The 57,671-nt window shown below is 35.0% G+C and carries 59 protein-coding genes, 3 pseudogenes, 1 riboswitch and 1 other annotated feature (2 of these 64 cut by a window edge); of the genes and pseudogenes, 38 read left to right on the top strand and 24 right to left on the bottom strand.

All coding sequences use genetic code 11. The features are described 5' to 3' along the window. Window positions 1-23 carry the final stretch of an iron-sulfur cluster biosynthesis family protein gene (locus tag PLX19_RS10955; protein WP_272188615.1) on the top strand. The gene continues 301 nt to the left of window position 1, outside the view, so only the last 23 of its 324 coding nucleotides appear in the window; its start codon lies off the left edge, out of view; its stop codon occupies window positions 21-23. Window positions 24-137: 114 nt separating this feature from the next. Here PLX19_RS10955 and PLX19_RS10950 read toward each other — a convergent pair whose 3' ends face one another. Both PLX19_RS10950 and PLX19_RS10945 read right to left on the bottom strand, forming a co-directional pair. Beyond that, the gene (locus PLX19_RS10950) at window positions 138-1,841 is read right to left on the bottom strand and encodes a hypothetical protein (RefSeq protein ID WP_272188614.1); all 1,704 of its coding nucleotides are present in this window, start codon (window positions 1,839-1,841) and stop codon (window positions 138-140) included. A gap of 320 nt (window positions 1,842-2,161) precedes the next feature. Next, window positions 2,162-2,383: a hypothetical protein gene (locus tag PLX19_RS10945; protein WP_020060219.1), complete on the bottom strand. Its 222-nt coding sequence runs from the start codon at window positions 2,381-2,383 to the stop codon at window positions 2,162-2,164. Between the two features lie 354 nt (window positions 2,384-2,737). Between PLX19_RS10945 and PLX19_RS10940 the strand changes: the two genes are divergently transcribed. Continuing rightward, window positions 2,738-3,109: an ATP synthase subunit I gene (locus PLX19_RS10940; protein WP_272188613.1), complete on the top strand. Its 372-nt coding sequence runs from the start codon at window positions 2,738-2,740 to the stop codon at window positions 3,107-3,109. Window positions 3,110-3,241: 132 nt separating this feature from the next. Here the strand turns inward: PLX19_RS10940 and pckA are convergent, their stop codons facing one another. Further along, window positions 3,242-4,828 (bottom strand): phosphoenolpyruvate carboxykinase (ATP), encoded by a 1,587-nt coding sequence (gene pckA, locus PLX19_RS10935; RefSeq protein ID WP_272188728.1) that lies wholly within the window; start codon window positions 4,826-4,828, stop codon window positions 3,242-3,244. Window positions 4,829-5,047: 219 nt separating this feature from the next. Then, window positions 5,048-5,170: riboswitch (SAM riboswitch) on the top strand. 165 nt (window positions 5,171-5,335) lie between these two features. Here pckA and metK point away from each other — a divergent pair. Beyond that, on the top strand, window positions 5,336-6,535 hold the full coding sequence (metK, locus tag PLX19_RS10930; protein WP_020060222.1) for a methionine adenosyltransferase: 1,200 nt from the start codon (window positions 5,336-5,338) through the stop codon (window positions 6,533-6,535). 174 nt (window positions 6,536-6,709) lie between these two features. Here the strand turns inward: metK and PLX19_RS10925 are convergent, their stop codons facing one another. Genes PLX19_RS10925 through PLX19_RS10915 form a run of 3 tightly spaced genes read right to left on the bottom strand, consistent with a single transcriptional unit; the run spans window position 6,710 to window position 9,272 of the window. Next, complete coding sequence (locus PLX19_RS10925) at window positions 6,710-7,411, bottom strand: hypothetical protein (RefSeq protein ID WP_272188612.1); 702 nt, start codon at window positions 7,409-7,411, stop codon at window positions 6,710-6,712. A gap of 18 nt (window positions 7,412-7,429) precedes the next feature. Beyond that, window positions 7,430-8,362: an ABC transporter permease subunit gene (locus PLX19_RS10920; protein ID WP_272188611.1), complete on the bottom strand. Its 933-nt coding sequence runs from the start codon at window positions 8,360-8,362 to the stop codon at window positions 7,430-7,432. Next, window positions 8,355-9,272, bottom strand: coding sequence for an ABC transporter ATP-binding protein (locus PLX19_RS10915; RefSeq protein ID WP_272188610.1), 918 nt, complete (start codon window positions 9,270-9,272; stop codon window positions 8,355-8,357). The genes PLX19_RS10920 and PLX19_RS10915 overlap by 8 nt, the downstream gene beginning before the upstream one ends. Before the next feature lie 190 nt (window positions 9,273-9,462). On the opposite strand from PLX19_RS10915, the gene PLX19_RS10910 reads away from it, so the two are divergent. Further along, the gene (locus PLX19_RS10910; protein ID WP_272188609.1) at window positions 9,463-11,247 is read left to right on the top strand and encodes a helix-turn-helix transcriptional regulator; all 1,785 of its coding nucleotides are present in this window, start codon (window positions 9,463-9,465) and stop codon (window positions 11,245-11,247) included. Between the two features lie 36 nt (window positions 11,248-11,283). Beyond that, a pseudogene (locus tag PLX19_RS26180) lies at window positions 11,284-11,388 on the top strand (hypothetical protein); the annotation flags it as partial. Window positions 11,389-11,608: 220 nt separating this feature from the next. Here the strand turns inward: PLX19_RS26180 and PLX19_RS10905 are convergent. Continuing rightward, entirely contained in the window at window positions 11,609-11,779 is a 171-nt protein-coding gene (locus tag PLX19_RS10905; RefSeq protein WP_272188608.1) for a hypothetical protein, read from the bottom strand. A 160-nt stretch (window positions 11,780-11,939) separates the two neighbouring features. Between PLX19_RS10905 and PLX19_RS10900 the strand changes: the two genes are divergently transcribed. From PLX19_RS10900 to PLX19_RS10885, 4 genes are all read left to right on the top strand, one after another. Beyond that, window positions 11,940-12,449 (top strand): MogA/MoaB family molybdenum cofactor biosynthesis protein, encoded by a 510-nt coding sequence (locus PLX19_RS10900; RefSeq protein ID WP_272188607.1) that lies wholly within the window; start codon window positions 11,940-11,942, stop codon window positions 12,447-12,449. After that, complete coding sequence (locus tag PLX19_RS10895; RefSeq protein WP_272188606.1) at window positions 12,446-13,027, top strand: molybdenum cofactor guanylyltransferase; 582 nt, start codon at window positions 12,446-12,448, stop codon at window positions 13,025-13,027. The genes PLX19_RS10900 and PLX19_RS10895 overlap by 4 nt, the downstream gene beginning before the upstream one ends. Before the next feature lie 117 nt (window positions 13,028-13,144). Further along, complete coding sequence (locus PLX19_RS10890; RefSeq protein WP_272188605.1) at window positions 13,145-13,609, top strand: hypothetical protein; 465 nt, start codon at window positions 13,145-13,147, stop codon at window positions 13,607-13,609. A 29-nt stretch (window positions 13,610-13,638) separates the two neighbouring features. Next, window positions 13,639-14,265, top strand: a complete 627-nt coding sequence (locus PLX19_RS10885) for an NUDIX hydrolase (protein WP_272188604.1) — start codon at window positions 13,639-13,641, stop codon at window positions 14,263-14,265. Between the two features lie 64 nt (window positions 14,266-14,329). Here the strand turns inward: PLX19_RS10885 and PLX19_RS10880 are convergent, their stop codons facing one another. Further along, on the bottom strand, window positions 14,330-14,863 hold the full coding sequence (locus PLX19_RS10880; protein ID WP_272188603.1) for a GNAT family N-acetyltransferase: 534 nt from the start codon (window positions 14,861-14,863) through the stop codon (window positions 14,330-14,332). 384 nt (window positions 14,864-15,247) lie between these two features. Further along, window positions 15,248-15,664, bottom strand: a complete 417-nt coding sequence (locus PLX19_RS10875) for a hypothetical protein (RefSeq protein WP_272188602.1) — start codon at window positions 15,662-15,664, stop codon at window positions 15,248-15,250. A 415-nt stretch (window positions 15,665-16,079) separates the two neighbouring features. Between PLX19_RS10875 and PLX19_RS10870 the strand changes: the two are divergent. From PLX19_RS10870 to PLX19_RS10865, 3 genes and pseudogenes are all read left to right on the top strand, one after another. Beyond that, window positions 16,080-18,626: pseudogene (locus PLX19_RS10870) on the top strand (collagenase); the annotation flags it as partial. Further along, window positions 18,609-19,208 carry a PKD domain-containing protein gene (locus PLX19_RS26175; protein ID WP_442869041.1) on the top strand — a complete coding sequence of 200 codons (600 nt, stop codon included), beginning with the start codon at window positions 18,609-18,611 and terminating at the stop codon, window positions 19,206-19,208. The pseudogene PLX19_RS10870 and the gene PLX19_RS26175, both read left to right, overlap by 18 nt. Window positions 19,209-19,385: 177 nt before the next feature. Next, the gene (locus PLX19_RS10865; protein ID WP_272188600.1) at window positions 19,386-20,282 is read left to right on the top strand and encodes a DMT family transporter; all 897 of its coding nucleotides are present in this window, start codon (window positions 19,386-19,388) and stop codon (window positions 20,280-20,282) included. A gap of 434 nt (window positions 20,283-20,716) precedes the next feature. Here PLX19_RS10865 and PLX19_RS10860 read toward each other — a convergent pair whose 3' ends face one another. Continuing rightward, window positions 20,717-20,887, bottom strand: a complete 171-nt coding sequence (locus PLX19_RS10860; RefSeq protein WP_272188599.1) for a hypothetical protein — start codon at window positions 20,885-20,887, stop codon at window positions 20,717-20,719. A 17-nt stretch (window positions 20,888-20,904) separates the two neighbouring features. Next, on the bottom strand, window positions 20,905-21,066 hold the full coding sequence (locus PLX19_RS10855) for a hypothetical protein (protein ID WP_272188598.1): 162 nt from the start codon (window positions 21,064-21,066) through the stop codon (window positions 20,905-20,907). Between the two features lie 1,025 nt (window positions 21,067-22,091). Here PLX19_RS10855 and PLX19_RS10850 point away from each other — a divergent pair. Next, the gene (locus tag PLX19_RS10850; RefSeq protein WP_097795902.1) at window positions 22,092-22,253 is read left to right on the top strand and encodes a hypothetical protein; all 162 of its coding nucleotides are present in this window, start codon (window positions 22,092-22,094) and stop codon (window positions 22,251-22,253) included. A gap of 54 nt (window positions 22,254-22,307) precedes the next feature. Here PLX19_RS10850 and PLX19_RS10845 read toward each other — a convergent pair whose 3' ends face one another. Further along, window positions 22,308-22,487, bottom strand: a complete 180-nt coding sequence (locus tag PLX19_RS10845) for a hypothetical protein (protein ID WP_272188597.1) — start codon at window positions 22,485-22,487, stop codon at window positions 22,308-22,310. 375 nt (window positions 22,488-22,862) lie between these two features. Here PLX19_RS10845 and PLX19_RS10840 point away from each other — a divergent pair, with 375 nt between their 5' ends. Then, window positions 22,863-23,537 (top strand): hypothetical protein, encoded by a 675-nt coding sequence (locus PLX19_RS10840; RefSeq protein ID WP_272188596.1) that lies wholly within the window; start codon window positions 22,863-22,865, stop codon window positions 23,535-23,537. A 406-nt stretch (window positions 23,538-23,943) separates the two neighbouring features. Here the strand turns inward: PLX19_RS10840 and PLX19_RS10835 are convergent, their stop codons facing one another. Further along, complete coding sequence (locus PLX19_RS10835; RefSeq protein ID WP_334313762.1) at window positions 23,944-24,894, bottom strand: hypothetical protein; 951 nt, start codon at window positions 24,892-24,894, stop codon at window positions 23,944-23,946. Between the two features lie 996 nt (window positions 24,895-25,890). Here PLX19_RS10835 and PLX19_RS10830 point away from each other — a divergent pair. From PLX19_RS10830 to PLX19_RS10820, 3 genes are all read left to right on the top strand, one after another. Then, on the top strand, window positions 25,891-27,060 hold the full coding sequence (locus PLX19_RS10830; protein ID WP_272188594.1) for a serine hydrolase domain-containing protein: 1,170 nt from the start codon (window positions 25,891-25,893) through the stop codon (window positions 27,058-27,060). A 93-nt stretch (window positions 27,061-27,153) separates the two neighbouring features. Next, the gene (locus tag PLX19_RS10825; protein ID WP_272188593.1) at window positions 27,154-29,214 is read left to right on the top strand and encodes a serine hydrolase domain-containing protein; all 2,061 of its coding nucleotides are present in this window, start codon (window positions 27,154-27,156) and stop codon (window positions 29,212-29,214) included. 499 nt (window positions 29,215-29,713) lie between these two features. Beyond that, window positions 29,714-30,058 (top strand): hypothetical protein, encoded by a 345-nt coding sequence (locus PLX19_RS10820; protein WP_272188592.1) that lies wholly within the window; start codon window positions 29,714-29,716, stop codon window positions 30,056-30,058. Window positions 30,059-30,408: 350 nt separating this feature from the next. Here the strand turns inward: PLX19_RS10820 and PLX19_RS10815 are convergent, their stop codons facing one another. After that, complete coding sequence (locus PLX19_RS10815) at window positions 30,409-30,735, bottom strand: 6-aminohexanoate hydrolase (protein ID WP_272188591.1); 327 nt, start codon at window positions 30,733-30,735, stop codon at window positions 30,409-30,411. Then, the gene (locus tag PLX19_RS10810) at window positions 30,728-30,964 is read right to left on the bottom strand and encodes a helix-turn-helix transcriptional regulator (protein ID WP_272188727.1); all 237 of its coding nucleotides are present in this window, start codon (window positions 30,962-30,964) and stop codon (window positions 30,728-30,730) included. Before PLX19_RS10810 ends, PLX19_RS10815 begins: the two co-directional genes overlap by 8 nt. Before the next feature lie 527 nt (window positions 30,965-31,491). Here PLX19_RS10810 and PLX19_RS10805 point away from each other — a divergent pair. From PLX19_RS10805 to PLX19_RS10780, 6 genes and pseudogenes are all read left to right on the top strand, one after another. Beyond that, window positions 31,492-31,911: a MarR family winged helix-turn-helix transcriptional regulator gene (locus PLX19_RS10805; protein WP_272188590.1), complete on the top strand. Its 420-nt coding sequence runs from the start codon at window positions 31,492-31,494 to the stop codon at window positions 31,909-31,911. Window positions 31,912-32,090: 179 nt separating this feature from the next. Next, complete coding sequence (locus PLX19_RS10800) at window positions 32,091-32,342, top strand: SDR family oxidoreductase (RefSeq protein WP_272188589.1); 252 nt, start codon at window positions 32,091-32,093, stop codon at window positions 32,340-32,342. A gap of 113 nt (window positions 32,343-32,455) precedes the next feature. Then, entirely contained in the window at window positions 32,456-33,529 is a 1,074-nt protein-coding gene (locus PLX19_RS10795) for a WD40/YVTN/BNR-like repeat-containing protein (protein WP_272188588.1), read from the top strand. Window positions 33,530-33,595: 66 nt separating this feature from the next. Beyond that, window positions 33,596-34,510: pseudogene (locus tag PLX19_RS10790) on the top strand (DsbA family protein). Window positions 34,511-34,528: 18 nt separating this feature from the next. Then, on the top strand, window positions 34,529-34,834 hold the full coding sequence (locus PLX19_RS10785) for a monooxygenase (RefSeq protein WP_272188587.1): 306 nt from the start codon (window positions 34,529-34,531) through the stop codon (window positions 34,832-34,834). A 366-nt stretch (window positions 34,835-35,200) separates the two neighbouring features. Next, window positions 35,201-35,455, top strand: a complete 255-nt coding sequence (locus PLX19_RS10780; RefSeq protein ID WP_272188586.1) for a SunI/YnzG family protein — start codon at window positions 35,201-35,203, stop codon at window positions 35,453-35,455. A 226-nt stretch (window positions 35,456-35,681) separates the two neighbouring features. Here PLX19_RS10780 and PLX19_RS10775 read toward each other — a convergent pair whose 3' ends face one another. Next, complete coding sequence (locus PLX19_RS10775) at window positions 35,682-36,224, bottom strand: phosphatase PAP2 family protein (RefSeq protein ID WP_272188585.1); 543 nt, start codon at window positions 36,222-36,224, stop codon at window positions 35,682-35,684. A 142-nt stretch (window positions 36,225-36,366) separates the two neighbouring features. Then, window positions 36,367-36,882, bottom strand: a complete 516-nt coding sequence (locus tag PLX19_RS10770) for a gamma carbonic anhydrase (RefSeq protein ID WP_272188584.1) — start codon at window positions 36,880-36,882, stop codon at window positions 36,367-36,369. Window positions 36,883-36,956: 74 nt separating this feature from the next. Between PLX19_RS10770 and PLX19_RS10765 the strand changes: the two genes are divergently transcribed. Next, on the top strand, window positions 36,957-37,757 hold the full coding sequence (locus PLX19_RS10765) for an alpha/beta hydrolase (RefSeq protein WP_272188583.1): 801 nt from the start codon (window positions 36,957-36,959) through the stop codon (window positions 37,755-37,757). 53 nt (window positions 37,758-37,810) lie between these two features. After that, complete coding sequence (locus PLX19_RS10760) at window positions 37,811-38,872, top strand: tetraprenyl-beta-curcumene synthase family protein (protein ID WP_272188726.1); 1,062 nt, start codon at window positions 37,811-37,813, stop codon at window positions 38,870-38,872. Window positions 38,873-38,922: 50 nt separating this feature from the next. Here the strand turns inward: PLX19_RS10760 and PLX19_RS10755 are convergent, their stop codons facing one another. The 5 genes from PLX19_RS10755 to PLX19_RS10735 form a co-directional block, all read right to left on the bottom strand. After that, on the bottom strand, window positions 38,923-39,087 hold the full coding sequence (locus tag PLX19_RS10755; RefSeq protein ID WP_272188582.1) for a hypothetical protein: 165 nt from the start codon (window positions 39,085-39,087) through the stop codon (window positions 38,923-38,925). 35 nt (window positions 39,088-39,122) lie between these two features. Next, window positions 39,123-39,659 (bottom strand): hypothetical protein, encoded by a 537-nt coding sequence (locus PLX19_RS10750; RefSeq protein ID WP_272188581.1) that lies wholly within the window; start codon window positions 39,657-39,659, stop codon window positions 39,123-39,125. Then, a complete protein-coding gene (locus PLX19_RS10745) occupies window positions 39,656-40,351 on the bottom strand; it encodes an aspartate/glutamate racemase family protein (protein ID WP_272188580.1) in 696 nt (231 codons plus the stop codon). The genes PLX19_RS10750 and PLX19_RS10745 overlap by 4 nt, the downstream gene beginning before the upstream one ends. A 173-nt stretch (window positions 40,352-40,524) precedes the next feature. Further along, window positions 40,525-41,097 (bottom strand): class I SAM-dependent methyltransferase, encoded by a 573-nt coding sequence (locus tag PLX19_RS10740; protein ID WP_272188578.1) that lies wholly within the window; start codon window positions 41,095-41,097, stop codon window positions 40,525-40,527. After that, window positions 41,094-42,053 (bottom strand): TIGR01212 family radical SAM protein, encoded by a 960-nt coding sequence (locus PLX19_RS10735; protein ID WP_272188576.1) that lies wholly within the window; start codon window positions 42,051-42,053, stop codon window positions 41,094-41,096. Before PLX19_RS10735 ends, PLX19_RS10740 begins: the two co-directional genes overlap by 4 nt. 103 nt (window positions 42,054-42,156) lie before the next feature. Between PLX19_RS10735 and PLX19_RS10730 the strand changes: the two genes are divergently transcribed. The 7 genes from PLX19_RS10730 (at window position 42,157) to PLX19_RS10700 (ending at window position 49,854) form a co-directional block, all read left to right on the top strand. After that, complete coding sequence (locus PLX19_RS10730; RefSeq protein ID WP_272188574.1) at window positions 42,157-42,420, top strand: YtzC family protein; 264 nt, start codon at window positions 42,157-42,159, stop codon at window positions 42,418-42,420. 15 nt (window positions 42,421-42,435) lie between these two features. Continuing rightward, on the top strand, window positions 42,436-42,585 hold the full coding sequence (locus tag PLX19_RS10725; RefSeq protein WP_272188573.1) for a glycogen biosynthesis protein GlgD: 150 nt from the start codon (window positions 42,436-42,438) through the stop codon (window positions 42,583-42,585). A gap of 135 nt (window positions 42,586-42,720) precedes the next feature. Further along, entirely contained in the window at window positions 42,721-43,482 is a 762-nt protein-coding gene (locus PLX19_RS10720) for an ABC transporter ATP-binding protein (RefSeq protein ID WP_272188571.1), read from the top strand. A gap of 16 nt (window positions 43,483-43,498) precedes the next feature. Further along, window positions 43,499-45,340: an FtsX-like permease family protein gene (locus tag PLX19_RS10715; RefSeq protein ID WP_272188570.1), complete on the top strand. Its 1,842-nt coding sequence runs from the start codon at window positions 43,499-43,501 to the stop codon at window positions 45,338-45,340. Between the two features lie 103 nt (window positions 45,341-45,443). Then, window positions 45,444-45,896: a hypothetical protein gene (locus tag PLX19_RS10710; protein ID WP_272188569.1), complete on the top strand. Its 453-nt coding sequence runs from the start codon at window positions 45,444-45,446 to the stop codon at window positions 45,894-45,896. A gap of 650 nt (window positions 45,897-46,546) precedes the next feature. Continuing rightward, complete coding sequence (locus PLX19_RS10705) at window positions 46,547-49,183, top strand: collagenase ColA (RefSeq protein WP_272188568.1); 2,637 nt, start codon at window positions 46,547-46,549, stop codon at window positions 49,181-49,183. Window positions 49,184-49,326: 143 nt separating this feature from the next. Further along, window positions 49,327-49,854 (top strand): isochorismatase family protein, encoded by a 528-nt coding sequence (locus PLX19_RS10700; RefSeq protein ID WP_272188567.1) that lies wholly within the window; start codon window positions 49,327-49,329, stop codon window positions 49,852-49,854. 134 nt (window positions 49,855-49,988) lie between these two features. On the opposite strand, the gene PLX19_RS10695 is transcribed toward PLX19_RS10700, so the two are convergent. Beyond that, the gene (locus PLX19_RS10695; RefSeq protein WP_272188566.1) at window positions 49,989-50,417 is read right to left on the bottom strand and encodes a DUF5412 family protein; all 429 of its coding nucleotides are present in this window, start codon (window positions 50,415-50,417) and stop codon (window positions 49,989-49,991) included. A 212-nt stretch (window positions 50,418-50,629) separates the two neighbouring features. Here PLX19_RS10695 and PLX19_RS10690 point away from each other — a divergent pair, with 212 nt between their 5' ends. The 4 genes from PLX19_RS10690 to PLX19_RS10675 all read left to right on the top strand — a co-directional run bounded on the left by PLX19_RS10690 (window position 50,630) and on the right by PLX19_RS10675 (window position 54,211). Beyond that, window positions 50,630-51,157 (top strand): RNA polymerase sigma factor SigX, encoded by a 528-nt coding sequence (locus PLX19_RS10690; RefSeq protein ID WP_272188725.1) that lies wholly within the window; start codon window positions 50,630-50,632, stop codon window positions 51,155-51,157. 3 nt (window positions 51,158-51,160) lie between these two features. Beyond that, a complete protein-coding gene (locus tag PLX19_RS10685; RefSeq protein ID WP_272188565.1) occupies window positions 51,161-52,336 on the top strand; it encodes an anti-sigma factor family protein in 1,176 nt (391 codons plus the stop codon). Window positions 52,337-52,401: 65 nt separating this feature from the next. Continuing rightward, window positions 52,402-53,367: an ABC transporter ATP-binding protein gene (locus PLX19_RS10680; protein WP_272188564.1), complete on the top strand. Its 966-nt coding sequence runs from the start codon at window positions 52,402-52,404 to the stop codon at window positions 53,365-53,367. Beyond that, entirely contained in the window at window positions 53,339-54,211 is an 873-nt protein-coding gene (locus PLX19_RS10675; protein WP_272188563.1) for an ABC transporter permease, read from the top strand. Before PLX19_RS10680 ends, PLX19_RS10675 begins: the two co-directional genes overlap by 29 nt. A 105-nt stretch (window positions 54,212-54,316) precedes the next feature. Here the strand turns inward: PLX19_RS10675 and PLX19_RS10670 are convergent, their stop codons facing one another. Beyond that, window positions 54,317-55,060, bottom strand: coding sequence for a hypothetical protein (locus tag PLX19_RS10670; protein WP_272188562.1), 744 nt, complete (start codon window positions 55,058-55,060; stop codon window positions 54,317-54,319). 454 nt (window positions 55,061-55,514) lie between these two features. Between PLX19_RS10670 and PLX19_RS10665 the strand changes: the two genes are divergently transcribed. Both PLX19_RS10665 and leuS read left to right on the top strand, forming a co-directional pair. Continuing rightward, complete coding sequence (locus tag PLX19_RS10665; protein WP_272188561.1) at window positions 55,515-56,708, top strand: MDR family MFS transporter; 1,194 nt, start codon at window positions 55,515-55,517, stop codon at window positions 56,706-56,708. A gap of 50 nt (window positions 56,709-56,758) precedes the next feature. Then, window positions 56,759-56,975, top strand: a binding site (T-box leader). A 66-nt stretch (window positions 56,976-57,041) separates the two neighbouring features. Further along, on the top strand, window positions 57,042-57,671 hold the 5' portion of the coding sequence (leuS, locus tag PLX19_RS10660; RefSeq protein WP_272188560.1) for a leucine--tRNA ligase. Its footprint extends 1,779 nt past the window's final position; 630 of the gene's 2,409 nt are visible here — the first part of the coding sequence; it begins with the start codon at window positions 57,042-57,044; its stop codon lies off the right edge, out of view.

Raw genomic sequence — 57,671 nt, 5'->3', positions numbered from 1 at the left:
TGAAATTGCATGTTCGGGTGTAATTCATGAAAAAGAAGAAAGCAGATCATCTTTGCTTTCTTCTAATTTATTCCCAAACATAAAATATCAAAAATTAACGAATATTATTTATGGTAATTTCTTAGTGAAAAGTGAAATTAGGCGTATTTTATTGTGGAATCTATGTCATGTTTCTTTTCTTTATTTCTTCTAATACTTTTTAAACGAATGAAAATCATCAACATAACGAAAGTAGTAATAGAAGTGTAAAAGGAGAATTTTTGAATAGCTGTTCCTGGGTATGATACTTCCATTTTACCTTTTTCTTGGATCGGTACTTCTATCAATCCGTTGTTAGACATTTTTATCGGAACTATTTTGTTGTTAATTTTCACCTCATAGCCTTTGTAATAAATCATTGGAAGTTCTAAGACATCTTTATTCTTTGCATCAAAATTTATATAAAGTTCATTGCCTTCCTTTACTATATGACTTAGTTTCGTGGTATGATTTCTTGTTTTCACTTCGTCTTTCTTTCGAGATTTTAAAACATCGATCTTTGTAACAGAAGGCAGGTATTCAGAACCTGCACCTATATTATATGAATCTTTAAAAGTTTGCTCTCCTCTAAATTGATTTTGGTCATGTATACGAAAATCTTTATAATATTGAGCTATTGTCGATGTATTACTGAATAATAGAGAAAGAACAATAACTAGCAAACCGATTGAATGATATTTTTTCTTAATAGCATAGCCTATATAAACAGAACAGCTAAATGCCATTAATAATGTTACAAGTGCAAAAAGTCTAAATGTGAATTGTATAACGTCTAGCATATGGAAGTGTTTCCATGGGGAGTAGTTTGTTGTCATTAGTAAAAATATCATTGCGATTAATAAGCATTTGTCAGCAAAACTTATTATTGCATTTTTCTTTTTAATGTTAAATCTATATATTAATGGTAAAAATAGAACGTATCCTACTCCTATAATTGCAGAACCTTTATTGTTTAATATAATGCTTTTGCATAATTTTCCTAGTGAATACATCGTATCGCCAGGTGTTGTAAAAGTATATGTATTGAGATAGAAGGTATTCGATGCCATTTGCTCTACCATTGGAAAAATAAAAAAAGCTGATAGTAAGATTGTTACTCCGCCAGCAATAACAAAATAAATTATTTTTGTTTTATCCTCCCAGAGTCTATTAATTGAAAAGAGCAGGAAGAGTAGTAACATGCAAAAAGCTAATACACTTGATAAAACATGAGTATAAATCATTCCAGTGAACCCAATCGTTAAAATGTACCACTTTCTTTTCTGTCCATATAAAATTTCATAAATTCCATACAATATAACAGGAAGAAAGATAAACGCCAATGACTCCCCAAGCGCAGCTCTTTGATAAACATCAAATGCTCTATAGAGTGAAAAGACATACAATATAGTCATAAAGCTTGATGAAGTTACCTTTTTACTCATTTTATAGGCACAATAATAAGTTACGCATGCTGTTGCTATTGTATAAATTATTATATAAGTTCTATAGGAAACTACTAAACTGTATCCTAAATTCAATAAAATAGCCATTGGAAATAGAAAAAGGTTAGAATAAAACCAATTTGTTGCATAACCATATCCATTTAAAAAGGTACTATCAATGTAAAATGGGTAGTGAGATGTTTTGATTGCTTCAGCTAATCCGAATACACGATTAAAGTGGAATCCTATATCATCTCCTGCCAATACTAAATCTTTGTCCCAAAATAAATTCATTTGTATAATAGTACATATGAATATATGGGCGATGATAGCGGAGAATGCTAAAGCATCTTTTTTATTAACCTTTATTAACTTCACGATTTTTATCCTCCATATATTTTGATTTATACATATCATGGAAATATAAGGTTATTTTACCAAATTTATATCAACAAATAAACAGCGAATATTTTGTCGGATTTATGAATGAGATGAAAAAAGGTATTACTTATAAAAAAGAGGAAATGTTTGAGTGCTATATTTATCCCGCATTAACGGGCAGTAAGACCCCCACCTCAAGATTGAGAGAAGCGAAGAAGATAGGTAGGAGTAGTTCAATGGTCCTATGGTTTGTAAAGTCAGACGTTACTTGTAAAAGAAAATATATCAAAATAAGAAAGCAGAGTAGATCTGCTTTCTTATTTTTTGATTTTCGGCAATAAAATAAGATACAAAATTGCTATAACAAATGGAATCCAGTTAAGAAAAGGGAAGCGGAAATAAGTGACGAGAATCATACCGGTGAGAAGAACGCTGAGGACGGCATAGAAAACACTATGCTTAGGTGTATACCAATATAACGTTAAGCCGACGAGAGCCGGGATAAGGAAATGAATAAGAGCGATGAGAAAGAAGAGCAATGGAAGTCCCTCCTTTATTGTGTACTTACTATATAATATCCACATTTTGTTAGAATGATATCTTATTTTATAAAAAAATGTTTGAAAAAACGACACAATTCGACTCGTTATTTGCAAGAGATTTTTTGTATAATGTTATTTCTTAAATGCAATTTAATAATATAAACACTATCAAAATAGTTTAAAATTTGTAAATCCATTTAAACAGCTGCTATGGAGAGATGATTTGTTTTTGTATTGCACGTGGTAGGGAATCGATTACATATTTTTACCCACCTAAAAAAGTGGTTTTTACGTTGTTTTTTAATTTGGATGATATTTGATATAGAGATTTTGCAGTAGAGGAGCCAGAACATGATTAGCATGTCGTTACAAACATTTAAAGTACAAACATATTATATTTTAGCACTGATGCTGTTAGGCTGGACATTTACTCCGTTTTCTCCGCACTTTTTAGGAATCGGTCTTGGTTTTCTCGTGAGCACATATTGTGTTTGGATTTTAGGGCGCCGCATTGAAAAAATCGGAGAGAGCATAGTGAAAAAAAGTAAGTCACCAACTCTTGGTATGATAAACAGATTTGCAGCAGCAATACTTGGTGCCATTATTATGTACGAGATTGAGCATCATATGGTGATGTGGGCATTTGCTGTTGGGATTATGGGCGGGTATATATTAATTGTGATTAATTTAGCATATTACAGTATGAAAGATGTGAAGAAATAAGGAAGAGGCTTGCGAGATTACTCGTAAGCCTCTTTTATATGTAAGTATGCGCAATTACAAGAAAACATGGGCTTTGTCGGTGAATACTTGTTTTCTTGCAATCACAACATACTTATTCACATTAAAGTCAGGTTAAGCGATTGGACCGCCAAGGTTTACAACTGTTTCAGAAACAGTATCAAATTTCTTGAAGTTTTCTTTGAACTTATTTGCAAGTTCAGTTGCTTTTACTTTGTAAGCTTCTTTGTCAGTCCATGTTTGTTCTGGCATTAATACTTCATCAGGTACACCAGGAACATGAAGTGGTACTTCAAGACCAAAGATATCATGTTTTGCTGTTTCAGTGTTGTCAAGCTCGCCGTTTAACGCAGCTTGCACCATTGCGCGTGTATGACCTAAGTTCATACGTTTTCCAACGCCGTATTCGCCGCCAGTCCAGCCAGTGTTCACTAAGAATACTTTTGCATCATGCTTCTCGATCTTTTCACCAAGCATTTCTGCGTAGCGAGATGCATCAAGTGGTAAGAATGGAGAACCGAAGCATGTTGAGAATGTTGCTTGCGGAGAAGTAATACCGCGCTCAGTTCCTGCTAGTTTACTAGTGTAACCGCTTAAGAAATGATACATAGCTTGCTCTTTCGTTAATTTACTGATTGGAGGCAACACGCCGAATGCATCAGCAGTTAAGAAAATAATTGTATTAGGATGACCTGCAACGCTAGGTAATACGATGTTATCAATTGCATCAATTGGATAAGCTGCACGTGTATTTTCTGTTAATGCAGTATCATCGTAATTTGCAATGCGTGTATGTTCATCAATTACAACGTTTTCTAAAACAGAGCCGAATTTAATTGCATCAAAGATTTGTGGCTCTTTCTCACGAGATAAGTTCACACATTTTGCATAGCAACCGCCTTCAATATTAAACACACCGTTATCAGACCAACCGTGCTCATCATCACCAATTAATTTACGATTTGGATCAGCAGATAATGTTGTCTTACCTGTTCCAGATAAACCAAAGAATAAAGCAACATCGCCTTCTTCGCCTACGTTTGCAGAGCAGTGCATAGAGAAAATGTCTTGCTCTGGAAGTAAGTAGTTCATGATAGAGAAGATTGATTTTTTCATTTCACCAGCGTATTCTGTGCCGCCGATTAACACGATACGCTTTTCAAAAGAAACGATAATAAATGTTTCTGAATTTGTGCCGTCAACTTCTGGATCTGCTTTAAAGTTTGGTGCAGATACAATTGTGAACTGTGCATCATGATCTTGTAATTCTTCTTCAGTTGGACGAATGAATAATTGGTGCGCAAATAGGTTATGCCAAGCATATTCATTAATAACTTGAAGAGGAAGACGGTAGTTGCGGTCTGCTCCTGCAAATCCTTTGAATACGAATAGTTCTTCCTTATCTTTTAAGTATTCTAGCACTTTTGTATATAATTTATTGAAATGTTCTTCAGAAATTGGTTGGTTAACAGATCCCCAAGCAATTTTGTCCGTAACAGATGCTTCGTCTACAATAAATTTATCTTTCGGAGAACGTCCTGTATATTTTCCTGTTGAAACAGAAACTGCGCCAGTAGAAGATAATTGACCTTCTTTTCTCATTAATACCTTTTCCGTTAATTGCGGAACGCTCAATTGAACCTGTGCATTGCTTCCGTTCAATAGTTCATGTAATCCAATTTGGACATTCGCAGTACTCATATTTATATACCATCCTTTATTTGATTTATGAATATTCATCGTAATCCCCACCAAAAGTATAACACAATCATATAAATAATGTATACTATTTATTTGTTTTTGTTTGTGTTATTATATTATTTTTTTCCATAAATTTCTGGTATGAAAAACTTATAGGAATATGTGTATTTGGATTGACAAATGAAAGTCATTTCTTTAGTATAGTTGAGGACGGATACTCTCTTATCCCGAGCTGGCGGAGGGACAGGCCCGATGAAGCCCGGCAACCTCACTTGTATGGACAACAAACAAGTGAATAGGTGCTTAAACCTGTGCGAGGCGAATTGTCTCGAACGATAAGAGCGAAGGGCAAAAAGCAGTATGCAAGTAGCAAATACAACCTTTCCTCTATTAAGGAAGGGTTTTTCTTTTGCACTTGTGTGGGAAAATACATGAATGTCGCAGTTTGTGGCAAATTAAGGATGAGTTCCGTACAATATATACAATTACTGTAGGGAGGTTTACCACATGACAAAAAAACGTCATCTGTTCACATCTGAATCTGTAACTGAAGGACATCCAGATAAAATTTGTGACCAAATTTCTGATTCAATTTTAGATGCAATCTTAGCAAAAGATGCAAACGCACGTGTAGCTTGTGAAACAACAGTAACAACTGGTTTAGTATTGGTAGCGGGAGAGATTACAACTTCTACTTATGTAGATATTCCAAAAATCGTTCGTGAAACAATTCAAGGAATCGGTTATACTCGTGCAAAATACGGATTCGATGCAGAAACTTGTGCAGTTTTAACATCTATCGATGAGCAATCTGCTGACATCGCAATGGGTGTTGACCAAGCGTTAGAAGCACGCGAAGGTCAAATGACTGACGAAGAGATTGAAGCAATCGGTGCTGGCGACCAAGGTTTAATGTTTGGCTTCGCATGTAATGAAACAAAAGAATTAATGCCACTTCCAATCTCACTTGCTCACAAATTAGCTCGTCGTTTAACGGAAGTTCGTAAGGATGATACATTACCATATTTACGTCCGGACGGTAAAACACAAGTAACAGTTGAGTATGATGAAAATGGTAAACCAGTTCGCGTCGATACAATCGTAATTTCTACGCAACATCATCCAGAGATTGCTTGGGAACAAATCGATCGCAACTTAAAAGAATTTGTTATCAAACCAGTTGTACCAGCTGAATTAATCGATGAAGAAACAAAATTCTTCATTAACCCAACTGGCCGCTTCGTTATCGGTGGACCACAAGGGGATGCTGGTTTAACAGGTCGTAAAATTATCGTAGATACTTACGGCGGATATGCTCGTCACGGCGGCGGTGCATTCTCTGGTAAGGATGCGACAAAAGTTGACCGCTCTGCAGCATACGCAGCTCGTTACGTTGCGAAAAACATCGTAGCAGCAGGACTTGCTGACAAAGCAGAAGTACAACTTGCATACGCAATCGGCGTAGCACAACCAGTATCTATCTCTGTTGATACATTCGGCACTGGTAAAGTATCTGAAGAAGTACTAGTAGAACTAGTTCGAAGCAACTTCGATCTTCGCCCAGCTGGAATCATCAAAATGTTAGACTTACGTCGCCCAATTTACAAACAAACAGCAGCTTACGGCCACTTCGGACGTACTGATGTAGATCTATCATGGGAACGTACAGACAAAGCTGAAGCTTTAAAAGAGCAAGCTGGTCTATAATATAGGAAGAAAAAAGCTTTGCGCGTGTGCGCAAAGCTTTTTTTATTTATGGGAATACATAAATTTTTCTCTTGCGTATTTTAAAAATAAGCAAGAATGTTTGACTATGTTATATGGTCGTTTCACAAAAAAATGCGGTTGGTTTCATTCATTTTCATATCAAAAAGTCAAACGCTATTTATTGAATGTTACTTTCCCTTTAACACCATCCACTTTTATCTTATCGTTTTTAGCACCTAAGATCGTTACGTTTTTTTCAATACTATTTATATCGGCTGATCCATCCCCAATCTTAGCCCGTACTGATCCATTAATATCTTTAATAACAACTGCCCCATTATTATTATCGACATTGATGTCAGATGACACATTGGAAATATTAATTTTTCCATCCCTATTTGTCACACTAACAGTCCCTTTAACATTGGAAATGTCTATATTTCCATTCACATTAAGAATGTTTATATCTGAATCCAATTTAGAAACTGTAATAGCTCCGTCTCTATGGTTTTCTTTAAATTCCACTTTTACGTTCTTAGGTACTGAGAGTTTAACATCAACCCAAGTTTCACTACTACTAAAGAATTGCCCATCAAAAGAAGTATTTAAGTTGGCGACTCCATTTTTTTCTGAAAGGTCTAGTTTTAATTTGTCTATGCTGATTCCTTTTGCTTTTGCATGGATAGAAGCTTCTATTTTATCCGATGTAGAATTTGTTGAAATATCAATATTACCATTACGATTATCTAATGTTAATTTTTTAACATTAGAGGCTGGTAGTTCCAGTTTTTGTTCCTTTGTTTCACTTTCAGAACTAGAACAGCCAGTAAGGATTAAAGTGATTAACGTACAAAAAATAATTAACTTTTGCTTCATTTTGCTTTCCTCCAGTCTTTAAACAACATCTCTTTTCACAAAAATGGGATACGAAACCAAGTGCATGATGAATAGATGAATGAAGATTAATACAAGAGCAAAGCTTAAGGACATTCCTTCTACAGGTGGACTCTCGTATATAAAATTTGATAAGTCTGTATTAGAGAAGATAAAATATTGTGTCCAACTGAAACCTTTTAATGAAATGCTCATAACAAAACCTGTAATTGTTATTAAAAGAGAAAAGACGATCGAGAATGTTGAACTTTTAAATGCAGCTGAAATCATAAATGCGAAAGTCGCAACAATAATTAAGAAAGGAATTTTAAAGAGTAAGCTACCAATTAGTGCTTGAAGGACACTTGTTTTTTGAACGACTTGATCTTTGACGAATAAGTAGTCGCTGTTTATGCCATCAAATCCTAAAAGAATACCACTAAATAGAATTGAAAAAATAAAGGTGATTCCGACTAAAAATAGTCCAAATAATAAAGTCGAAATATATTTAGAAAAATATATTTGTGTACGAGTAGCAGTTCGAGTTAATAAAAATTTAATCGTCCCGGATTGAAATTCACTTGCGACACTTTCACCAGCTATTATTAAGGTAAGAATAGAAATCGCTACTAAAAAATTTGTACTTTGTCCAATTGTAAAGAACCATGCATTGTTTTCCGGTTTTATATTGTTGTCAATGTAATACTTATTTAGTAAAAAATTTTTTTCATTTTCGAGTATTTCCAGCGGTAATGTTTTAGATTCTTTTTCAACTTTAAGTAATGCATTTTCTTCTATAAGGGAGGTTTTCCAATCATCTCCATAGTTAACTTGATGAGAAAATTTCACATTTAGAAATTGCACTAGAATAAATAGAACCATAACTCCTATCATTACCCAAGTTCTTTTACGTTTAAAAGTTTTCATGTTTTCATTCTTGATTAGATTAAGCATTACGTAGTTCATCCCCTGTCATTTCGATGAATTTGTCTTCTAAAGTGGTTTTAATCGTTTGAACACCATAAACATTTACTCCACTTCTTGCTAACGTATCACTAATTTCTGGTATACGTTCTTTACTAATTGTAATATTAATCATATTTTGGTTTGTTACAATTTCTGCTCCTACTAATAACTTTTGAAGTACTGGAATAGCTAAATCCGTTCGGTCTACTTCAAATTGAACACAACTTATCTTTTCTTTTGTAATATCTTTCATGTCATGTAAACCTACCATATAACCCTTATCAATAATGGCTATACGGTCACACATCATTTCCATTTCAGCCATTTGGTGACTTGATACAACAATTGCTACATTTTCACTTTTGGCTAGTTTCTTTAAGTGAAGTCTTAAATCACGAATACCTTTAGGATCAAGTCCATTTGTAGGTTCATCTAACAGTAGAAGTAAGGGCTTGTGTAATAAAACAATCGCAAGAGCGAGCCGTTGTTTCATTCCTAAAGAATAAGTCGAAACTTTGTTATGAATACTTTTCTCCAACCCAACTAAAGATACGACCTCATTTAATCGTTCGTTAGGGACACTGGGTGTCATTCGAGAGAAATGAAGAAGATTATCATAGCCAGATAAAAATTTGTACAAATCAGGATTCTCAACAATTACTCCTACATGTCTCATTGCTTCTTTAAAATTGTTATCTATGTTTTTTCCATTAATTTCAACCGTTCCGCTAGACTTTGAAATTAATCCAACTATCATTCTAATTGTGGTAGTTTTTCCAGCTCCATTTGGACCGAGGAGTCCAAGTATTTCTCCTTCATTCACATCAAACGATAATTGATTGACAAGTGTTTTTCTTCTAATTTTTTTAGTTAAATTGTTTATTTTCAAGATACTCATTTTTTTTTCATCTCCTTATTCATTTTAATTTTCAACTCAATACGATGAGTCGTGTTCTTAGTTATTAACGTATCAAAATGAATGTAATAAAGCACAGTGACAAAATGTAATAACCTTGCTATGATAAAAATATAATGATGGAAAATATATACACTAGGTGAAGTTTTTTTAGTGGGAGGTGCTTATACGGTTGATTTCAGTACAAAATAAATTACTTTGGCAGCATTGGCTAATCGTATTCATTCGTATCTTTTGGATCGCTGCAGTTGCGGTTTTAACGTATCAAGATAATCCTACATTCCCCTTTGAAAGTGTTTTTTGTATGACATTAATACTGTATGTCATACCTGTAATATTATATAAAATTCGATATGAACTATATTTATTGGCTGAGATCATATTAGTGGGAGGGCTTTCACTTTATCTTGCATATACGTATCATCTAGCACAGTTTTTTTCTCCTGCAATTTTGACATTGGCATTTTTTTGTCGTGGAAAAGCTAATTTCTATACATTACCTTTAACAATTATTGTTTATATATTCGGAGTTTTCTTGAATTTTGATTATAAATTAAATCACTTGCTTCTAAATCTATTTGACGTTCTTTTCATTTATAGTGTTGGACATGTGTTACAGAGAATTGTTTTTTCTATGGATTCAATTAAACAAAAACTTGAATTAATTAAAGAGAAGAATGCGATTTTAGAACAATATTCTTCACAAGTTGAAAGAATGACTCTGCTTGAGGAAAGATGTAGAATGGCGAGGGAATTACATGATACTGTTGGTTATAAATTTACGTCAGTTATATTAAGTATGGAAACGTTAAAACCTCATTTAACTACGCAAGAAGGGCAAAAAAAATTACAAGATATATTAGATATGTCACGATCTGGCTTAGAGAGTATTCGAAGACAAATTCATGAAATGGATCCATTAGAAGAGGAATTAAATTTAGATGTATCTTTACTTAATATTATAGAAGAATTTAAAAGCAACACACACGTTGATGTTGTTTTTCGAACAATTGGAGAGCAGTATATGATAGCGAAAAAAGTTAAAATGGCTTTTTGTCGTTGTTTACAAGAAGCGATGACAAATGCAACTAGACATGGCGAAGCAGAGTCGATACAAGTTCTTCTGCAATATCATAAAAGTCATGTCATGCTTCAAGTGCAAGATAATGGTAAAGGAATAGAAGATATTCAAGAGGGATTTGGCTTATCTGGAATGAGAAATCGTTTAAATGAATATCAAGGAAGCTTGTACATAGACTCTCAAAAGAATGCTGGAACTATTGTAACTTGTGTAATTCCAAGCTTAAATATAGAGAAAACTTCTACTCAAGATGAAATAAATATACTAATAGTAGATGATCAATCTATGGTTTTAGATAGTTTAAAACTTTTATTGACCGAATATAATGACTTTAATGTTGCAGTTGCAAATAGCGGAAAACAAGCTTTAGAAAAATGCGAAGTAAATCAACCAGATATTGTTCTTATGGACGTACAAATGCCTGAAATGAATGGAATTATAACGACAGAAGAAATTAAGAGGAAATGGCCAAGTACGAAAGTTATTATGGTGACGACTTTTGAAGAAGCTTCTAGTGTTTCTGAAGCGCTTAAAGCAGGGGCTGAAGGATATGTACTTAAATCTGCCACGCCAAAAGAATTAGTAGCGGCAATTAGATTAGTAAATTCAGGAGGGACTATGTTGTCTCACAGTGTTGCGAATCGTTTGTTTAACGCATATAGCTCAGTACCAAAAAAGTATCCTTATGAATTGACGCGGCGTGAAATGGAGGTCTTAGGTGCTCTTAAAGAAGGGCTTCGATATAAAGAAATCGCAAAAAAATTGTTTTTATCTGAAGGAACTATAAGGAACTATGTTTCTTCTATATATATGAAGCTTGAAGTTTCTGGGAGAAGTGAAGCTGTAAAAAAAGCAGAGGAGGAAGCTTTGTTATAAATGATACGGATAAATTTGCGTACGCAACCAGCGTAGCGACTAGTATCTATTTCTATTGATACATTCGGCATTGGTAAAATATCTGAAGAAGTACTAGTAGAACTAGTTCGCAGTAACTTCGATCTTCGCTCAGTTGGTCTATAATATAGGAAGAAACAAGCTTTGCGCGTATGCGCAAAGCTTGTTTTATTTTAATATTCACCAAAATGTTTATGTTTGTAGGAATAAGTGTCAGGATTTATTTTGTCATCCCACTTGGCGGATATTGTATGTAAATCCAAGAATGTCCATGTACAGAAATTTCTTTTCCACATGATGTGCATGTAGTTGATTTCTTACCGAACATTACTTATTCTCCCTTCTATGAACGGGATTTTCCTAAGCAGTATGCACTGCAAAGTAAAAAGAGTGTGCCAAATCCCCAGCCGCCTATTGCTGCGTACGGTACGGCGTCTTTTAGTGCCATGCCAGCGCTAATGGAAGCGACGAAAAGTAAGATAAATAGTGTCGTTAATTTTCGCATTGTCTCCATATGAAATTCCTCCCTTTGAAAACCTACATTTTTATTATAAGGTAAATTTCGGAAAAGGAATGTTTTTTCGATAAAGAAGTGTGATAGGTCTCACATGTTTTTGCCGCTATATGATATATGATAAAATTTAGAGAAGCTTATTAATGGGGAGGAAAAAAGAATGAGCGTCACAGAACATAAAAAACAAGCACCAGCACAAGTCCGTTGTAAAATCATCACAATTTCAGATACACGTACAGAAGAAACAGATAAAAGTGGACAGTTACTAAAAGAATTATTAATAGAAGCAAATCATCAAGTAACAGCGTATGAAATTGTGAAAGATGATAAGGAAAGCATTCAGCAAGCTGTCTTATCTGGATATCATCAAGAGGATGTTGATGTTGTATTAACCAATGGAGGAACAGGTATTACAAAACGTGACGTGACAATTGAAGCTGTTTCTCCATTATTAGATAAGGAAATCGTTGGTTTTGGTGAGTTATTTCGAACGATTAGTTATTTAGAAGATATCGGCAGCGCGGCGATGTTAAGTAGAGCGATTGGCGGGACCATTGGTAGAAAAGTTGTCTTTTCGATGCCAGGGTCAACAGGGGCGGTGCGCCTTGCGATGAATAAATTGATTTTACCAGAGCTTGGCCATATTACATTTGAGCTGCATCGCCAATGAAAATAGCTGGAATTGTATTAGCCGGCGGAAGGTCAAGTCGTTTTGGAGAGCCGAAAGCATTAGCGATTTGGCAAGGAAAAACATTCATTGAACATAGTATAGAAGCATTAAAAGAAGTTGCAGTAGACATTGTCGTCATTAGCCATCCAAACATTACAAACGAGCTTTCGCACATGTTGAATGTCCCTGTTATAGAAGATATCGAATTATATAAAGGAAACGGCCCGCTTGCTGGTTTCATAACAGGCATGGAATATGCAAGCGCAGATTGGTACATCATTGCACCGTGCGACACACCAAATGTTTCGAAGGAGTGGGCACTGGAATTAATAGAACGAGCGGATGAAACATATGAAGCGATTGTTCCGTTAGTAGAAGGACGGAAACAACCGCTTTTAGCGCTATATCATTATAAAGTAAAAGAGAAAATAGAACAGTTATTAAAGGAAGGAAAAAGAAGTATGCAGGGGTTATTATCACAGTGTAACGTTCAGTATGTAACAGTGACAGAGACAGATCTATTTGTAAATGTGAATACAAAAGAAGAGTATAACGAATTGCAGAAGAAAAAGAGCTGAAACTCTTTTTCTTTTTTTTGTAAAAAATACTGAAAATTATTATTTTTCTGGTAAAATAAGTAAGCGGCACTTTTAATATTAGTGTATAAAGTTTTTAAAGGAAATGGAGGAGGTAAAATGAGTTTGTTATTAGTAAAATTATTAAAGCTACTGTACTTTGCTGGGCTCATTCTTATTTTGTTTTCTATTGGGAAAATTTCCGAAACAGTGGAACGGTATGCTCGAAAAACATTTGGAAATCGTCTCTCTCAAAAGGCGCTGTACTTTATATTTGTGATGATAACAATGTGCTTTGAAGGAGCAAGTTTGTGGCTTTTATCAATTTTCTTTCATTGGGAATTGATTACAACATTATTTGTAGGAAGCTTTTTATTGATAATCATGACGTGGAATACACTTTATTTTCGAAATGCATTTCATAATCAAGCGAGAGCAGCAAGCCGTTTTTTCGGAGGTACAGATGAGCATACAGAATTTCGAGCAACAGGATTGTCAGTTCATCCGTTTGCGATTGGAACATTCTTATTTGGAATCCTTAGCATTGTAGGTTCATTTTTATACTATTTACCATACTTAGTATAGAATCATACTGAAAATAAGGAGCATACATAATGGAAAGCGAATTACTAAAAATATTTGATGAACATAGAAATCCAGTCGGAGTCGCAACGCGTGAAGAAGTGCACAAAATAGGGCATTGGCATGAAACATTTCATTGCTGGTTTATAAGTAGGGAAAATGGAGTGGATTATATTCATCTTCAAATGCGTAGTCATTCAAAAAAGGATTATCCGGATTTGTTAGACATTACAGCGGCGGGACATATATTAGCTCATGAAACCGTGTACGATGGAATACGCGAAGTGCAAGAAGAAGTGGGGATTGATGTCTCGTTTGATGAACTGATACCACTAGGCATTATCAACTATTGCATTACAATGGAAGACTTTATTGATAAAGAATTAGCTCACGTCTTTTTATATGAAATGAAGGGCACAATGGACGATTATACAGTGCAACTAGAAGAAGTATCAGGTATTGTTAAAATTGACTTCAATCATTTTTCTGAACTTTGGTTAGGAGAAAGAAATGAAGTTACAGTAGAGGGATTTGAAATGAATGAAGCGGGAGAAAAAGTTTCTATCTATAAAACGGTAGATAAAAGTTATTTTGTGCCGCATGAACTTTCGTATTATGAGAGCATTATTACGCTAATGAAGGAGAATACGGAAGCGTAAAAAAGAAAGTACCACTTATGCTGTTTCAGTTACATAAGTGGTACTGCATATATCATTATAAAATCTAAAGCATTAATCCCATAATAAGAGTATTATAATACACACCATTTATATACGTATCTTGTTCTAATAATCCTTCTTCTTTAAAGCCAACCTTCTTATAAAGTTCTATTGCCTTATGATTGTCTTCTCGAGTTACAAGATGTATTTTCTTCGTTGTGCCATTTCCTCTTGCCCATTCAATAAGTTCCTTCATTAATTCTCTGCCTAAACCAAATCCGCAGTACTTTTCTGCAATCACGATTCCGAGCGTTCCTACATGTTTCGTTCGCGATTTTGGACTAGAGGTAATTGAGGCAATGCTGATGATTTCATCATCCATTGTTGCTAGCAATATAATTGAATGATGATCTGCTTTAGTAGATTCTATGAAGTTTTCATAATCATGTAGAGACATACTGAACTCATTTTTTCCAAACGAAAGGAAATCAGTTTCTCCACCGACTATATTATAAAATTTGATCATAGACTGAGCGTCTTCTTGTGTAGCTTCTCTGATTATCACTTCTTTTCCATTTTTCAAACACATTTTTTTCATATTTCTCAACTTCTTTCAATGTTAATTTTTTGAGATATAAGTAGCTGCTATGCAGAATACAACATTTCCCGCTACTATGCGCGGCCAGATGCCCTGGTCTCCTCCAAAAAAGAAAAGGATTTTTATGTCGGTTTTTTAACTTGTATATATAGTTACGTTCATCATAATATTAATGCTTGAAATTTTATAGCTTTAATTTTAAATACTGTTCAAATTAACAAAAAGGCGAAGAATCGTAATGATTCTTCGCCTTTTTGAATACTAGGGTATCTTGCTATATATGAGGTAATTTCACTCTCTATCTATTATAGCACTGTAAATTATTTGAAATTTATGCAATATTGCATATCTTAACTGTTGAATGTTGTTAGTTTGTTATTTTCGTTAAGAAATACACATAAAATTTCTGATTTGTGAATATCGATAGCTTACTTTGCGTCGTCGTCCAGCTCTCCATGTATATCCAGATACTCCATTTGTTCTTACTTCAGTAGGGTAAAACCAAAAATCTCTTCCAAAAGGTCCTTGTCCTTTTAAACCGATAAATCCCCATCTTCCTAAACAATTACACATCGCTGATCGTATTTGTCCCATTTGTATAGGAGAAGAAAATGCTGATGGTGCTGCTGGTGGTTGTGCTGGCGGTGCCGATGTTGGAGCATCTTCAGCATCATCGGGACGATATACGTCATCATCGATTTCTCTTATGTCCTCGAATGGTTGATAGCCTGGAGTTTGCGTGGGATAATACTGCGGTTGATGATAATTTGCATATGGAAAATACATTGGTTGATTATTCATGAAAACATCACCTCATCTTTTTTTATTCACATTTACAATATTAGTATGTTGTGTGCCTCTTATATGAAGCTTATTCATAGCCTAAAAATGCTTTAGCTTCTGATATATGTATAAATCCACTTTAATTTTTTGACATATAGGTTGCTGCTATGCAGAGAAAAAGGAAACTGTACTTACTTGCTATCTCTGGTTTTCACTGCGCACGTGGCAGAAAAGGTCCCTGACCGCTTCTACGCATGGCTAGACGCTCTCGTCCCCCTAAAAGGAAAGGGGTTTTTGTGGCGTTTTATATATAAATAATTCATAAATCGTTTAAAAACTATCAAAAAATGATATGAAATCTTGCATATTTAAATTATCTCACCTAAATAACATGTTATTTTATTTTAATGATGTTTAGATGTGGAGGGAAATTATGAAAAAGAAAATGAATAAAATTATGCTTGGGGTTAGTACAATGGCATTGTCGTTAGGGGCATTGCAAGCTGAAGTATCAGCGGAAGAAAAAGTACCTTACAATGTAATGCAAATGAAACCAGCAGGGATAGAAAAGCCAAAAGATGCAATTTCGCATTCCTCAAAAGCTGATGAAACATTATCATATGAAGAGCGTTTAAAAGTTGGAGATTTTTCACAGAAGCCAGCTTCCGCTATGAAAAGTGTAAAAGCGGAGCAGTCGCAGCAAAGCTATACTTTAGATGAGCTGAATAAAATGAGCGATGAGGAGTTAATTGATACACTAGCGAATATTCGCAGCGGACAAATTAAAGATTTATTTCAGTTTAACGAAGGAACAAAAGCTTTCTATGGAAATAAAGAACGTCTGCAAGTAATCATGAACGGATTAGAGGAACGAGGAAGAACGTTTACAAAAAATGATGCAAAAGGACTTGATACATTTACTGAAGTGCTTCGCTCCGCTTTTTATGTCGGATTTTATAATGAGGAATTAAGTTATTTAAAAGAGAGAAGCTTCAAAGATAAGTGTTTACCGGCATTAAAAGCAATTGCAAAGAATCCAAACTTTAAACTAGGTACAGCTGAGCAAGATTTGGTTGTAAATGCATACGGGGATTTAATGAGGGGTGCTTCTAGTGACGTTGAAACGGTGCAGTATGCAGCAAAGATTTTAAAACAGTATAATAATAACCTTTCTACATATGGAAGTGATCGTAAGAAAGGAGAGGCTGTATACGCTTTACTACAAGCTGTCGATGCCAATATAGATACTGATTGGTACCTTTCGGATAGAGATGCAAAAGTGACAATGTGGTATGGAAAGGTTGATAGTTTTATAAATGAAGTCAATAAAATGGCGCTTATAGGTAATGTAACGGATCAAAATGGTTGGCTCATTAATAATGGGATTTACTATGCAGGACGTTTAGGGAAATTTCATAGTAATCCGAAGAAAGGATTAGATGTTGTTACGCAAGCGATGCAGATGTATCCATATTTAGGAGAGAAATATTTTGGTGCAACGCAGCAGATTGCTACAAATTACGGCGGAGTAGATGCGAACGGGAAAACAGTAAATTTAGATCAAATTAAAGAAGAGGGAAAGAAGAAATTTTTACCGAAAACGTATACGTTTGATGACGGGGCAATTGTCTTTAAAACGGGAGATAAAGTGACAGAGGAAAAAATCCAAAGATTGTACTGGGCTGCGAAAGAAGTAAAAGCACAATATCACCGTGTAATCGGAAATGATAAAGCATTAGAACAAGGGAATGCGGACGATGTATTAACAATCGTAATTTATAACACGCCAGATGAATATAAATTTAACCAGCAATTGTACGGATATGAAACGGAGAATGGTGGTATTTATATCGAAAACGTCGGAACGTTCTTTACATATGAACGTACGCCGCAGCAAAGTATTTTTAGTTTAGAAGAATTGTTCCGTCATGAATTTACACACTATTTGCAAGGAAGATATGAAGTACCTGGATTATGGGGGCAAGGAGAATTACAGCAAAATGAACGTTTGACATGGTATGAAGAAGGAAATGCGGAATTTTTTGCAGGATCGACGCGTACGAATAATGTCGTTCCGCGTAAAAGTGTAATTAGAGGATTATCATCTGATCCTGCAACACGCTATACAGCAGAACAAACATTATTTTCAAAATATGGATCATGGGATTTTTATAACTATTCCTTTGCATTGCAGTCTTATATGTATAATCACAAATTTGATACATTCGATAAAATACAAGATTTAATTCGTGCAAATGATGTGCAAGGTTATGATGCATACCGTGAGGCGTTAAGTAAAGACGAACAATTAAATAAAGAATATCAAACATATATGCAGCAATTAATTGATAATCGAGAAAAATGTAATGTGCCGCAAGTATCGGATGATTATGTAGTAAGTCATGCACAGAAGGCACTAACTGAAGTGAAGCAGGAAATTGCGGATGTTGCGAATGTAAAAGATGCAAAGATTACAAAGCATAAGTCTCAATTCTTTAATACATTTACAGTTGAAGGTACGTATACAGGCAATGCAACGAAGGGTGAATCTGAAGACTGGAAAACGATGAGTAAACAAGTGAACGAGGCATTAGAGAAGCTGTCACAAAAAGAATGGAGCGGTTATAAAACAGTAACAGCGTACTTTGTAAATTATCGTGTAAATAATGAAAATCAGTTCCAATATGATATTGTTTTCCATGGCATTGCAACAGATGAAGGCACAAGCCAAGGAACGATTGTAAAGAGAAATGAGTCATATCACGGGGAAGAAAATAACGCAATTCAGTTTAAGAGCGATAGTTCAAAAGCTGAAGATCGAAATATCGTTTCTTACCTTTGGGACTTTGGGGATGATAACACAAGCACAGAAGCAAATCCTACTCATGTATATGAAAAAGAAGGAACATATACAGCAACCTTAACAATGACAGATGATAAAGGAAAAGAAAGTAAAGAACTAATGACAGTTCATGTAGAGCGAGAAAAAGAAATATATTACGGAGAAGAAAATAGCGCAATTCAGTTTAAGAGTGATGGTTCAAAAGCTGAAGATCGAAACATCGTTTCTTACCTTTGGGACTTTGGAGATAGTAACACAAGCACAGAAGCAAATCCTACTCATACATATAAAAAAGAAGGAACGTATACGGCAACCTTAACAATGACAGATGATAAAGGAAAAGAAAGTAAAGAACAAATGATAGTTCATGTAGATCGAATAGGAGCAACTGAAACAGAACCAAATAACCATCTTGAAGAAGCAAATATAATTCCGTTTAATACACTTCTCAAAGGTTCATTTAAGGAAGAAAACTATACGGATATTTATACGTTTAATGTGTCATCACCAAAAGAAATAGAAATTTTTGTTATTAACGAATGTAAACTCAACATGACGTGGGCGCTTTATCATGAATCGGATGTGAGAAGAACCGTTACAAATGGACAGCCTGGTGAAAATGTAATTAAAGGAAAGTTTACTGCAAAACCAGGGAAGTATTATTTATATGTCGGTACATATGATCAGAGAAATGGGACATATTCTGTTAAAGTAAAATAAAGATAGAAGTAGAGATATTTCTTTATAGAAAGAAGTGAGAAGAAAGCAGATTATATTTGCTTTCTTCTTTTTTCTATATTTCAATGAGAAAAGTAGAGATTTAACAGGGAAGAAGGAGTTACAGCATATGTCTCGAAACTTAATGGAGTAAAGTATCGGATATAGCGAGGGAAATATATGAAAAGATGGGGAATTGAATTACTGCTTTTATGTGTTGTTATCATATGGGGCGTCAATTATACAATCGGAAAATACGGACTCGTAGAATTAACTGCAATCCAATTTACAGCCATTCGCATGGTTACTGCGGCACCGCTGTTATTGTTGCTAACGTTTTACATAGAAAAATCGCTTTATATTGCATGGAAAGATATGATAAGACTTATTTTTGTTAGCGTGGTTGGGATTACGCTGTATCAAACGTTATTTATGGAGACGATTCAATATACGTCTGCAACAAATGCATCGTTACTAATCTCGATTTCTCCCATTTTTACAACGATGTTTGCTGTATGTTTGAAAGAAGAGCAGTTTTCATCACGTAAACTTGTTGGATCAGTTATTGCGTGTATCGGAGCGGCACTTGTATTACTTGCAGGGCATTCTCTTGTACAATTCTTTTATGGGAATGCAATTGGGCTCATTACTTCGATTTGCTGGGGATTGTATCCTGTTTTAGCAACGCCGCTTATGAAAAGGTATTCTGCTTTGCGCGTAACGGCCTGGGCTTCAGCAATTGGTGCGGTGCCGCTTGTATTATTGAGCGGGTGGCAAATTGTTCAGTTACCTTTTGTGATCGAGCATGGCAGTACATGGTTTTCGTTACTATATTCCATTTTTCTTGTTACTGTATTTGGGCTTGTGATGTGGTACATTGGGATTCAAAACATTGGTGCATCCCATACGATGGTGTATATGTACATTACACCGTTTGTAGCGGTTTTATTTGCAGCAGTATGGGCAAGAGAGCAATTATCTTTACAACAATTGATTGGCGGACTCGTTATTTTTATTGGTTTATGGTTTGTAAAGTCAGAGAAACAGTTACTTGTAAAAGAAAATATATCAAAATAAAAAGAAAAGGGGTTTATGTCAGATTTTTAATTTGGATTTATATATAAGCAAATAGAAGATTGATTATGCTTAACAAAATCATACAACTTAAGTAAATATTATTTGTTTCTTGAATGGTCTTAGATTTGATATTTCAAAGAAATAATCTGCAAATTGTAAGTATTCTCTACCAAACTCCATGTCTTCACCAATAATAAATGTTAAAGGCAACATATTATCCACTAAAGCACGACCATAGTTTTGTAATGTTTCTCTTAACGTTTGCTTGTCCGTTGTAGTCTCCCTTTCACTTATTTACGTTTACTGTCATATATCGACTTTATTATAATTATAACGAATAGACTTAATATATTTAATAGAGGTCTATCTACGATTAGAAAGAATCCACCTACTACTAAGATTATGATTAACTGTAACATATCAGTCTTATTACCTTATTGCATGTCATTGATTGCAATGAATCCGAAATAGATAAATCCAAATATTAATACCCCTAGTCCCATTTGGAGAAGAATCGGTTTCCAACTGAAATCGTCTCCCTTTTCTGCTTTCTGCTTTTTAATATAAAATACAAATATGATAGTTGAAATGATAATTAATAACACTTTCTTGTCTCCTTTTACTATATTTGGTTTGTAAACCCTAGATAACACAGTAATATGACTACTAAAAGACAACCAGTACAGGCGATAGCGAAGTCTTTCATTGTCATGTCTTTTCTTCCTTTGTAGTATGCCATAATGCATACCCCTGTTAGACCTAAGCACCACATGACTGTATTCATATGCCTTCACCTTTTCTTATTATGGTTTCTATAATAATATAAGTTTTATTCACCCCTACATGTTTCTAAGAGTAATTAGTATAACAAATGCTAGTAATACCCCTACACCTACTAATATGAGTTGAGTCTTTGGATTAAGTGGTTTTACCTCACCTTTCTTTACCCTCTTGTTATATAAAGCAAAAGCTGAAATAATTACTATTGTAGTTAGTATTTTTATCATGTTTAGAATCTCTTTAGCCTATCTTAGTTGTCTAACTTAACTAATTCTATTTTCATTTTATTACCGTAAAATCTAATCTCCTTATTGAAGAAACCTGTCACATTAGTTGAAGAAGAGAGAGCAGATTTTTTCATTGTATTAATTACTTAAACATCTCAAAATGAATAACTACCCACGTCTTATCATTTTCTGCTATATATTGTTCAGTTTGGATAAACCATTGAACAAGTTCTTGTTTGGGATGGTTCGATTTTTGATACAGGATACTATGTAAGTAAATGGTTAACTTTTTTTACTTTTAAAAGGTATGTAGGTTAAAATTAAGCATACAGAACATATGACAAAAATGATAAGTTGCTTCATTATATTCCTCCCTCTATTTTTTTCCATTTTTGATTAAGTATAGCAGAAACGAATTTTAAAAGTAGAGGTGTCGTCCACATTTTAATAAAAGTATGCGCTAAACAAATTCTACATAAATAAACGACAATTTTACTACTCTAAGGTACTCAACAAGTCCCAAAAACAATTGTTTTTGGGACAATTGAATATCAGGCGATCTCCTCCAGTTTTTTGTCGGAATGCTTTCCCAAAATTCATCTCAAAAACTATGACCCTGATACGTACATTTATGAATCATAGTAAATTGGAATAAAATAACTTTATCAACAAATGTTATAGATTAATATGGTAAAATAAATAAAGAGCAACAACTCAAAAAGTAAAATGGTGATTCAAGTTGAAAAAGTACTCATTTGGGTGCTTTTTTCTCTGTTTTACATATACAAAAGGGGATTTCATCATGAATATTATCGACTTAGAACTAGTACGAAAGCGAAAAATAAAGGAAAATAAAATGATTACAATACCAATTATTGAACGGGTCTTTGAAGTAAATGGAGAAATTCAGTTTGAAGTAACTGGTGAAAAAGAAATTCCTATTGCTTGGCTAGAAAGGGAATAGATGTTTCTGTCCTTTATATAAACAAGAGCCTGTAGTATTCCTACAAGTTCTTGTTTATTTTTTCTTATATAAGCGATTTATTAAATCAATAATCCAAGAATTAATAATAGCTACTGTGAAAATAACTAAAATAGCAATAATATTTTGATTTGAAGATATGTATGGTATCAGTGGGCCACGTACCACCCAAAAAAATATAAGAGAAAAAACTAAAGACCAAATAAATTTCAGCATGAATTCGTCCCCTTTTCTAATAAATGTAGCACAAATAAATTAGAGAATAATGTAAAATAAGCGGATTAAACCTTCAAAAATTAAATGTAAGCTTTTTATTATTTGTTTACACTTAAAATATTGATTTCATTAACCCTATCCGACTTTAGCTATTTTTAACAAAATCATTAAAGAAATTATATATTAAAAACACTGTAAATAAAGAGGTTAGAACATCCATAAACAAAAAAGAAAAAACTAGATCCTTACTAGCTTTTTACATAACCCCACTTATCGGTAGCTAAGTTCTAGTAATACTCCAAGAGGACTTATGAAATAAAAAGATGAATATATATTTAAATACAAATTCTATCTAAAGAAAGGTGATAAGAAGAAATGGAACATCTAACAATCCCTGAGCTTTTTTTCTTACTATCTGTAGATGATGATACTCAAACTATACAACCACCTGTCCAATCCAATATAGAAATATTCATTACAATAAACATCTTGCTAGAACTTTACCTTCAAAAATATATTTATATAGATCATGAATTTATTATATATAGGACTAGCAAGTCATCTGATATCCCTTATTTACAACATACCTTAGATTTAACACAACATTTAGGCAACAATCACAATATAAGAATGTGGATACTAACAATTTGCGGAAAACAACAATCAAGTCACAAACTATATAATTCTGTTTTAGATTGTATACAGCGAAAAAAACAAATAAAAGTAATTGAAAAAAGAATACTAGGTTTATCATTTCAAAAACGTTACATATGTCTTCAAACTAAAGAACAAATTCTTATCTCCTTACGAAAAAGTGCTTTGAAAGGTGGAACACAATACTTATTTATATTAACCCTTTTCCTAGCCATAAATTTGAATGGACTTTTACAAGATAAAATGTTTCAAAATGATTATGAATATCTAATTAACTTAGAAGAATACAACAAACAATTACCTGAGGTTAAATTCATACAAAAACTAATAGCAAACATGAAAGAGACTTTGCCTACCCTTTTAGTATGGAAACACACCCCATTTTCGGGTATATAAAAAAGTGAAGCCTCTAATTTAAATAATCAGAGGCTTTTTATTGCTACCATAATTATCGAATGCGGAAGTTAAAAGGTTTTAGTTTCTTACTCAATTAAAGCACTCCGTTAGTTTAATAAGAACAGAGACGCTTATTCAACAAACGCGCCCGATTGTTGAATATTAAAGAATTCCAAAATAGTTACTCTATTATTTGCTAAAGTCCCCGTTAGTACAAATAAAAAGGTTCACTTGTAACCAAATGTTACTATTATGACCCAAAATTACTAGAACTCATAAATAACAACCTAAAGAATTAATTAAAGTATAATACATTTATTAAGCAAAAAAATCACATCTTTTTATTATTATTTTATTATCAATTACTTTTTCAAAATAACTAAACTTGATTCGTACGATCCTTACGTTATTGAATCATGATTCCTCTTTTAGTAATAACATAATTCTCTGGTAAGCAAGTTATGCCTGGATGATTTTTGCAACGTGAAAAAAGCTCTTTTAAATCTCGTTGAAAATCACTACGTGGACGCTTTGGTTCTGCAATTCCCCATTTATCCATACACTCTAGAATCAAAGATTGAGCCTCCGGGTATATCCTTGCAGTTTCAAGAAGACAGCCGACTGCCACTGAGCGGGTAGGTTCCTCGTATCTTTTCTTCAGTTTACCAACACATTTTGTAATCATATGCCAAAGCCATACGTGGTAAGTTAGATTACTATCAGGGATAGGTGTATCAAAGAATCCCCTGCGAATGCATGCCCATAAAGCTAGTATACTATTATTAGTGAGAGTAGAAGATTCGTGGTTATTAACATAGGTGATAAGTAGACTTATATGATTGGATATATTAATGCCTCTTTCAGCCAATCTCCGCCATATACTGCAAATGAACTCTTTTGTCGGTATATCACTTCTATAATAATCCGATAACACTAGCTCTACTACTTCCGGTGGCAACGAAACGTTTAAGGAAATTAATTCATCCAACATCACAGCTGCCCGGTACTGAACATATCGTTCAGAATCTAATTTATCTCGTTCCTTTTTGTCAATATACAATAATCGCGCGATTTGCGTAACGTATGGTTGCAGATCAGCGTCCCTACTCAGACTTTCATAAGCCACTTCTAATAAATCAGCAATTAATTCAGGGTTGTTCATTTGAGTGTAAACACCCTTATCATGCTTGTCATGACATAAGCTCTCGATATAGTTAACTATCCAATTTGCAGCTTTCGACGTTTCACCAGATGACAGTATAAAATCAGCAAGGCTAGTCTTCATACTTTGGCGTTGAATAGATTCCCCAGAAACAAATTGCTGCAGCTTATCCAAAATAATATCATCTTTTAACATATCGAATACAGATCCCCTTTCACTGACTAGTAAAATTAGTTTTTTCAGATATTAAAATTATCGCTAGTCTCTCCATCCCTACACATTTTACCTTATTTTAGTGATTATTGATGGAACAACTAAATAGTAACACATATTGGAACAGTCCTGCCAAACAACCCCATGAGGGATAGCACATCACCCAATGTTTAATTAAGACACTCCCCCGCTAAAACGTCAGTTTTTTTTCGCCAACAATCTGAAAAGATACCATTTTTCTTTCAAACTTTGGTTGATGAGGTTTTTGATGTTTTTTTACATTAAATGTATGTAGATTTAGCCGAAGACTAGTTTGACAAACAGAGACAGCAATCAATTATTCGACATTCATTCCGAAGATTACAAAGTCTTGGATACACAGTTACGTCGCAAGAACCTGAAGCTTCTTAATTTTAGTTTTGCCTTTTTCCTTTTAAATAAATTTTACTTTTTCATACTGATCACGTCCTTTTGTAGATTGATAATATCAGTATGTCCAAGTTTTATAGATTTTTTGCACCAGAACCCCTAAAGGTACATTTTCTTTTTAATTAATATATTTATTGGAAAATACTTTGCATTTTCGGGCACAAACACTCCTTCCACCCTATTATAGAAGTGATTTCGAACGTAAGGTATTTGTAAGAAATGGATAAGAAAAAAGTAATTTTTATTGTGTAGGATATAAATATAGAGAAGAGTAAAAGAGGGGGATTAGATAAGATATATTTATACGAAAAACAAACTAGTAATAAGGGTGTTCTAAGTGAAAAAGTAATTTATGGGAGTAACATACGTGTAAAAAAGGAAGGATTCACCGTTTGTTATGACAGAATGATGTTTGTAAAAACAATCAATATAAAGATGATTACGAATTTCATGTTGCCCTTGTATCATTGGTGGAGATGATATCTGTGTAGTTAGTACGAAATAATAAATAACCACCCATACTCTATGAATAGAGGGGAAGAATGCCTTATGAAAACACGTAGTCAAATTACATGTGCAAGTCTGGCCCTTTTAATAGCTGGAAGTTCCCTGTTATACACACCACCCACCTCAATTCTAAAAGCAGAGCCCACTCAAAATGTATCTAGTCCTTTACAAACAAGTACTCAACGAGATCGTACTTCCGTCAAACAGGCAATGCGGGAGACATTGCAACTTGGATACCCGGGAATACTCGCTAAAATTTCTGATAGTGGAAAAACGTGGAGTTATGCCGTTGGGATAGCGGATTTGAGAACCAAGAAACCAATGGAAACAGATTTTCGCTTTCGTATTGGCAGCGTGACGAAGACGTTCACCGCAACAATTCTACTTCAATTAGCTGGAGAGAACCGCTTAAATCTAGACGATTCCATTGAAAAATGGTTGCCTGGTGTCATTCAAGGAAACAGATATGATGGTAACCAGATTACTATCCGGCAGATATTAAATCATACAAGTGGTATCGCTGAATACGCAAGGTCAAAAGACTTTAATCTTATGGATACAAAAAAATCGTATAGGGCTGAAGAACTAGTGAACATGGGGATTTCTCTGCCCCCAGATTTCCCGCCAGGAAAGGGCTGGTCTTATTCAAACACAGGATACGTATTACTGGGTATCCTTATTGAAAAGGTAACGGGAAACAGCTATGCGGAAGAGATCGAAAATCGGATCATTGAACCACTTGAATTGTCGAATACATTCCTACCTGGCAATTCAAGCGTTATTCCAGGTACCAATCATGCCCGTGGATATATCAAACTAGATGGAGTAAGTGAGTTAAAAGATGTTACGTATTATAACCCAAGTATGGGTCAATCGGCTGGAGAGATGATTTCTACTGCTGACGACCTAAACAAATTCTTCTCTTACTTGCTCGGTGGAAAATTACTGAAAGAACAGCAACTAAAACAAATGCTTACTACAGTTCCTACAGGAATAGAAGGAATCGATGGATATGGTCTTGGAATCTATAAAACTAAACTTCCAAACAGTGTCCTAATATGGGGACATACAGGTGGCATACCGGGATTTGATACTTTTGCTGGAGGTACACACGGAGGTAAGCATACGTTGGCCATCAGTTTGAACAGCATGGGTAAAGTTAATAGTTCTGATCTTTTTAAAAATATTTTACTTGCTGAATTTAGCAAGTAGGCCAAAAGGAAGAATGGATAAAATTTTATCATATTTTCATAGTTAAACAATAAGGGATGAAATTGATTATTTATCTAAGGAGGAACCTCTCTTATGAAAAATAAATTATCTAGGATGTTAACCGCTACATTGGTTCTAATGATGACTCTACCTACAGGGGCGATAGCGTCTTCTAGTAATAAGACTGCGGTTGTAACTAGCACAGAACTGGAGAAGATTGCGGCAGAGAAAGCTACGCTACTCACGAAATCCTATGAGACGACTAGCGTGCAGTATGCGTTAATAGATAATGGCAAGATTATTTTGTCGGGTCAGACAGGCAAAAACGATATGGAAGGGAAACAGCCGCTGACTAAAGATACTCTATATGGGATTGGTTCAACCAGTAAAGTATATACAGCTGCGGCTATCATGAAATTGGTCGACGAAGGAAAAGTCGATTTGGATGTCCCTGTTGTCCACTATGTTCCTGATTTCAAGATGAAAGATGAGCGGTACAAGCGCATTACACCGCGTATGCTGCTGAACCATTCCTCCGGTTTGCAAGGTACCACGTTCAATAAAGTATTGTTATTTAAAGATAATGATACCTATGCCCATGATAACTTGTTGGGGCAATTATCTACCCAAAGCTTAAAAGCGGCCCCCGGCGCGTTCTCGGTATACTGTAACGACGGCTTTACGCTAGCCGAGATTTTGGTAGAAAGAGTCAGTGGTATGAGCTTTACCGAATTTTTACATCAAAGGTTTACAGAGCCATTAAAATTAAATCATACAAAAACGCCACAGGACAAATGGGAGGACGAAAAGCGTGCTGGACTTTATGTTCCAGCATACCAAGGGCAGCTTCCCATTGAATCGATGAATGTGATTGGTTCGGGGGGGATCTCTTCAACGGCAGAAGATATGGTGCGATTCTCACAATTATTTATGGGGCAGGGAAAAGGGATTCTCTCTGACAAGGCAATCAAGACAATGGAGCAAGCTGAATATAAAAAAGGAATGTGGCCAGGGGATGGAGATAATAGTTTCAACTATGGTCTGGGGTGGGATAGTGTAAAACTATATCCATTCAATAGATACGGAATAAAGGCCTTGTCTAAGGGCGGTGACAGAGTACTGCAACATGCTACATTGGTCGTGCTTCCGGAACAGAACATGGCAGCGGCTGTGGTGTCATCCGGCGGTAGCAGCATTACAAATCAAATGATGGCAACTAAATTACTGCTCGTCGCGCTTAAAGAGAAGGGAACAATTAAGGATATAAAGCCGGACAAATCTTTTGGCAAGCCAGTTAAGGCTCAGATGCCTCCAAACGTGGCGAAACAAGCGGGCTCTTACGGCAATAGCTTAAGTGATTTCAAAATAGAAATTACAAAGAAGGGAGAACTATTCTTATCATCTAATCGTAAAGAAAAATATGTATATACGGCGGATGGAAGCTTTATTAATGAGAATGGTACTTCCAAGCTCAATTTCGTTACCGAGAAGAATGGAAGAACATATTTGAGGGAGAGCACATATAATTCGAAGCCAGGATTAGGGCAAGATGTGCTGACGCACTATTTAGCCGAGAAACTAGAAGACAATGTACTATCGAAGAGAACCGCTGCTGCATGGGAAAAGCGGGAGGGCGGCAAGTTCTATCTCATTAACGAGAAATTTAGTTCTATGAACTTTCTTGTACAAACAGTACCTCTTACCACACAAATTATTACCAAGGACGGCTATTGGGATGGCAAAAAAATTATAGGTCCGAATACGGCGACACATCAACTCCAGATTCCTGTGATGGAGGGGCGTGATACGAAGGAAGCTCGTTTCTATACACAGGACGATAATGAATATATGGAAATGGCCAGCCTTCTATACGTCAGTGAATCCAACGTAAAACCGCTTGACACAAGCCAATCATCGAAGGTTACATTGTCAGCAAACGGGCATGCAAAATGGTTTACGATCCCGCAAGTGGCAGCAGGAAAAACGATGACCGTGGAGTTGCCATCGAAGAGTTCGTTCGCGGTGTATGATGAAAAGGGAGTATGCGTCAATTTTACCATTGTGAGCAACAATAACAAGGTAAAACTGCCGAAGAATGGAACGGTTGTATTTACTGGCGCGCCGAACTCGGAATTTACAGTTACGTTGAACTAGCTATAATAACGTTAAGAGTATGCAAGATTGTATGCAGTTTTTCGACCAATTCAATAACAAACGGGAACTCTGAAACTCAGGCCAGAATAGGAATGTATAAAAAATGAATAGAGTTATAGAAAAAGGTGGATTCCTTATGAGAGTAAGGATCCACCTTGTCTTCGCTATCGATAATGTTACGTTATGTTAACCGAACATGTATAGGGTATACATTAAAAATTTATACATCATGTCAAAGAGTACACTTTATGACATGATGTATAAATCTAGAATTTTTTATTTCAAAAATACAACTTATTATTATTTGAAATGTGTCAATTAAAATGTATATGATTTGACATAACATTTTAAAAAGAAGTTAAAATCCTTTACTTATAAGGATTTTGCTAATAGTTCGCTTGCTATTCCCCCATTTGGAGGGGATGGGCAAAGATACCCATAATGTAATATAATGTAATATGTATGTCCCATTATTTAAAAATTGAAAGGAGTCATTGTAATGATTATTTGGAGAGGTAAAGGAATGTTAGTAGCATTAGCATTTATTTTAGGGTTTATGATAAATGCAATCCTTTTTAGTTTTTTGCAAGTGAACATGGAAGATAAAGCTGGATTTATTTTGCAAGGAATATTTTCGACTATATCTATAGCGATGATTAATTATTTTTTCACTAAAAAGTTTATATCTGATGATGTACGAATATTCGTCGATGAAAAAACTGGAGAAAGAGTTCAAATAAAAGATAAATCTTCATTATTTTTCATTCCAAATAAGTATTGGACTTGGATTATTCTAGTTTTAGGTGTTGTAATTATTATTAATGTTAGTGCGCAATTATCATAATTTTTTTATTATATAAGGAATCACCATATCATTAAAAAGACTCTGATCTTTTTAAAATTAGAGTTTTTTATATTAACTACTTTTAATAATTTAAATTACATATATTCATAAATTGATTTTATTTAAAATAAAATTTTTATCCATGGGTTTCTGTACCTCTTTATTTACATTGTTTTGAATGTATACTTTTCTATTAGTTTTTGAGGAAAATGGGTAAGTTACGATAAAGTCAATGTTTTCAGTAATTTGAAAGTAAACTAATATTTAAAAGCTTACTTTCAAAAAGGGAGCAATAAAAAACAGTAGTGTATAAGATCACTACTGTTTTTTTATTGTTTCTTGCAAGTAAATTACTTGAATTCTTTTCTATATAATCTAACAGAATAAATAGCTCCAACGAAAAAGACAATGGCTTCAAATAATATGAAAAATTGACGGAAATACATATCTTTACCAACTAAAGAAATAAATGCGCCATTCATTATAAGTTGAGTAGTAAACATACAAGAAATAATCTTAAGATAAATAGCATTTGTTCTTTCATCTGGTCGACCAAACTTTTTTCCTATAATAAAAAGTACAATTATTGAACCCAACCACAGAAGGGCTATAAAACCTACAAAGGTATTGAAATTATCTGTGCTTTCTGACATCCAGTTGTTTAATAGATCAATCATTATTATCTTCCTTTCCTACATAAGAGAATATTTCGTTTATATCAACTTCAAAATAATTTGCTATTCGATATGCTAACACCAGTGAAGGAGAGTAATTATTCTTTTCCATAACAAATATCGTTTGTTTAGAAACTCCAACAGCATCAGCTAAATCTTTTTGGGACATTCTTTTTAACACTCTATATTCATACACTTTATTCGTTATGGAGTCTCCATATTTTTCCTTGATAGTTAACACCTTCCTTTCCTAAAACTTATATTAAACCTATTTTATAAAAAAAGTAAAGTTTAATTATACAAAAGATATTTTTTTTTATATAAATTAAAAGAAATTCTATATAACCTTTTGGATTTTAATCTTATAAATGAGAAAGAACTTTATAGGGTCCTACCGCATCACTATCAAGCTAATAAAACAATATCCCCCTAAAATGAAAAAATACGCTATTCTTTCTGTAGAATCATAAGAAAGGATGGTGTTTTTGTATGTCTGTTTCTATATCTGATGAATTGCAACTATTTGCTCAAGAAATTCAAAGTGTGACCATCAAGCTAAGATTTTAAAGTATCCCCGAAACGAAATCTTTTTGTTTTTTATAGCACCGAAGTTCATTTTTATCATTTTTAGGAAAATCGTGTTTCTTAACTTGATAGCGATGGGGAATTGCCAACACTTCGGAAAGTTTGACATCTAATAATAAGTTCTATAATATATGTGCTATAGCACATATTAAACGGTTTATTTAGAGGTGGTATATGAATTTACAATATTTAACAGGGTATCTTATTCATCGTACTGATGTGAAGTTAACAAATTATTTCATAAAGCAATTAAAGCCTTATGGCGTTACTCCGGAACAATGGACTATTATTAGTATTCTTGATAGTCAAAGAGGTACTACTCAAAAAGACCTAGCTCAAAAGGCTGATAAAGATCATAGTACGATTGTAAGAATGATACATTCTATGGAAAAAAAAGGTTTTGTTAAGAAGGATTTTAATGAACACGATAAGCGTTCACATTATCTTTTTTTGACTGAAAAGGGTGAAGAGATTAAAAAAAATATTTTACCTGTAGTTAAAAATGCTCATGATTTTGTGACAAGCAATTTAACTACAGAAGAAGTTCAACAGTTAAAGATATTGTTAAACAAATTATATAATATGAATTATTAATAAAAAGTTCCTTATAAAGGCCATATCTTTTATAAGGAATAAAATTTTGTATTTTATGTGCTATAGCACATAAGTATCATCTCTTACCCTACAAACATTTAAGGCTCCAAATCTAAATAAAGGAGTGGATAGATCATGATGAATGAAAGAGTAGCAATCATAACTGGAGCAAGTAGAGGGTGACGGCAAAGTTATTTGCTGAACATGGAGCAGAGGTAGTTGTAAACTATGCCAATCATACAAAAGCTGCACCAGAGTTAGGTCCGTTAAATATCACAGCAAATGTACTAACACCTGCTATGGTTGAAACAGATGCTACTAAACATACTCCTGTAGAACAAAAAGAACAAGTGGAAATGTCTACTCCATTAGGTAGAATTGCTAAACCTAAGGATATTGCATGCTCTGTATTGTATTTTGCAGGTGATTAAAGCGCTTTTATTACAGGAACTTATGCTCCTGTATCAGGTGGCATGGAAATGAACAATTGTTGATTAAAAAGTCTCATATGACTTAAAAATAAGGACACGAGGAGATTTAAGTTATGGAAAAATTGATATTAGCGTTTGATAGAGAGCTTGTAATTGCAGAAAAGAAAGACTCAACACGGAACGTTCACTCGGAGTTTGTAGGAGCTAACCCAATTACATTAGCTTCTGATCCGAACAATCCAGAAAGAATGTATTGTGGTACTTTTGATAGAGGATTATGGAGAAGCATAGATGGAGGAAGTTCATGGGAAGCAATTGGTACGTTATATTCTTTTGGTGAAGTGTTTCCATCTAACTCCAGTAATATGAGTTCTGTTACAGCAATTTCTGTATCTCCATCAAAGGGTGAAGACGGTAACGGAATAGTATATGTAGGAACTGAACCAAGCGCTATGTTTATATCTAGGGATGGAGGAGACAGTTTTGAGTTACTAACTGATTATCAACAAATGCCATCTTACTCATCATGGTTCTTTCCTCAAAGAACCTATACTCACCATGTAAAGCATATTGAAATTGATGCTGTTAATCCACAAACCATTTATACAACCATTGAGGTAGGTGGATTAATCAAAAGTGTAGATGGGGGTATCACATGGACTGAAGAAAAAGAGGGGAATTATCCTCAAGATATCCATGTTCTCAAATCACATCGTAACGCTCCCAATCGTTTATATGGAGTTTTAGGTGATTCATTCTTAAAGGAACCAGGTCAAGAGTATGCAGAGAGTTATGATGGAGGTAAGACATGGAATTATATTTCTAGTGGGTTAAATCATCATTATGCATATCAAATGGCGGTTAATCCAACTGACTCAGACAATATTATTATTGCGACATCTTCAAATCCACATGCAGCACATGAGTACAACAATGGAAATTGTGAGTCATTTATTTATAAGAAAGAAAAAAATCAGCTTTGGACAAAGATAAATTCAGGATTACCAATTCCTAAAGGTACATTAATACCAGTTTTAAAAGCAACAAATGATGGAAAGTTCTATTTGTTTAGCAATAAGGGAGTTTTTCAATCTTTGGATGGCGGTTTAAATTGGACAACATTAGAGATTCCTTGGGAGAAAAGATTTATGGAGCAACATCCTTATGACATGCTAATCATTAAATAATCGATAGAAAAAAGTTTTGTATAAAGCTGAAATCTACTATAAATAGTGAAGATGAGAGACATTTAAATGAATAAAAACAATATGATTTGTAATTTAGAAATAGGAGTTTGCGGTATACCAGGAGATAAAGAAATAGAATTGATTGATCTTAATCAGCCTCCTAAAAGAGTCACTCTTTATTATGTAACAGATCCAATATGCTCTCATTGCTGGGCACTCGAACCAGTTTTAAATCGTTTTATTGAACAATATGGACAATATTTTCATTTCCGTACTGTGATGGGAGGACTGTTACCAAGTTGGGATGGTTTTGCTGACGCAGCTAATGGTAAGTCCTTCGGATGTAGCTAAACATTGGAGGGATGTGGGAGATTATTCCCGGATGCCAATCGATGGAACTTTGTGGATTCATAACCCTATCCAGTCATCATTTCCATCCTCGAGGGTGTTCAAAATTATTCAAAAGAAGGATGAGGAACGAGCGAACACATACCTACGTCGGGCAAGAGAAGCTGTTTTTGTATTTAATCAAAATATTGGAAAAAACAGGTATTAATTAATATTGTAAATCAAATTGGCCTTGATGGAGAGTTAACTGTAAAGGAAGCAGAACTTTCATCCGGCCAGCAGCTTTTAGATCAAGATTTTGGGCTGAGTAAGAGCCTTGGTGTACGTGGGTTTCCGACAATCATCATGGTAAATCAGGAGAATAAAGGCGTTAAAATAGTTGGTGCACGTCCGTTAGAAAATTATATCATGGGATTAAAATAGGTTTTACTAAATATGGAAAACATCCAAGAACACCCAGTCCCTACACTAGAAACATTTCTCGAAAAAGGAAAGCGACGGTTTTCCAAAGAAATTGAAGAAATGTATCGACTACCAAAAAACGGAGTGAAATCTTTTGTGCAAAGGGAACTTTTATCTGATAGCTATCAAATTAAAGAAATTCTTGGTGAACTTTACATTGAAAAATATTGAAAATAGGAGCGATTGAAAATGGCATATTTATTACAAGTTGATTTTCCTTTTGAAGGTCCTTTTGGTGAGGAAATGGAAAAAGAATTTTGGGGTTTAGCGAAAAGTATTAACGAAGAAGAAGGGTTCCATTGGAAAATATGGACAGAGAATCAAGATACAAAAGAAGCTGGAGGCATCTATGTATTTGAAGAAAAACAAGATGCTGAAAAATATGCTGAAATGCATAAGAATAGACTTCAAGCGTCTGGTGTTAAAGATATTAGGGTAAGAATTTTTAACATTAATGAAAAACTAACCAAACTAAATTATGGCTATGTCAAATAATAAGGGATATGGCAATCCGGACAGATGGTGTGGGTATTACGGCAGCTCCAAAAATCTTTGAAAGAAAGGATCTTTAACGTAGTTTCTTGATCAATGTTTTTATTATGCGAGGCAGGACCTTAGCCGGTGATTCCTTAATATGGGGAGAACCGGCTTTCTTTCTGTAGAATCATAGAAAAGGATTTTGCTTTACTTTGAATTTCATGTATATCCACCTAGGTATCTTCGTACATAAAATTATAATACAATAATTACCATTTAAAAATATGCATAATTGCATTTTTTTATTTTTTGTTAATAATGTAAAATTTTTAATGAATTATCATTTTTTTCTATAAAATAAATGGAAAGAAAGGTCTTGATTGCATGTTAGGAATCAAAGTTACAAAAACAAACGAAGAATTAATGATTGAATGGCAACTAGCAAAAGTTTGTATTCCGCTAAAGGAAATTATTGAGGTCACTGAAGATGACACTTATGGTGGAGAAGAGGCGAGTGCGATTCGAATCGGAACGCCATATGGGACAACAGATCGAATCTTGATTAAGACTGAAAAACATAATTATTTGTTATTTACTACAAATAAAACTTCAATTTTGAATGCGATACATTCAGCTTAAGATATCTACCGAAATTCGAAATCGAACAATATCAAAAATATTTTATTTTAAAAGCCCTTGGAAAGCGTTCCAAGGGCTTTCGTTTAACGGGCAGTAAGACCCCCACCTCAAGATTGAGAGAGAAACGAGGAAGATAGGTGGGGGATAACTGCTCGTAAAAGCCCGATTGGTGAGAGCTTTCCAACAGTGGGAGATGAAAAAACTCTCCACTGACGGAAGTTTCACTTTATATAAAAAGTGGAATGAATTGATAATAAGACACAATGCCAGCTATTGACCCGAGACACATGCCAACGAGTACATCAGATGGATAGTGCAGGCCGAGATAAATACGCGAAATGCCCACGCTAATTGCAACTGGAAGTAGAAAGAATGTCATGCTTGGTTCATATAATAGGAAAGGGATGATAACAGAAAAGATAGCAGTCGTGTGTCCAGATGGAAAAGAATGATCCACTAATGGATTCGTTGGATACTTTGCATTATGAATTGTTAAATAAGGGCGTTTTCGCGGATAAAACTTTTTTAAAATTTGCACAGGAATATGGCTAATCGCAAGGGAAATAGCGCTTGCAATTGCTATGTCTCGTAAAGATCCGTTTGTGAGAACAAGTAAGAATACAATAAGAGAGATTGTAAAAGTTGCGCCGCCCATATGAGTAATAGTGCGAAAAAAGATGTTTAATGTTTTACGTTCAAAATAGCGATTAATTCCTTTGAAGATGTAGCACTCTATTTTGTATAAGGAGCCGATGGATCTAGTTTTCATCAAAATTTTCCTCCTCACTACATATATTTGAAGTATCACTGTTATTTTAATAAGTTTTCATTGAGGGAATACTAAGATTCTGTAAAGAAAATGTAGAGTTTTACAAAGAAAAGGCTGCCATATAAGGTGGCAGCTAAAAAAATTATTTCATTTGTAAACTTTTATAATATTGTCCTTTTTCGACGTATTGACGACGAATACGAGCCATATCTTCCCGGTCTTCTTCTGTTAGTTCACGAATTACTTTGGCCGGGCGACCGAATGCAAGTGTATTTGGCGGGATTTTTTTTCCTTGCGGTACTAAACTACCGGCACCAATAAATGCACCTTCACCAATTTCAGCTCCGTCTAAAATAATGGAACCCATACCGATTAAAGCATCTTTTTTCACTGTACAACTATGTAAAATGACTTGATGTCCAATTGTGACATCATCTTCTAAAATAAGCGGATACTTTGGACTTTGATGAAGTGTACATTGATCTTGGATATTAGTCCGGTCACCGATTATCGTTGGAGAAACATCCCCGCGGATGACAGTGTTAAACCAAATGCTTGATTCTTCACCGATTGTAACATTACCTGTAATTGTGACATAGTCAGCGATAAATGCGCTATCAGCAATTTTCGGATTTTTGTCTTTGTATGGATAAATCATATAACTAACCTTCCTCTCCTAGAAACTAATATTAGTGTAGCAAATTATGAAATAGAGTGAAATGGAGGAATTTTATGTGGAATTATGAAGCAGAAGAGGCGAAAGGTGTTATAGTTATGGTACATGGTGCAATGGAGCATCATGGCCGATACGAAACACTTGCAGACATGTGGCGCTATCTTGGCTTTCATGTTGTGATGGGAGATTTACCAGCACACGGAACAACTTCAAGAAATAGAGGACATATTACATCATTTGATGAATACATAGAAGAAGTAAAGACATGGATTAAAGAAGCGAAAAAATATTACTTGCCCCTTTTTCTATATGGACATAGTATGGGAGGGTTAGTAGTCATTCGCGTACTGCAAGAAACGAAAATGGATGTGCAAGGTGTAATCTTAACTTCGCCATGTTTAGGAGTGTTATCAACGCCGAAACTACCGATTCGTACGATTGCGAAAGTACTAAATGTTGTGGCACCGAAAATGCAATTTCATTCCAATATTACAGTGGAAATGGCAACGCGCAATCATGAAATTCGTGATGCGATGGAAAATGATTCATTGTTCTTGCGCAAAGTATCGGTTCGTTGGTATAGTGAGTTAATTAAAGCGATAGAAGTTGCACATGAAAAACGTAATGAATTTCCGGACGTACCACTCTTGCTAATGCAGGCATGTGAGGATAAACTTGTAGATAAAACACGTGTATGCAACTGGTTTGATAACCTGAAAATTAGTGACAAAGCATACAAGGAATGGCCAGATTGTTATCATGAGCTGTTTAATGAGTATGAAAAAGATGAAATTTTTGCATATGCCAAATCATTTGTAGAAACACATGTAATTAAGAAAACAGAAATAAATAATTGAACAGTATACAGAATGTATTAGACCATATTCATTTAGAGGAGATGAAGAAAGAAGTGAAAGTACCGAGCAACCCCATAACGCTCATGGCGAAAGTATACCGAGATGTGTTTCCGGTCGTACACCATGAGCTGGCAATGTGGAAAGAACGCGCCTACCATATTCCGAATGATGAACTCCATAATCAAGCTTTAGCGAGTATCGAGCATAAAACATTTCACTGTGAAGGCGGTGGCATTTTAGCGCTGCTTGCCGATGAACAGCGCGAGGAATGCATTCGATTCATTGTGGCATATCAAACAATTAGTGATTATTTGGATAATTTATGCGACCGTAGTACATCACTTGATCCGAATGATTTTGCAGCGCTCCATGAGTCAATGCTTGCAGCACTAACACCAGGAAGTGAAGGAAGCAACTATTATCGTTACCGTGATGATCAAGATGATGGTGGTTATTTAGATGAACTTGTAGCAACTTGTCAAGAAGTGCTTACAAAGACGAAGCATTATAACAAGATTGCACCCATTCTTCATGAACTTGCTTGTTATTACTGTGACTTGCAAATTCATAAACATGTAAAGCTAGAAGAAAGAGAAGAACGTTTAAAAACTTGGTTTGCAGCACATCGTGAAAAAGTCCCGCCAATGAGCTGGTTCGAATTTTCTGCTTGTGCAGGTTCAACGCTCGGTATCTTCTGTCTTGTAGCGTATGCATTCCATGATGAATTAACAGACGATGATATTATGAAAATTAAACAAGGATATTTTCCTTATGTACAAGGATTACATATTTTACTTGATTACTTCATTGACCAAGAAGAAGACCGTATTGGCGGAGATTTAAATTTTTGTAGTTATTATGAAAATAAAGAAGCAACTCTTGAGAGATTGCAACATTTTGTAATAGAGGCAGAAAGAAGTTTAGAACAACTGCCGCATATGAAATTCCATCGTCTCATAAGCCGCGGTCTACTCGGAATTTATTTATCTGACGAGAAAGTGTCACAGCAAAAAGAAATGCAGTACATGGCACGGCGCATTGTGAAATACGGAGGTTTTACTTCACGCTTTTTCTATTGGAATGGAAAGATGTATCGGAAGAAGATGGCGCAGTGATGAAAACGAGCTGGATTCTACAGGAAGTAGGATGCAGCTCGTTTTTTATGTTAATGCAGATCATTCCGATGCTGATTATCTCTTCCTAGTTCCTCATGAATGGTTTGGTTATCTGATTTATTTGGAGCTTCGGATTTATATTTTCGCTGTAAGAAAAATCCTACACTAATAAGCAAAATGCAAATGGACCAAAATATGATACCGAAGATCGTCATGTATTCGCCTCCTTTTTCTATGATGAGACATTAATCTATCGAATAGAAAGACAATATTGAATACACTGTTCTGTGGAGCGAATCAGTTCCTGATCTCCTTTTTTTAAACGTATTTGTAATGCTCTTTGAAAATAAGTTAAAGCTGTAGAAATATCTCCTTCATCAATTTTACATTTCCCGTAATGCTGATAAAAAAAGTCCTCATACACAGTTAACTCATTTTCCTGTAATAGGTATAAAAGTTCAGTGAAAATTTCATGTGCTTCTTCAAAGTTTCTTTCCCAGTGGTAAACGTGGGCAAGGCGAAGTTTATTAATAAAAAGTCCTCGTATACGCTGGGAAGTTTCATATTGTTCGATAGCTTGCTGTAGATAGAATTTACTTTCGGATAAATTTCCTACGATTCGTTCGTAGACTCCAATTAGACCACATTGTTTTGCATAGGATATATCCAGGCTAGTTAAATTTGTTTTCAAAAATGCAATACCTTGTTTCATCTGTTCAAGAGATAAAGGCTTTTCACGAAGGATTTCATCAAATGTATAGCCCATTTCGAATGGGATATGTTTCATTTTGTGTATGTCTCCTTTTGAAGAGATAAATATTTGTTTACAACTGCTTTGGCAAGACATGTTGAGGAATCTACAATGTGAAAATGATTTTGTGATGTCTCTAATACGACATTTAAATCTGTACATGCGATGACAGCAGCATCGACAGTTTCAGCTAACTCTAGGCATAGTGTATTCCACAAGTTACTGGCTTCGTTTGTTTGTCCGATTTTTATTTTATATATAATTTGATTTATAGCAGTTTGCCAGCTGTCTTTTTGAATATAATCAATATCACGTTTTAAAAATCCCTCTTGATATATACCAGATTGAACGGTTGAATCCGTTGCTAAAAGAGCTACGTTTTTCGTGTGAGGAGGAATTTCTTTTAGTGTTTCATCCACCATATTTAATACTGGAATTGAGATGGATGTCTGCAGTTGATCAAAATAAATATGTGCCGTATTACATGGCATAGCGATAAAGTCGACACCCGTACTCTCAAGTTTTTGTGCGCCGTTTATAATTGCACGTTTCATATCTTCATGGTTAATAGCTTTATCGATATAGAACGGTGTTGGACATGAGTAGATCATCATATGAGGAAAGTCCATGTCATTTTTCGCCCCGTAAATGTTTTGGCATTGTTTTACTACGTTATCAACGAATGGCCCGGTAGACTTTGGGCCCATTCCTGCTAGTATTCCAATCATTGTTGTTCATCCCCTTTGTTTTCATTCGGATATAGAAATTCTTGTTTTGAGTTAGAGAATCCTTCTTAGAAAATAAAAAAATACGCGCAGTATGCACGTATTTTTGTTGGTGTATTCATGTCGAAGCGCCGATATATTTCAAAAAGCACCGATATATTGACGCAGCGCTTGTTCTATCTTTTCTCAATCGCCACAATAAATGGCGGGTTATTTTGTTGGTTCATAAATTCGTACTTTAGTACGTGTGCTTCTTTTTGTTCTAGCTGTTCTGCAAATCTGACAACGGCATCGCGTTCTGTCTGTCCTTCAGGATGTCCGTGATAAATGACAAGGACGATGATTCCTTCTGGTGCCATAAATTCTAATAGCTGCTGCAAGGCAGAAAGAGTTGAGTTTGGTTTCGTGACAATGCTTTTATCACCACCAGGAAGGTAGCCTAAGTTAAAAATCGCTCCTGTTACTTTTCCTTTTGTGTCTTCTGGTAATACAGCTGTTAATGTATCGTGGCTATCATGAATAAGAACAGCACGCTCGTTTAATCCCTTTTCTTGTAGCCGTGCGCTTGAGTTTGTGATAGCTTCTTCTTGAATATCGAAGCCAAATACTTTTCCGTTTTCGCCGACAAGCTCTGCTAAAAAGCACGTATCATGACCGTTGCCTAGCGTTGCGTCAACGGCGTAATCTCCTTCTTTCACTGCTCGCTCTAGCAGCGTACGAGCAAAAGGTAAGATGCGTTCTAGCTTCATACTGGCTTCACCTCATTTGCATATTTGCCTTGCCAGCTGCCGCGGCGTACAAATTCAGCATCAATTGCATTTAATACTTCCCACTTGTTCAAGCTCCACATCGGACCGATCATTAAGTCGGGTGGACCGTCACCTGTGATGCGGTGCACGATGACATCTGATGGAATGATTTCAAGCTGATCAACAACGAGATTTACGTAATCTTCAAGAGACAGAAATTGTAGTTGTCCTTTTTCATATTGCTTTACCATAGGCGTTCCTTTTAATAAGTGCAGCAAATGAATTTTAATCCCTTGAATATCAAGCTTTGCGACTTCGCGTGCTGTTTCCATCATCATGTCATAGTCTTCAAGTGGGAGACCGTTAATGATATGTGAGCACACGTTAATATTATGCTTACGAAGTTTATTGACACCTTCTACATATAAAGGATAATCGTGAGCGCGGTTAATCAGAAGCGCTGTACGTTCATGTACAGTTTGCAAGCCAAGCTCGACCCAAAGGTACGTACGTTTATTTAAATCAGCTAAATATTCGACAACATCATCAGGTAAGCAGTCTGGCCTTGTAGCGATAGAAAGACCAACAACACCTTCTTCTTGTAAAAGAGGTTCAAATTTTTCTTTTAGCACCTCAACAGGAGCGTGTGTATTCGTATAAGCCTGGAAATAGGCAATACACTTACCATCTTTCCATTTTGTATGCATTTTTTCTTTCATTTCATGATATTGCGTAACAACATCATCACGGCGGTCACCGGCAAAATCGCCAGAACCAGCCGCACTACAAAATGTACAGCCGCCGTAAGCAACTGTGCCATCACGGTTTGGGCAGTCAAATCCAGCATCTAAGGAAACTTTAAAGATTTTCTCGCCGAAATGCCCGCGTAGATGGTAGTTCCACGTATGGTAACGCTTATTGTCATTTGAATATGGGAAAGGATTTTGGACTTTCATGTTATTCCTCCTCAATGATATGAGCAAAAATCATTATAACATACTCATAAGGTTCATATAGAACGGACAAGCTAAAGGAGAATATAGGTAAGGAGGAACAATAATGGCAGAACGTGAATCACTGGAAGCATGTATTCAAAATGCACAAAAAGCAATGGAGTATGCAAAAGAACAATTAGAAATTGGAATGAGACAAGAACATTACAATACGATGGAATATTCTGATGCTCAGCTTCAATTAGAACAATCTTACAATGAGATGCAAACGATGCAGCACTATGCAAATGATGAGCAACGTGAACAATTAAATCGTGCGCGTATGGCAATACGACAATTACAACACCAAATGATTATTACACCGCATTAATAAGGAGTGATTGAAATGGCAACACGTTCAGATCAAAATAACCCAGAGCAAAAAACACAAAATGGAAATAACGCTGAGTTTTCAAATGAATTAGATCCAGTAGTACAAGCAAAGCAAAGAAATCGTAAAAAAGGACAACCGCAAAAATCAAAGCAATCTGAGTAAGCCAGGTCGAAAGATGACCTGGTTTTATTTTTTCAACATTACAAAAGTGTAAGCAAAATGTAAGTTTAATCAATGGTAGCTAATGACTGAAAGGTACAAAATAGGAACAGGAAAACAAAGTACAGGAGGATTTATATGAAAACACCAGTTGTAGACGTGAAAAATATTCAAAAAGTATACGGTAAAAAAGGTGAGAGCCAATCACATGCATTAAAAGGCGTATCATTCTCTATTCAAGAAGGTGAATTTGTTGGGATTATGGGACCATCTGGTTCTGGGAAAACAACATTATTAAATGTTATTTCAACATTAGATAAGGCGACGGACGGCATTGTTGAAATTGCAGGTACAGATATTACAAAAATGAAGCAAGGAGAATTATCTGATTTCCGTTCACAAAAATTAGGATTCATATTCCAAGATTTTAACTTACTAGAAAATCTATCAATTTATGAAAACATTGCACTGCCTCTTTCACTGCAAGGCGTTTCTTCAAGAAAGATTGGACCGAAAGTGGAGAAGGTAGCAGAAATGCTAGGGATTTCAGAGATTCTTCAAAAATATCCATCTGAAGTATCTGGTGGACAAAAACAACGTTCAGCGGCGGCACGTGCACTTGTACATGAACCTGCCATTATTTTAGGTGACGAGCCAACCGGAGCACTGGATTCTAAAAACGCAACAAGTTTGCTAGATGCGATGACAAGCTTAAATGAAGAACAAGGTGTTTCTATTATGATGGTTACACATGATCCGTATAGTGCAAGTTATTGCCGACGTATTTTATTTATCCAAGATGGTGAGTTATATAAAGAAATTCACCGCAAGGGTACACGTGAAGAATTCTATAAAGAAATTTTAGATGTGCTTGCTGATATAGGCACACAAAAAGCGTAAGAAAGGAGAGGTAGGTATGTTATTTAAGCTTTCTATGTCAGGACTGAAAAGTAAACTGAAAGACTATATCGTTTTACTAACTGGTCTTGTTATGTCAATTTCTATTTTTTATATGTTCCAAACGCTTGCACTGAATAAAGCGTTTCTTGAATCTAATTCCGTGATTAGTGCAATTGGATTTGTCTTTCATGCTGGTTCATTTTTATTAGCAATTATAACGTTTTTCTATATTTTATATGCGAATTCGTTCTTATTATCTCTTCGTCAAAAAGAGTTCGGTATGTATATGATGTTAGGAGCAAAAAAGCGTAAGGTTACATTGCTTATGTTTATAGAAACAATTGTAATTGGATTCGCATCTCTTATAATCGGGATTGTAGTTGGTGCAGGGCTAGCACAAGGAATCGGTCAGTTACTTATGAAGCAGCTGGAGTTTCATGCGGACGGTTATCATGCATTTTATGTCCCATCGATGACGGTTACTTGTATCTTCTTCGTTGCATTATTTGTGTTATCAGCAATTATGAATAGTATTAAATTATCACGTATTTCAGTATTGCAACTTGTACATGCAGATGCGCAAGCAGAGCGCGTTACTGTAAAAGGAAAAATGACTGTTGTTGTTGCATTCCTTGCACTAATCTTATTAGCAATTGGTTATGCTTCTATGATTTATATGGACAAATTACAACAAGTGGGTATCATCATTGCATTGATTACAACAACAGCTGGAACGTATATGTTGTTTGCTTCTGTCCTTCCGCTTGTGATCAAAAAGCTGAAAAGTAATAAAAAGCGAAGCGAAAAAGGGCTTAATGCCTTTACATTTGCACAGCTAAACTTTCGTATTAACAGTTTAACGAGAGTGTTAGCAACGGTAGCAATGTTAGTTGCACTTGGTGCAGGGGCTATTTCTGGTGGTATGGCATTTAAAAATAACATTATGATGATGGTTGATGGTGCTGAAATATATGATTCGGTCATTCATAACCCAACAGCAGAAGAGAAGAAAATATTAAATGGTATTACATTCAATGAGAAAAATGAATATCGTTATAAAGTCGATGATAAGTTTGTTTATTATTTAAAAGAAGATTTAGAGAAACACCCCCCATTAGTACATGATGGTGTAGGAAAAGAAAGTTTTGGTAAATTCAAACGTGTTTCAGGAGATCTTCCTGTAGGTGCCGTTTCAAAAGGTAGTCAAGAAAAAGCAGTAGCAATCCCAGAAAAATGGGATGAGGCGCTAAGAAGTATTCAGCCATTTTATTTATACCGCAATCAAGCGATTAAAATTGTCGATCAGAAGATGTACAATGAAGTAAAAGGAACAGAAGGCATTGTCTTCATTGGAAAAACAGATGATTTTATTGCACACAAAAATGAGTGGAAAAAACTTGATGAGTTGCAACTAAAGAAACATAAAGATGTAAAAGCAGATGATTTAGCAACGAAATACGCGATGTATACTGGATTTTATGGCATTGCGAGCGGAACCGTATTTATGGGCTTCTTCCTAGGAATTGCATTCTTAGCAATGATGGCAAGCTGTTTAATGTTTAAAATCCTATCCGGAGCATCAAAAGATATTACACGTTACAACATGCTTCGTAAAATTGGTGTACGTCGTGAGTTGTTAACGAAGTCAATTTATAAAGAATTGTTCTTAGTATTCTTATTCCCTGCGATAATCGGGATTGTGCACGTATTAATCGGAATGAATATTTTTAGCTTCATCTTAATTAATCCATATTTCCGTATTTGGCTTCCAATTGTCATTTTCGTAGTCATTTATACAATCTATTATTTTATTACAGTTCAATTGTATAAAGGAATTGTTCTTCCAAAAGAGGAATAGGATTTGGGAAATACCGAGCACCAGCGCTCGGTATTTTTTACATCTACAAGAATGTAACGTATTAAACCTGTTATAAAGCGATTACACGAGGAGGTTCTAGAAAATGAATAAGAAAAAAATAGGCATATTTATTTTAGGATTATTATTTATACTCGTTCCGTTATGTATGTATATCTTTTTAATAGAGCATGAAGATAAAGTAGCGCTAACATCTGATATGATATCAAAGGTACAATATTTAGAAACAGATTCGGTTGCTGAAGGTATGATTACAGATGGCGGCCAAGAGGCGAGAGATGTATTTCAAAAGTTAATCAGTTCAAAAAAAGTGGTAACACAAAAAGAATTTTTCAAGAAGAGATTTTTTGAACAATCTTCGCACCGTAAAATTGATTTTGTGTTAGATGACGGGAAAAAAATTACATTTAATGTAGTATTGTTTAACGTTGAACCATACTATGCCGAAGCTTATGTTCAATGTGTTGGAAACAAAACGATTTATCACTTAAATAAAGAAGATGCAACAGATATAGGAATGCAATTTATGAATCGATAATTTGTTCATCAAAAAAAGCACTTATGAAATTTTCAAAAGTGCTTTTTTTAATGAACAAGGATTTTATACACAAATCCCCCCTTATCAAGAAGGGTAGCTTGATAAGGGGGGCGCTAAAAAGAAAGAGTAGGAGAAACACAAGCATGGAAGTGAACAGTAAAATGGTTAAATACTCAATTTTCGGAAAACTTTAAAGCTGAAGGGTTTTTTCGTTTCTCTCTTTCTTTATGATATGAGTGTATCATTAATAATAAAATAAATCAACGAAAAAAAGACAATATTCTTATTAATTCGACATTTTTCGATAATTTGACAAATTTTATTCCAATAGAATAATTAGCTTCAGAAAGCAGAGAGTTTTTATGTCAAATAATTTATACATGACTAAATTATGAGTGTATAAATTATTTGATAATTACGGTTGAAATGCGTCTGTTTTGTGAAAGTACACATTGGCACAGTTCTTGCTTATATGAACTAAGGAAGGAGGGGGATTTAGCAGTAGCTGTAATAAGAGAATGCTTATTGAAAATATAGGCCACTGATTCTACGGACATAACTGGGGGAAACTGTTGTTAATAAAGATATATATATAAGTTTTTAGTTTAAAAATTCAGAATTTTCATTATTTTTAAAAAGGAGAAAATAGTATGGCAAAACACTCGAAATTTTATAAACTGATGCTTGGCGTGGGGCTTGTTACGATATCATGTAATGGATTGCAAATTCAAGCAGAGACAAATGAAAAAAATACGAAGAAAGTATTACAAATGGAGCCCGTAGGAATACAGCAATCCGTTGATGAGATAGCGCACTCTTCGAATGTACAAGAAAATGCATCCTTTACAAAACGGCTAAAGCTAGCAGATTTATCGCAGTGTCCACTAGCGCCAAACGAGAATGCTAAACAGCTAGTTGTAGAAAGAAAATATTCAATGGCTGAATTGAATCAATTAAGCAACAAACAATTAACCGATCTTCTTGTGACGATTAAATGGTATCAAATTCCGGAGTTATTTCAGTTTAATAGTGATAGTCTCAAGTTCTATCAAGATGATAGCCGCATGCAATCGATTATTGATAAACTAGCAGAACAAGGTCGAACGTATACGCAAGATGATTCAAAAGGAATTGAGACATTAGGAGAAACTTTACGTGCAGCATTTTATTTAGGTTTTTATCATGATGAATTAAGCAAACTAAACGAGCGTAGCTATCATGATAAATGTTTACCGGCTTTGAAAGCAATTGCGAAAAATCCAAATTTCAAACTTGGTACACTGGAACAAAACAAAGTTATTTCATTGTATGGAAAGCTAATTGGAAACGCATCAGCTGATGCTGAAGTGATTCAATATGCAGGTGGGATTTTCAAGCAATATAACGATGATCTTACAACTTTCATTGGGGAGAAGGCAAAAGGCGATGCTGTATATGAATTGATGAGAGGAATTGATTATGAAGTTCAATCGTATATGTATGATACAAACAAAGAACCAAAAGATACGATGTGGTATGGAAAAATTGATAATTTTATTAATGAAATAAATCGTTTTGCACTACTTGGTACGGTGACAGACAAAAACGGATGGTTAATTAATAATGGAATTTATTATGCTGGCCGATTTGGCAAGCTTCATAGTACACAGGAAAAAGGACAGCAAGTTGTGACAGAAGCGATGCGGATTTATCCATATTTAGGAGAGCAATATTTTGTTGCGGCCGAACAAATTACTTCAAACTACGGCGGAGTAGATGCGAACGGAAAAACAATAGATTTAGATCAAATTCGAGAAGATGGTAAGAAGAAATATTTACCGAAAACGTATACATTTGATGACGGGGCAATCATCTTGAAAGCAGGCGATAAAGTTAGCGAAGACAAGATTAAGCGTTTATACTGGGCGGCAAAAGAAGTCCGATCTCAATTTTATCGTATAGTTGGTAGTGATAAGCCGCTCGAAAGTGGACATGCTGATGATGTGTTAACGATGGTGATTTATAATAGCCCAGATGAATATCAATTTAACCGTCAATTGTACGGCTATGAAACGAATAATGGTGGAATTTATATTGAAAACGTTGGAACGTTCTTTACATATGAACGTACACCGCAGCAAAGTATTTTTAGTTTAGAAGAATTATTCCGTCATGAATTTACACACTATTTACAGGGAAGATACGAAGTTCCCGGATTATGGGGACAAGGAGATATGTATCAAAATGAACGCTTAACTTGGTATGAAGAAGGAAATGCGGAGTTCTTTGCAGGTTCAACGCGATTAGATAGCGTAGTACCACGTAAAAGTATGATTGGTGGATTATCTAATGACCCAGCGAAACGATATACGGCAGAGCAAACATTAAATGCGAGGTACGGAACGTGGGATTTTTATTACTATTCGTTTGCATTGCAATCTTATATGTATAATAACCGTCCTGATATGTTCGATAAAGTGCATGATTTAATTCGCGCGAATGATATCCCTGCTTACGATGCGTATCGCTCTGCATTAAGTAGAGATAATCAATTAAATGCAGACTACCAATCTTATATGCAAATGCTGATTGATAATCGTGATAAGTATACAGTTCCGCAAGTATCAGATGATTATTTAGCACAGCATAATCCGAAAGCACTTTCGGATGTTACGGCGGATATTACAAATGAAGCAAAGTTAAAAGATGTGAAGGTAACAAAGAATAAATCACAATTCTTTAATACATTTACACTACAAGGAACATATATAGGAAGTGCGTCAAAAGGAGAAGCTGCGGACTGGAAAGTGATGAATCAAGCAACGAATGACATGCTGAAACATCTTTCCGAAAAAGAGTGGAGCGGATACAAAACATTGACTGCTTATTTCGTGAATTACCGTGTCAATTCAGCTGGACAATTTGAATATGATGTTGTGTTTAGCGGAATAAATACGGAAGAAGATCCTATTGTAGAAAAAGAACCGAATAATGAATTTAATACAGCGACCCCACTAGCGCTCAACGTGTTATTACGAGGTAGCTTAAGTGATCAAGATCTAACTGATCGATTTGTTATTGATGTAAAGGATCCGAAAGATTTACAGATTACCGTTACGAATGAACAAAACATTGGTCTGAATTGGATATTATATTCTGAATCAGATCTTAATAATTATGTAACTTATGCAACGAAATACGATGGAAATAAATTGCTTGGAAATTATAGTGCGAAGCCAGGGAAATATTACTTGAGTGTATATAAATATGGCGGTGGAACGGGGAATTATACAGTACAGGTGAAATAGTTGAATGAAGAATTTAAAGATAAAACCCACAGAGAAAATAAAGTCTCTGTGGGTTATTCTTATTTATCATGCTAGAGAAAGAATAGTGAATTTTGGTAATAAATGTTATGATGGAAAAGAAACAAAGAGGGTGGGGAATAGTAATGAAACAAGCTTTAGTTGTCATTGATGTGCAGGAGATTTTCTTTCTTGAACCGCAAAACTTTTTATATGATAAAGAACATGTAGTTGAAAATATAAACAAGTTAATTACGAAAGCTCACGAAAAAAATATCCCAGTTATTTTTATTCAACATACGGGTACAGAGGAAACGGATGAAATGTTTGAAGGAAAAGATGGGTGGCAATTACATAAGGGGCTAGTGAAAACTTCTGCGGATAAAGTTATTCAAAAAACGAAATGGGATGCATTCTATCAAACAGAGCTATTAGACTACTTACAAGAGAAAGAAATTGAGCAAATTATTTTTGCAGGAGCTCAAACTGAATTTTGTTTGGATACTACAATTCGAGCTGCTTATAGCTTAGGTTACCAAAATAACCTTCTTTCTAGAAATACACAAAGTACAATAACGAGTGCAGTATTAGAAGCACAGCAAATTATTCAGCATCATGAAAATATTTGGAATAACCGATTTTTAAAAATTGTAGAATTAGATACAGTGCTATGAAAAAAAGCTAGCAAGCAATTTATTTGTTTGCTAGCTTTTTTGTTAACGAGTGATATACATAAAGGCAAAAACAAATAGTAGCACCGCAAGAAACCATAGATTATCACCAATATCAACTTTGTTCTTTTTCCTTTTTATTTTACAAATTGTTTAGGATATTCTCTCGTGTGGTTTTCATGATCACGCCAATCATACGTTTCTTGTTTTGGAATATGTAAAGTTTGATTGCCGATTTTAACTGTAGTCTCATCAATCCATTCAACGAGTGGATCGTTATCAGGATAATTCCAGTATATCGTTTTAGTAGAATTCATTTTAAGGTGAATTAGTTCACCTCTAACTGCGTTTGCACTTAATGAGCCTCCGTCTTGAACATAAGTTTTCAGTTTATAATCTCCATTTGGGGATTCAATTGTTCGAATTAAATTTCCTGTTGGAACACCTTGCAAGCTAAAAAACTTCCAATACACAAAACTAGCTCCAATAATCAATGTAGAAAGAAATACAATTCCTACTTTTCTCTTTGTTTTCTTGATTTCTTTTTGTATTTTTTTCGTATTCATTTTCTTCTCCTTTAAAAATGGTTATATGTATTTTATACCATTTTATGGATAATTTCTATGTATGACCAGGTGCCTGTGCTTTCAGGAAAAAGGAGAATTAGTTCCCAAACCAAAAAAATTTTTATCTTTTTGTCACAAAACGCAAATTTGTGGTTTCTTTATAGTGACAGTAGCTAATAAGGAGGAAGAAACGAGTGGAGGTGAAAGCTTCATTGTTAAATATATATGAACAAGATTCGGTTTCAAATATACAGTTTCAAGATGTATTTAAACAATATTATGCTCACGTTGTTAGACAAATTATGCGGATTGTGCGAGATCAAGCAATTGCTGAAGATTTAGCGCAAGAAGTATTTTTGCAATTATATCATACAGAATGGAAACAGATTGAAAGTGTATCAGCATGGCTTGCAAAAGCATCTATTTATGCAGCATATAACTATTTACGATCTGAAAAAAGGCATCAAGCAAGGATCGAAAAAGAAGCAAATTATAAACAGTCAATTAGTAGTCCATCATCGGAAGAACAATGTATTCAAAAAGAAGAGATTACTCACGTACAAAGTACATTAAAAGAAATGGATGAACGTGAACGGACCCTCTTATTAATGAAGTTTTCAGGGTTTCAATATAAAGAAATCGCGGAGGTTACTCATATGGAAGTGTCTTCGGTTGGAACAATGCTTGCAAGAGCTAAGGCAAAATTTCGGAAGATGTACAAAGGGATAAAGGAGGAATGACAAATGAAATGCCAAGATATTGGATTTATTCAGGCGTACTTAGATGGAGAGTTAAACCGCGATGAAAGAAAGCAATATATTCAACATCTTGACCAATGTAAATCATGTCAACAGAAGCTAGAAGAAATGAGCAAACTTAATCAATGGGGACAAGTGGTATTGGATGATGAATTCACAAACGTTGGTCAAGAGATTGATATCGACGTTGAGCGAGCTTGGAACACCTTTGAACAAAATATACAAAATCATAAGACGGAAGAAACAATCAGTAAGGAAATTAAAAAGAAGGGAAGATGGGAGAATATGAAGAAATCATCTAAACGTTGGATTACTGCAGCAGCAGCGGCGGCAGTTGTGTGTGTGTCTTTAACAGTTCCAGAAGTACGAGCAGGAGCAAGTAGCTTGTTATCAATTTTTCGAGTAAAGGATGTACAGTTCGTTCAACTTACCGATTCGGACTTACGTGAAATTGAAGGATGGATCTCTAAAACGGAAGAAGGAGAAAAGTCCATTAAAGGAATTGGGAAAATAGGAATCAAAGATAACGGGAGTAAAAAAGATGCTCATTTTCAGTCGGAACAGCAAGCAAGAGAAGCTGGATATGCTGTCCCGAAAGTGCCAAATGGATACCGTGTAACGAATGTAGATGTGAACCCATCATTTATTATGCAATTTGAACTCGATACAGAAAAAGCTAATAAGTTGTTGAAACAACTACAAAGCAATACGCAGTTTGAGAGTGCTTTGAATGGCAAACAGTTTTCAGTCACAGTTCCAGAATCAGTACGCACACAAATAGAAATTGAGGGCGATCGAGCATCAAGTGGTTTTTCTTATAATGTAATTGATACACCAAAAATTTCTGTTCCAGAAGGTGTAGATGTTGCGAAATTACAAAAAACAGTTTTAGAGCTTCCAATTATTCCTGGGAATGTGAAAACACAACTTGCAGGTATTCAAGATTGGACACATACATTGCCGATTCCTTATGTAGCAAAAGATGCAAAAGTATCGGAGACAAGTGTTCAAGGAGTAAAGGCTGTTTTATATAATACAGAATATGAAAACGTACTTATTTGGGAAAAAGACGGGAAAATGCACATGATTGAGCAACATAAAGAGCAAGGAAAAGATATGAATGCAAGTAATATTATGAAACTTGCAAATGAATTAAAATAATGATTGAACAAGAGCGGCTCCGCAAAAAGGGGCGGCTCTGTTCCTGTATAGGGCGGAGGTAAAACATGAACGAAGACTGGATTATACAAACAAAGAATTTAACAAAACAATATAACGGAAAAGGAGGGATCCGTAATATTTCATTAGAGGTGCCACGTGGTACTGTATTCGGATTTATAGGTCCTAACGGTGCAGGAAAAAGTACGTTTGTACGAACGATGCTTGGGTTAATTCACCCTGATTCTGGAACAGCACAAATGCTAGGACAACCAATTGGAACAATTGAATCAAAACGACGCATTGGCTATTTACCTGAGCTGTTTCGCTATCCAGATTGGCTGACTGGTTGGCAGTTACTTGAAACGCATGCGAAATTATGCGATCTTCCTTTTCGGGAGCGGAAAGCAAAAATGAATGAGGTTATTGAAAAGGTAGGTCTAAAGGGAAGGGAGAAAGAAAAAATTCGCGGTTATTCAAAAGGAATGCAGCAACGTATCGGACTTGCTTGTGCCCTGCTTTCTGATCCAGAATTGATTTTTTTAGATGAACCAACATCCGCGCTTGATCCAATCGGGCGAAAAGAAGTGCGTCATCTAATGGAAGAGCTTCGGGACCAAGGGAAGACCGTATTTTTAAACAGTCATCTATTAAATGAAATTGAACATGTATGTGATCACGTCGCGATTATTAATAAGGGAGAGTTAATTGTCCAAGGAGATTGGCGCTCATTGATGATGATTCAAACGGAAGTTGAAGTAACACTTGGTGAAAAGAGCGAATTATTCTTTAAACAACTGCCTTCGTTTATTAAAAATGTAAGGAAGATAGAAGAACGTGAAAATCGTAAACGTTGGATTATAACGTTACAACAAGAAAATGACATTCCTAGATTGTTAGAAGCATTTGTATCACTACACATTCCTGTGTATCAGTTAAATCCGGTTCACCCGCATTTGGAAGATGTATTTATGTATTGGGTAAATAAGAAAGAGGGGATGCAGCATGTGGACAATCGCCAAGTTATCATTTAAAGAAATTCTGTTAAAACGTATTTTTACCATTACATTATGTATGACATTTGCCTTTTTAATATTTTATGGAGTGGCCATTCATTATGCCGTTAGTGAAATCCTTCCAGGAGAATCTAGCGGTCTTTCGGCAGCTCAAGATTTTATGGGCAAAACTTTTATTTCTACACAGTTACTTGGAGTGGGGTTATACTTTTCTTCATTTATTACTGCGTTGCTAGCTATTTTAAGTAGTGTTGGCAGCATTGCTAATGAAATTGAAAGTCATCAAATTGATACGTGGCTAACGAGGCCAATCTCACGCTTTTCATTTTTAATGGGGAAATGGATCGGCTTATGCTTGTTACTGATTGCGTACGCAGCTTTCCTGTTTATAAGTATCGTACTTATCCATCAAACAATGGGTGGAAGTACGTTTCATTTAGATTTCACGGCGACGCAGATTATAAAAGCATTGGCTCTTTTCTTGCTACAGCCCGTTATTCTAATTAGCATCGCGATATTACTAAGCACACGTATGGCAACATTAAATGCTGGCATTGTGTTAATTATTTTGTATGGAACTGGATTTATTGGCGGATTTGTTGAACAAATCGGGACATTGGCACAAAAAACAGCACTTGTGAACATGGGCATAATCGCAAGCCTGTTATTCCCAATTGATACAATGTATCGTAAAATGACAATCTATTTATTTGATTCATCAGACAATCCTTTATCAATTGCTTCACAAGGAGTGTTCGGAAGTGTGTCAACACCGAGTAACATGATGATTGTTTATGCTGTTTTCTATGTGTTAGCAGCTATTTTTATAGCGATTCGTACATTTAAATCACGTGATTTATAAGGGGAAGAAGGGCATTAGGTATATACAAATTAAAAAAACGACATAAAAACCTCCTTTCTTTTTATATATCATAGTTAAAGCTCCTTCAATTGTAGAGAAGGAGCTTTAACTATGAATTTTTTTCTTATTTATTCTTAATATAATTGCTATGATTAACAGTATAACCCCTAATAAACACGTGAGTATTGGATAAAGTAGAGGAAAGAATATGCTTGGATATCCTTCCATTATGTCTGAATGATGTCCCATTGACATTAAATCTGTATCCGAGAAATTAATAAGTTCTACACCAAGATTGTGATTGCTTCTTTCGTTATAAGTGAAGCGTTCTTCGAAAGAAGTGCCATCTTGATTGATACAAATAATTTTCCATTTTCTTTTTTTCATAGGACCATTATCATCTGTTAATCTCTGCACAAAATAAACTTGCTGTTCATCAGTTTGTTTGTTTTTTACGGTTAATACATCTAACCATGAAAAATACTTTCCACCTTTTTCTCGATTGGAGAGCCATATCTCATCAGGGGTAGAAACCTCTTTATTATTTATAAAAAGATGAACCTTAACGATTTCACCAGGAGGAACGTTGTCTTCTACGTCAAAAAAAGTGCGTGGTGCGAGTTTATTTGTTTTTTCTTCCTCTATTTTAAGATTGATGCCATTCACATTTAATTCTTGGACATCTAATGAACTTTCAAATCCATCTTTATCTATGTAGGCTTCGTGTATTTCATAAGTGTTTTCTATTTTTGTGGCAATCCATAACTCTCTTAGTATATGAAACATCGGAACGCAAGAAAGAGCCAGTAAGATGAAAGAAAAAATAAAATAAAAACGAGCTTTTTTCATAATTTTTCTCCTAATATAATTATTTATATATCATTACATTATTTTCGATTTATTCTATAATACACCATATTATAGTTAATTTTTATAAAATGGTATTTCAAGGTAGATAACCTTCAGTAATTATTTTTTTTATGTTTATATGATATAAACCCGTTTTAATGTTTTGGCATATAAGTCGCTGCTATGCAGAATACATTATGACCGCTACTGGCTTCCTTCCTTTGTTTTAAACCTTGCATGTGGTAGGAAAAGGCCCTGACCGTTTCTATGCGTGGCCAGATGCTCCCGCCTACTTAAGAAAAGAGGGTTTTTATGTCGATTTTTAAATTGTATTTATATGGTTTACATCTCATTATCTGAATTTCACCAACTATTAATCAGTTGCCTTCTTATTTAAAAAAGACTACAATTTTACTGTTATATAGGAACGAAAAAATAGAATAGGAGGGGAAATATGCCAAGGAAAGTATGGCTATTAGTAGCCGGGATGATTATTAATGTCACGGGTGCTTCTTTTTTATGGCCTTTTAATACGATTTATTTACATGATCATTTAGGAAAGTCGTTATCTGTGGCCGGAATGGTATTAATGATTAACTCGTTAACAGGAGTAATTGGTAATTTACTCGGCGGTACGTTATTTGATAAATGGGGCGGATATAAGTCCATTTTAGTTGGAATTGTGATTACATTATTAGCGATTCTAGGATTGGTATTTTTCCATGGCTGGCCATTTTATGTTGTTTGGCTGGCGTTAATTGGATTTGGTTCTGGAATGGTATTTCCGGCGATGTATGCGATGGTCGGAACGGTTTGGCCAGAAGGCGGCCGGAGAGCGTTTAATGCGATGTATGTTGGACAAAACGTTGGGATCGCTGTTGGAACAGCGTGCGGTGGTTTAGTTGCTTCTTATCGCTTCGATTATATTTTTTTAGCGAACTTTATTTTATACTTTATTTTCTTCTTAATCGCTTTTATTGGATTCCGTGGTATGGAAGATAAGGAAGAGAAACATGACAAAGTAAAAGAAAAAACGAAAAATGGTTGGTCGCTTACACCAGGATTCAAAGCGCTTCTTATTGTATGTGTAGCATATGCTTTATGCTGGGTTACGTATGTACAATGGCAAGGAGCGATTGCAACGCACATGCAGGAACTGAATATTAGTCTTCGCCACTATAGCTTATTATGGACGATAAACGGAGCGATGATTGTTTGTGCCCAGCCGTTAATAAGCATGATTATTAGCGCGATGAAACGTTCTTTAAAACAACAAATTATGATCGGAATTGGTATTTTTGCAGTGTCGTTTATCGTGTTAAGTCAAGCGCAGCAATTTACAATGTTTCTTGTCGCGATGGTGACATTAACAATTGGGGAATTATTTGTTTGGCCAGCTGTGCCAACGATTGCGAATATCCTTGCTCCAAATGATAAGCTCGGTTTCTATCAAGGTGTTGTAAATAGTGCAGCGACTGTTGGGAAGATGTTTGGGCCGGTTGTCGGCGGAGCAATTGTTGATTTATATAATATGGAAGTATTGTTTATTGCAATCATGGTAATGCTTGTAGTAGCAATTATCGCAACGAGTATTTATGATAAGAGAGTACGTGTTGAAGAAACAGAAGAAGAAAAAATTGCAGTTTAGTTTGACGGAACATGTAACTTGTTTTAGAATATACTTTAAATAACTCATATGTAATAACAGTGAGAAGGAGTAGTAGTAATAGAAACTGGTTTAGAGAGTTGACGGTCGGTGCAAGTCAATCCACGTTTCGTTATGAACTCGCCTTTGAGTTGCAGTTGTGAAACAGAGTAGCAATTGCCGTCTATCCACGTTACGGATCTAAGCGAATGTATGTATTACATTAATTTAGGGTGGTACCGCGGGAATCTATAACCTCTCGTCCCTTTCTGGGATGAGGGGTTTTTTGTATTTTTGGCGGTGAAAAAATATAGAAAATTTGAAGGAGGGTATTTCATGAGCTTCAATCATCAAGAAATTGAAAAGAAGTGGCAAGCGTATTGGGAAGAAAACAAAACATTCCGTACGCCAGATGAAACAGACAAACCGAAATTTTACGCACTAGATATGTTCCCGTATCCATCAGGTGCAGGGCTACACGTAGGACACCCAGAAGGATATACAGCAACGGATATTTTATCTCGTATGAAACGTATGCAAGGCTACAACGTTCTTCATCCAATGGGATGGGATGCATTCGGTCTTCCAGCAGAGCAATACGCACTTGATACTGGAAATAGCCCAGCAGAATTTACAGAGAAAAACATTAACACGTTCCGTAATCAAATTAAAGCATTAGGCTTCTCTTATGATTGGGACCGTGAAGTAAATACAACAGATCCAAACTACTACAAATGGACACAATGGATCTTCTTACAGCTATTTGAAAAAGGATTAGCTTACGTAGATGAAATCCCTGTAAACTGGTGCCCAGCACTTGGTACTGTACTTGCGAACGAAGAAGTAATCGATGGCGTGAGTGAGCGCGGCGGACATCCTGTTGAGCGTCGTCCAATGAGACAATGGATGCTGAAAATTACAGCTTATGCAGATCGTCTACTAGAAGATTTAGATGAGCTTGATTGG

Source organism: Bacillus sp. BP-3, assembly GCF_028401955.1.
Lineage (GTDB): Bacteria > Bacillota > Bacilli > Bacillales > Bacillaceae_G > Bacillus_A.
This window is presented reverse-complemented; position numbering and strand designations above follow the sequence as displayed.

Coding starts and splice junctions, on each gene's coding strand:
- PLX19_RS10940 (WP_272188613.1), top strand. CDS start 2,738: ATGATTAGCATGTCGTTACAAACATTTAAAGTACAAACATATTATATT.
- pckA (WP_272188728.1), bottom strand. CDS start 4,828: ATGAGTACTGCGAATGTCCAAATTGGATTACATGAACTATTGAACGGA.
- metK (WP_020060222.1), top strand. CDS start 5,336: ATGACAAAAAAACGTCATCTGTTCACATCTGAATCTGTAACTGAAGGA.
- PLX19_RS10925 (WP_272188612.1), bottom strand. CDS start 7,411: ATGAAGCAAAAGTTAATTATTTTTTGTACGTTAATCACTTTAATCCTT.
- PLX19_RS10920 (WP_272188611.1), bottom strand. CDS start 8,362: ATGCTTAATCTAATCAAGAATGAAAACATGAAAACTTTTAAACGTAAA.
- PLX19_RS10915 (WP_272188610.1), bottom strand. CDS start 9,272: ATGAGTATCTTGAAAATAAACAATTTAACTAAAAAAATTAGAAGAAAA.
- PLX19_RS10905 (WP_272188608.1), bottom strand. CDS start 11,779: ATGGAGACAATGCGAAAATTAACGACACTATTTATCTTACTTTTCGTC.
- PLX19_RS10900 (WP_272188607.1), top strand. CDS start 11,940: ATGAGCGTCACAGAACATAAAAAACAAGCACCAGCACAAGTCCGTTGT.
- PLX19_RS10895 (WP_272188606.1), top strand. CDS start 12,446: ATGAAAATAGCTGGAATTGTATTAGCCGGCGGAAGGTCAAGTCGTTTT.
- PLX19_RS10890 (WP_272188605.1), top strand. CDS start 13,145: ATGAGTTTGTTATTAGTAAAATTATTAAAGCTACTGTACTTTGCTGGG.
- PLX19_RS10885 (WP_272188604.1), top strand. CDS start 13,639: ATGGAAAGCGAATTACTAAAAATATTTGATGAACATAGAAATCCAGTC.
- PLX19_RS10880 (WP_272188603.1), bottom strand. CDS start 14,863: ATGAAAAAAATGTGTTTGAAAAATGGAAAAGAAGTGATAATCAGAGAA.
- PLX19_RS10875 (WP_272188602.1), bottom strand. CDS start 15,664: ATGAATAATCAACCAATGTATTTTCCATATGCAAATTATCATCAACCG.
- PLX19_RS26175 (WP_442869041.1), top strand. CDS start 18,609: ATGACAGTTCATGTAGAGCGAGAAAAAGAAATATATTACGGAGAAGAA.
- PLX19_RS10865 (WP_272188600.1), top strand. CDS start 19,386: ATGAAAAGATGGGGAATTGAATTACTGCTTTTATGTGTTGTTATCATA.
- PLX19_RS10855 (WP_272188598.1), bottom strand. CDS start 21,066: ATGAATACAGTCATGTGGTGCTTAGGTCTAACAGGGGTATGCATTATG.
- PLX19_RS10850 (WP_097795902.1), top strand. CDS start 22,092: ATGAATATTATCGACTTAGAACTAGTACGAAAGCGAAAAATAAAGGAA.
- PLX19_RS10845 (WP_272188597.1), bottom strand. CDS start 22,487: ATGCTGAAATTTATTTGGTCTTTAGTTTTTTCTCTTATATTTTTTTGG.
- PLX19_RS10840 (WP_272188596.1), top strand. CDS start 22,863: ATGGAACATCTAACAATCCCTGAGCTTTTTTTCTTACTATCTGTAGAT.
- PLX19_RS10835 (WP_334313762.1), bottom strand. CDS start 24,894: ATGTTAAAAGATGATATTATTTTGGATAAGCTGCAGCAATTTGTTTCT.
- PLX19_RS10830 (WP_272188594.1), top strand. CDS start 25,891: ATGAAAACACGTAGTCAAATTACATGTGCAAGTCTGGCCCTTTTAATA.
- PLX19_RS10825 (WP_272188593.1), top strand. CDS start 27,154: ATGAAAAATAAATTATCTAGGATGTTAACCGCTACATTGGTTCTAATG.
- PLX19_RS10820 (WP_272188592.1), top strand. CDS start 29,714: ATGATTATTTGGAGAGGTAAAGGAATGTTAGTAGCATTAGCATTTATT.
- PLX19_RS10815 (WP_272188591.1), bottom strand. CDS start 30,735: ATGATTGATCTATTAAACAACTGGATGTCAGAAAGCACAGATAATTTC.
- PLX19_RS10805 (WP_272188590.1), top strand. CDS start 31,492: ATGAATTTACAATATTTAACAGGGTATCTTATTCATCGTACTGATGTG.
- PLX19_RS10795 (WP_272188588.1), top strand. CDS start 32,456: ATGGAAAAATTGATATTAGCGTTTGATAGAGAGCTTGTAATTGCAGAA.
- PLX19_RS10785 (WP_272188587.1), top strand. CDS start 34,529: ATGGCATATTTATTACAAGTTGATTTTCCTTTTGAAGGTCCTTTTGGT.
- PLX19_RS10780 (WP_272188586.1), top strand. CDS start 35,201: ATGTTAGGAATCAAAGTTACAAAAACAAACGAAGAATTAATGATTGAA.
- PLX19_RS10775 (WP_272188585.1), bottom strand. CDS start 36,224: ATGAAAACTAGATCCATCGGCTCCTTATACAAAATAGAGTGCTACATC.
- PLX19_RS10770 (WP_272188584.1), bottom strand. CDS start 36,882: ATGATTTATCCATACAAAGACAAAAATCCGAAAATTGCTGATAGCGCA.
- PLX19_RS10765 (WP_272188583.1), top strand. CDS start 36,957: ATGTGGAATTATGAAGCAGAAGAGGCGAAAGGTGTTATAGTTATGGTA.
- PLX19_RS10755 (WP_272188582.1), bottom strand. CDS start 39,087: ATGACGATCTTCGGTATCATATTTTGGTCCATTTGCATTTTGCTTATT.
- PLX19_RS10750 (WP_272188581.1), bottom strand. CDS start 39,659: ATGAAACATATCCCATTCGAAATGGGCTATACATTTGATGAAATCCTT.
- PLX19_RS10745 (WP_272188580.1), bottom strand. CDS start 40,351: ATGATTGGAATACTAGCAGGAATGGGCCCAAAGTCTACCGGGCCATTC.
- PLX19_RS10740 (WP_272188578.1), bottom strand. CDS start 41,097: ATGAAGCTAGAACGCATCTTACCTTTTGCTCGTACGCTGCTAGAGCGA.
- PLX19_RS10735 (WP_272188576.1), bottom strand. CDS start 42,053: ATGAAAGTCCAAAATCCTTTCCCATATTCAAATGACAATAAGCGTTAC.
- PLX19_RS10730 (WP_272188574.1), top strand. CDS start 42,157: ATGGCAGAACGTGAATCACTGGAAGCATGTATTCAAAATGCACAAAAA.
- PLX19_RS10725 (WP_272188573.1), top strand. CDS start 42,436: ATGGCAACACGTTCAGATCAAAATAACCCAGAGCAAAAAACACAAAAT.
- PLX19_RS10720 (WP_272188571.1), top strand. CDS start 42,721: ATGAAAACACCAGTTGTAGACGTGAAAAATATTCAAAAAGTATACGGT.
- PLX19_RS10715 (WP_272188570.1), top strand. CDS start 43,499: ATGTTATTTAAGCTTTCTATGTCAGGACTGAAAAGTAAACTGAAAGAC.
- PLX19_RS10710 (WP_272188569.1), top strand. CDS start 45,444: ATGAATAAGAAAAAAATAGGCATATTTATTTTAGGATTATTATTTATA.
- PLX19_RS10705 (WP_272188568.1), top strand. CDS start 46,547: ATGGCAAAACACTCGAAATTTTATAAACTGATGCTTGGCGTGGGGCTT.
- PLX19_RS10700 (WP_272188567.1), top strand. CDS start 49,327: ATGAAACAAGCTTTAGTTGTCATTGATGTGCAGGAGATTTTCTTTCTT.
- PLX19_RS10695 (WP_272188566.1), bottom strand. CDS start 50,417: ATGAATACGAAAAAAATACAAAAAGAAATCAAGAAAACAAAGAGAAAA.
- PLX19_RS10685 (WP_272188565.1), top strand. CDS start 51,161: ATGAAATGCCAAGATATTGGATTTATTCAGGCGTACTTAGATGGAGAG.
- PLX19_RS10680 (WP_272188564.1), top strand. CDS start 52,402: ATGAACGAAGACTGGATTATACAAACAAAGAATTTAACAAAACAATAT.
- PLX19_RS10675 (WP_272188563.1), top strand. CDS start 53,339: ATGTGGACAATCGCCAAGTTATCATTTAAAGAAATTCTGTTAAAACGT.
- PLX19_RS10670 (WP_272188562.1), bottom strand. CDS start 55,060: ATGAAAAAAGCTCGTTTTTATTTTATTTTTTCTTTCATCTTACTGGCT.
- PLX19_RS10665 (WP_272188561.1), top strand. CDS start 55,515: ATGCCAAGGAAAGTATGGCTATTAGTAGCCGGGATGATTATTAATGTC.